This is a genomic window from Streptomyces caniscabiei (assembly GCF_014930365.1).
GTDB lineage: Bacteria > Actinomycetota > Actinomycetes > Streptomycetales > Streptomycetaceae > Streptomyces > Streptomyces caniscabiei.
In genome coordinates this window covers 606,253-662,876 of sequence record NZ_JABXWI010000001.1, presented here as the reverse complement: position 1 = coordinate 662,876, position 56,624 = coordinate 606,253, and the positions used below count along the sequence as shown (strand labels likewise).

49 protein-coding genes (2 of these 49 only partly in view) are annotated in these 56,624 nt (G+C 72.6%); 24 read left to right on the top strand and 25 right to left on the bottom strand.

Going from position 1 to position 56,624, the window contains the following annotated elements; translation table 11 throughout:
* Positions 1-994 carry the 3' portion of a glycosyltransferase family 39 protein gene (locus tag HW837_RS03210; RefSeq protein ID WP_237314191.1) on the top strand. It extends 443 nt beyond the left edge of the window, so only the last 994 of its 1,437 coding nucleotides appear in the window; its start codon lies off the left edge, out of view; it ends in the stop codon at positions 992-994.
* A 120-nt stretch (positions 995-1,114) separates the two neighbouring features.
* Positions 1,115-2,140: an AI-2E family transporter gene (locus tag HW837_RS03205; protein WP_193379373.1), complete on the top strand. Its 1,026-nt coding sequence runs from the start codon at positions 1,115-1,117 to the stop codon at positions 2,138-2,140.
* 54 nt (positions 2,141-2,194) lie between these two features.
* Here the strand turns inward: HW837_RS03205 and HW837_RS03200 are convergent, their stop codons facing one another.
* On the bottom strand, positions 2,195-4,516 hold the full coding sequence (locus HW837_RS03200) for a SpoIIE family protein phosphatase (protein WP_193379374.1): 2,322 nt from the start codon (positions 4,514-4,516) through the stop codon (positions 2,195-2,197).
* A gap of 421 nt (positions 4,517-4,937) precedes the next feature.
* Between HW837_RS03200 and aspS the strand changes: the two genes are divergently transcribed.
* The 3 genes from aspS to HW837_RS03185 all read left to right on the top strand — a co-directional run bounded on the left by aspS (position 4,938) and on the right by HW837_RS03185 (position 8,829).
* Complete coding sequence (gene aspS / locus HW837_RS03195) at positions 4,938-6,701, top strand: aspartate--tRNA ligase (protein WP_093790288.1); 1,764 nt, start codon at positions 4,938-4,940, stop codon at positions 6,699-6,701.
* A 133-nt stretch (positions 6,702-6,834) separates the two neighbouring features.
* A complete protein-coding gene (locus HW837_RS03190) occupies positions 6,835-7,716 on the top strand; it encodes an intradiol ring-cleavage dioxygenase (RefSeq protein ID WP_060883968.1) in 882 nt (293 codons plus the stop codon).
* Between the two features lie 123 nt (positions 7,717-7,839).
* Positions 7,840-8,829: an intradiol ring-cleavage dioxygenase gene (locus HW837_RS03185; protein ID WP_045558583.1), complete on the top strand. Its 990-nt coding sequence runs from the start codon at positions 7,840-7,842 to the stop codon at positions 8,827-8,829.
* A gap of 642 nt (positions 8,830-9,471) precedes the next feature.
* On the opposite strand, the gene HW837_RS03180 is transcribed toward HW837_RS03185, so the two are convergent.
* Positions 9,472-10,077 (bottom strand): O-methyltransferase, encoded by a 606-nt coding sequence (locus tag HW837_RS03180; protein WP_093790361.1) that lies wholly within the window; start codon positions 10,075-10,077, stop codon positions 9,472-9,474.
* 82 nt (positions 10,078-10,159) lie between these two features.
* On the opposite strand from HW837_RS03180, the gene HW837_RS03175 reads away from it, so the two are divergent.
* Entirely contained in the window at positions 10,160-10,837 is a 678-nt protein-coding gene (locus HW837_RS03175) for a GOLPH3/VPS74 family protein (protein ID WP_093790285.1), read from the top strand.
* Positions 10,838-10,902: 65 nt separating this feature from the next.
* Here the strand turns inward: HW837_RS03175 and HW837_RS03170 are convergent, their stop codons facing one another.
* From HW837_RS03170 to HW837_RS03160, 3 genes are all read right to left on the bottom strand, one after another.
* A complete protein-coding gene (locus HW837_RS03170) occupies positions 10,903-11,091 on the bottom strand; it encodes a hypothetical protein (protein WP_045558585.1) in 189 nt (62 codons plus the stop codon).
* Positions 11,088-11,825, bottom strand: coding sequence for a hypothetical protein (locus tag HW837_RS03165; RefSeq protein ID WP_193379375.1), 738 nt, complete (start codon positions 11,823-11,825; stop codon positions 11,088-11,090). Before HW837_RS03165 ends, HW837_RS03170 begins: the two co-directional genes overlap by 4 nt.
* A 112-nt stretch (positions 11,826-11,937) precedes the next feature.
* Positions 11,938-12,567, bottom strand: a complete 630-nt coding sequence (locus HW837_RS03160; RefSeq protein ID WP_313895512.1) for a pathogenesis-related family 1 protein — start codon at positions 12,565-12,567, stop codon at positions 11,938-11,940.
* A 299-nt stretch (positions 12,568-12,866) separates the two neighbouring features.
* Between HW837_RS03160 and HW837_RS03155 the strand changes: the two genes are divergently transcribed.
* From HW837_RS03155 to HW837_RS03145, 3 genes are read left to right on the top strand one after another with little or no spacing between them, the layout of a single operon-like run.
* Complete coding sequence (locus HW837_RS03155; protein WP_045558587.1) at positions 12,867-13,475, top strand: DUF4956 domain-containing protein; 609 nt, start codon at positions 12,867-12,869, stop codon at positions 13,473-13,475.
* Entirely contained in the window at positions 13,472-14,314 is an 843-nt protein-coding gene (locus HW837_RS03150) for a VTC domain-containing protein (RefSeq protein WP_045558588.1), read from the top strand. Before HW837_RS03155 ends, HW837_RS03150 begins: the two co-directional genes overlap by 4 nt.
* On the top strand, positions 14,299-16,206 hold the full coding sequence (locus HW837_RS03145) for a carbohydrate-binding domain-containing protein (RefSeq protein WP_237269849.1): 1,908 nt from the start codon (positions 14,299-14,301) through the stop codon (positions 16,204-16,206). The genes HW837_RS03150 and HW837_RS03145 overlap by 16 nt, the downstream gene beginning before the upstream one ends.
* Positions 16,207-16,260: 54 nt before the next feature.
* On the opposite strand, the gene HW837_RS03140 is transcribed toward HW837_RS03145, so the two are convergent.
* Positions 16,261-17,115: a CAP domain-containing protein gene (locus HW837_RS03140; protein ID WP_045558589.1), complete on the bottom strand. Its 855-nt coding sequence runs from the start codon at positions 17,113-17,115 to the stop codon at positions 16,261-16,263.
* 484 nt (positions 17,116-17,599) lie between these two features.
* Between HW837_RS03140 and HW837_RS03135 the strand changes: the two genes are divergently transcribed.
* The 4 genes from HW837_RS03135 (at position 17,600) to HW837_RS03120 (ending at position 21,151) form a co-directional block, all read left to right on the top strand.
* A complete protein-coding gene (locus HW837_RS03135; RefSeq protein WP_045558590.1) occupies positions 17,600-17,953 on the top strand; it encodes a cupin domain-containing protein in 354 nt (117 codons plus the stop codon).
* A 169-nt stretch (positions 17,954-18,122) separates the two neighbouring features.
* The gene (locus HW837_RS03130) at positions 18,123-18,902 is read left to right on the top strand and encodes a hypothetical protein (protein ID WP_177261924.1); all 780 of its coding nucleotides are present in this window, start codon (positions 18,123-18,125) and stop codon (positions 18,900-18,902) included.
* Between the two features lie 204 nt (positions 18,903-19,106).
* The gene (locus HW837_RS03125; protein ID WP_193379376.1) at positions 19,107-20,459 is read left to right on the top strand and encodes a pectate lyase family protein; all 1,353 of its coding nucleotides are present in this window, start codon (positions 19,107-19,109) and stop codon (positions 20,457-20,459) included.
* Between the two features lie 314 nt (positions 20,460-20,773).
* Positions 20,774-21,151 carry a hypothetical protein gene (locus tag HW837_RS03120; RefSeq protein WP_193379377.1) on the top strand — a complete coding sequence of 126 codons (378 nt, stop codon included), beginning with the start codon at positions 20,774-20,776 and terminating at the stop codon, positions 21,149-21,151.
* Here the strand turns inward: HW837_RS03120 and HW837_RS03115 are convergent.
* From HW837_RS03115 to HW837_RS03105, 3 genes are all read right to left on the bottom strand, one after another.
* On the bottom strand, positions 21,132-21,389 hold the full coding sequence (locus HW837_RS03115) for a hypothetical protein (RefSeq protein ID WP_193379378.1): 258 nt from the start codon (positions 21,387-21,389) through the stop codon (positions 21,132-21,134). The genes HW837_RS03120 and HW837_RS03115 overlap by 20 nt on opposite strands.
* On the bottom strand, positions 21,386-21,733 hold the full coding sequence (locus HW837_RS03110; RefSeq protein ID WP_193379379.1) for a hypothetical protein: 348 nt from the start codon (positions 21,731-21,733) through the stop codon (positions 21,386-21,388). The genes HW837_RS03115 and HW837_RS03110 overlap by 4 nt, the downstream gene beginning before the upstream one ends.
* A gap of 119 nt (positions 21,734-21,852) precedes the next feature.
* Complete coding sequence (locus HW837_RS03105) at positions 21,853-22,851, bottom strand: helix-turn-helix domain-containing protein (RefSeq protein WP_237269847.1); 999 nt, start codon at positions 22,849-22,851, stop codon at positions 21,853-21,855.
* Positions 22,852-23,035: 184 nt separating this feature from the next.
* Between HW837_RS03105 and HW837_RS50245 the strand changes: the two genes are divergently transcribed.
* Complete coding sequence (locus tag HW837_RS50245) at positions 23,036-23,548, top strand: DUF397 domain-containing protein (protein WP_193379380.1); 513 nt, start codon at positions 23,036-23,038, stop codon at positions 23,546-23,548.
* Positions 23,549-23,730: 182 nt separating this feature from the next.
* On the opposite strand, the gene HW837_RS03095 is transcribed toward HW837_RS50245, so the two are convergent.
* The 4 genes from HW837_RS03095 to HW837_RS03080 form a co-directional block, all read right to left on the bottom strand.
* Positions 23,731-24,552, bottom strand: a complete 822-nt coding sequence (locus HW837_RS03095) for a hypothetical protein (RefSeq protein WP_193379381.1) — start codon at positions 24,550-24,552, stop codon at positions 23,731-23,733.
* Positions 24,553-24,723: 171 nt separating this feature from the next.
* Complete coding sequence (locus tag HW837_RS03090) at positions 24,724-25,089, bottom strand: PH domain-containing protein (protein WP_045558593.1); 366 nt, start codon at positions 25,087-25,089, stop codon at positions 24,724-24,726.
* A 59-nt stretch (positions 25,090-25,148) separates the two neighbouring features.
* Positions 25,149-26,879 (bottom strand): methionine--tRNA ligase, encoded by a 1,731-nt coding sequence (metG, locus tag HW837_RS03085; protein WP_045558595.1) that lies wholly within the window; start codon positions 26,877-26,879, stop codon positions 25,149-25,151.
* Positions 26,880-27,035: 156 nt separating this feature from the next.
* Positions 27,036-29,123, bottom strand: a complete 2,088-nt coding sequence (locus HW837_RS03080; RefSeq protein ID WP_193379382.1) for a VWA domain-containing protein — start codon at positions 29,121-29,123, stop codon at positions 27,036-27,038.
* A 252-nt stretch (positions 29,124-29,375) separates the two neighbouring features.
* Here HW837_RS03080 and HW837_RS03075 point away from each other — a divergent pair, with 252 nt between their 5' ends.
* Positions 29,376-31,466: a PhoX family protein gene (locus HW837_RS03075; RefSeq protein WP_093790274.1), complete on the top strand. Its 2,091-nt coding sequence runs from the start codon at positions 29,376-29,378 to the stop codon at positions 31,464-31,466.
* An 88-nt stretch (positions 31,467-31,554) separates the two neighbouring features.
* Here the strand turns inward: HW837_RS03075 and HW837_RS03070 are convergent, their stop codons facing one another.
* The 5 genes from HW837_RS03070 to HW837_RS03050 all read right to left on the bottom strand — a co-directional run bounded on the left by HW837_RS03070 (position 31,555) and on the right by HW837_RS03050 (position 36,636).
* Entirely contained in the window at positions 31,555-31,773 is a 219-nt protein-coding gene (locus tag HW837_RS03070) for a hypothetical protein (RefSeq protein ID WP_045558598.1), read from the bottom strand.
* A 156-nt stretch (positions 31,774-31,929) separates the two neighbouring features.
* Positions 31,930-33,897: an FUSC family protein gene (locus tag HW837_RS03065; protein ID WP_193379383.1), complete on the bottom strand. Its 1,968-nt coding sequence runs from the start codon at positions 33,895-33,897 to the stop codon at positions 31,930-31,932.
* A gap of 58 nt (positions 33,898-33,955) precedes the next feature.
* Positions 33,956-34,993, bottom strand: coding sequence for an endonuclease/exonuclease/phosphatase family protein (locus HW837_RS03060; protein WP_193379384.1), 1,038 nt, complete (start codon positions 34,991-34,993; stop codon positions 33,956-33,958).
* 228 nt (positions 34,994-35,221) lie between these two features.
* Positions 35,222-35,671, bottom strand: a complete 450-nt coding sequence (locus HW837_RS03055; RefSeq protein WP_045558601.1) for a DUF7144 family membrane protein — start codon at positions 35,669-35,671, stop codon at positions 35,222-35,224.
* A gap of 152 nt (positions 35,672-35,823) precedes the next feature.
* Entirely contained in the window at positions 35,824-36,636 is an 813-nt protein-coding gene (locus HW837_RS03050; RefSeq protein WP_193379385.1) for an alpha/beta fold hydrolase, read from the bottom strand.
* A gap of 131 nt (positions 36,637-36,767) precedes the next feature.
* On the opposite strand from HW837_RS03050, the gene HW837_RS03045 reads away from it, so the two are divergent.
* Positions 36,768-38,120 (top strand): aminotransferase-like domain-containing protein, encoded by a 1,353-nt coding sequence (locus HW837_RS03045; RefSeq protein ID WP_193379386.1) that lies wholly within the window; start codon positions 36,768-36,770, stop codon positions 38,118-38,120.
* On the opposite strand, the gene HW837_RS03040 is transcribed toward HW837_RS03045, so the two are convergent.
* Positions 38,035-38,973 carry a hypothetical protein gene (locus HW837_RS03040; RefSeq protein WP_313895513.1) on the bottom strand — a complete coding sequence of 313 codons (939 nt, stop codon included), beginning with the start codon at positions 38,971-38,973 and terminating at the stop codon, positions 38,035-38,037. The genes HW837_RS03045 and HW837_RS03040 overlap by 86 nt on opposite strands.
* Before the next feature lie 195 nt (positions 38,974-39,168).
* On the opposite strand from HW837_RS03040, the gene HW837_RS03035 reads away from it, so the two are divergent.
* Positions 39,169-39,666 (top strand): SH3 domain-containing protein, encoded by a 498-nt coding sequence (locus HW837_RS03035; protein ID WP_045558605.1) that lies wholly within the window; start codon positions 39,169-39,171, stop codon positions 39,664-39,666.
* Positions 39,667-39,669: 3 nt separating this feature from the next.
* On the opposite strand, the gene HW837_RS03030 is transcribed toward HW837_RS03035, so the two are convergent.
* On the bottom strand, positions 39,670-40,164 hold the full coding sequence (locus HW837_RS03030; protein WP_078853531.1) for a hypothetical protein: 495 nt from the start codon (positions 40,162-40,164) through the stop codon (positions 39,670-39,672).
* A 349-nt stretch (positions 40,165-40,513) separates the two neighbouring features.
* Between HW837_RS03030 and HW837_RS03025 the strand changes: the two genes are divergently transcribed.
* Positions 40,514-41,734: a PP2C family protein-serine/threonine phosphatase gene (locus tag HW837_RS03025; RefSeq protein ID WP_234379502.1), complete on the top strand. Its 1,221-nt coding sequence runs from the start codon at positions 40,514-40,516 to the stop codon at positions 41,732-41,734.
* A 670-nt stretch (positions 41,735-42,404) separates the two neighbouring features.
* Entirely contained in the window at positions 42,405-43,706 is a 1,302-nt protein-coding gene (locus HW837_RS03020; protein ID WP_045558607.1) for a hypothetical protein, read from the top strand.
* 298 nt (positions 43,707-44,004) lie between these two features.
* On the opposite strand, the gene HW837_RS03015 is transcribed toward HW837_RS03020, so the two are convergent.
* The 3 genes from HW837_RS03015 to HW837_RS03005 form a co-directional block, all read right to left on the bottom strand.
* Positions 44,005-45,408 carry a sensor histidine kinase gene (locus HW837_RS03015; RefSeq protein ID WP_045558608.1) on the bottom strand — a complete coding sequence of 468 codons (1,404 nt, stop codon included), beginning with the start codon at positions 45,406-45,408 and terminating at the stop codon, positions 44,005-44,007.
* A gap of 49 nt (positions 45,409-45,457) precedes the next feature.
* Positions 45,458-46,120, bottom strand: a complete 663-nt coding sequence (locus tag HW837_RS03010; RefSeq protein ID WP_045558609.1) for a response regulator transcription factor — start codon at positions 46,118-46,120, stop codon at positions 45,458-45,460.
* Between the two features lie 222 nt (positions 46,121-46,342).
* Complete coding sequence (locus HW837_RS03005; RefSeq protein WP_045558610.1) at positions 46,343-48,328, bottom strand: WD40 repeat domain-containing protein; 1,986 nt, start codon at positions 48,326-48,328, stop codon at positions 46,343-46,345.
* Between the two features lie 331 nt (positions 48,329-48,659).
* Here HW837_RS03005 and HW837_RS03000 point away from each other — a divergent pair, with 331 nt between their 5' ends.
* Entirely contained in the window at positions 48,660-49,445 is a 786-nt protein-coding gene (locus tag HW837_RS03000) for a mechanosensitive ion channel family protein (RefSeq protein WP_045558611.1), read from the top strand.
* A gap of 96 nt (positions 49,446-49,541) precedes the next feature.
* Here HW837_RS03000 and HW837_RS02995 read toward each other — a convergent pair whose 3' ends face one another.
* On the bottom strand, positions 49,542-50,375 hold the full coding sequence (locus HW837_RS02995; RefSeq protein WP_193379388.1) for an NPP1 family protein: 834 nt from the start codon (positions 50,373-50,375) through the stop codon (positions 49,542-49,544).
* 250 nt (positions 50,376-50,625) lie between these two features.
* On the opposite strand from HW837_RS02995, the gene HW837_RS02990 reads away from it, so the two are divergent.
* Positions 50,626-54,594, top strand: coding sequence for an nSTAND1 domain-containing NTPase (locus tag HW837_RS02990; protein WP_193379389.1), 3,969 nt, complete (start codon positions 50,626-50,628; stop codon positions 54,592-54,594).
* A gap of 80 nt (positions 54,595-54,674) precedes the next feature.
* On the opposite strand, the gene HW837_RS02985 is transcribed toward HW837_RS02990, so the two are convergent.
* Positions 54,675-55,229 carry a hypothetical protein gene (locus HW837_RS02985; protein ID WP_143110725.1) on the bottom strand — a complete coding sequence of 185 codons (555 nt, stop codon included), beginning with the start codon at positions 55,227-55,229 and terminating at the stop codon, positions 54,675-54,677.
* A 198-nt stretch (positions 55,230-55,427) separates the two neighbouring features.
* On the opposite strand from HW837_RS02985, the gene HW837_RS49900 reads away from it, so the two are divergent.
* The 3 genes in view from HW837_RS49900 to HW837_RS02970 are tightly spaced (at most 44 nt apart) and all read left to right on the top strand, a layout consistent with a single transcriptional unit that may run on beyond the window.
* The gene (locus tag HW837_RS49900) at positions 55,428-55,775 is read left to right on the top strand and encodes a cold-shock protein (RefSeq protein ID WP_078853532.1); all 348 of its coding nucleotides are present in this window, start codon (positions 55,428-55,430) and stop codon (positions 55,773-55,775) included.
* A 44-nt stretch (positions 55,776-55,819) separates the two neighbouring features.
* Positions 55,820-56,587 (top strand): alpha/beta fold hydrolase, encoded by a 768-nt coding sequence (locus HW837_RS02975; protein WP_193379390.1) that lies wholly within the window; start codon positions 55,820-55,822, stop codon positions 56,585-56,587.
* A gap of 13 nt (positions 56,588-56,600) precedes the next feature.
* Positions 56,601-56,624 carry the start of a Uma2 family endonuclease gene (locus HW837_RS02970; RefSeq protein ID WP_093790263.1) on the top strand. Its footprint extends 597 nt past the window's final position, so the window shows 24 of its 621 coding nt (coding positions 1-24); its start codon is at positions 56,601-56,603; its stop codon lies beyond the right edge, outside the window.

Sequence of the window (56,624 nt, the reverse complement as noted above, 5' to 3'; positions counted from 1 at the left end):
GACCGTGCTCCAGCGGGGGCGCACCCGCTCAGGGGCGCGCTGGGTGGCGTACGGGGGCGTGATCCTGGTGTGCGGGCTGCTGAACTGGCTGTCCCTGCTGATCGTGCCCGCGCACGCGGCGACCCTGGGGTGGACCCGGGCGCCGCGCGCGACCTGGGTGCGCTGGGCGACGGCGTCGGCGGTCGCCGTGACGGGGGTCCTGCCGCTGATCCTGTTCAGCCGGCTCCAGTCCGACCAGGTCTCCTGGATACCGCCGCTGACCTGGCACATGCTGATCGGCCCCGCCGTCCTGCTGATGATCGGCGGTCTGGGGGCGCTGCTGGACCGGCCGCGGGTCGGGCGGCTGTCGGTGGCGGCCGTGGGGCTGCCGCTGCTGGCGGTGCCGCAGCTGGGGCTGCTCGGTCTGTGCCTGATCCGCCCCCTGTTCCTGGACCGCTACATCCTGTTCAGCATGCTGGGCCTGGCGCTGCTGATCGGCACGGCCCTCGACGCGGCGGCACGGGCCGTCCGGCCGGGGTTCCCCAGAACGGCGTCGTGGCTCGTCCCGGTGCTGGTCGCCCTCGCGACGGTGGCGCTGCTGCCGCACGCGCTGGCCCAGCGGTCCCCCGCCAGCCGGGTCGACGACGTCCTGGCGGCGGCCGAGCACGTACGGCAGCTGAAGCGACCCGGGGACGCGGTCCTCTTCACCCCGGCCGCCCGGCGCGACACCGCGCTCGTCTCCCCCGGCGACTTCACGGGCCTGCGGGACATCGCGCTGCTCCGTGGCCCGGTGGCGTCGGGGACGCTCAAGGGGGTGGAGGCGGATCCGGCCCGGATCCGGACCGCGATGCTGGCGCAGCGACGGATCCTGCTGGTCACCGACGCGCCCGGGGTGGCCCGGCCACCGTCGGGGGGACGGGACCGGACGAAGGCGGCCGTGCTGGAGGAGTACTTCGCCGTGGTGGTGGACGAGTCGGTGCGGGGGCGACGGGTGGTCGTGTACGAGCGGCGCTGACGCGCGTACGCGCGCGGCAGGACCGGTGGACCGGCTCGGCGGGTTCGACCGGCCCGGCGGGTTCACCCGGGCGGGGCCCCGTGCGGCGACAGGGGTGGTGGGGCGTGGTGCCCTGGGGGTGTGCAGTTGCTCCCGGAACCCGTGCGGCGTGTGGCCGCGTGGTGTGCCGTCGTGCTGCTGGTGGCCGGGGTCGCGTACGTCGGGGTGCGGCTGTGCGTGGAGTTCCGGACGGCGGTGACGCCGGTGCTGCTCGCGCTGCTCGGGACCGCGCTGCTCGGGCCGCTGCACCGGAGGCTGGTCAAGGCGCGGGTGCCCCGGTCGCTGGCGGCGGGGCTCACCTGCGTGGCCGTGGTCGCGGTCGTCGGCGGGGCGGTCTACATCGTGGTCGCGGCGCTCATCGAGACGGGGGACCAGATCATCGCGTCGTTGCGGAACGCGGCCGGTGACCTCGCTTCGCACTTCGGGGCCGCCGGGACCTCGCTCGACGATCTGGCCGCCAACGCGAAGGAGCTGCTCACCAAGTTCGGGGGGACGGCGGCGTCCAACGTCATCAGCGGGGTGAGCGTCGTCGGGGAGACCATCGCCATGGCCGTGCTCGCGCTGTTCCTCGTCTTCTTCTTCCTGCGGGACTCCCATCGGGCCGTGGACACGATCCGGGCGCTGTCACCGCGTGCGGGCGCGGACACCGTCGAGGCGATCGCGCGGCGGGCCTTCGAGGCGGTCGAGGGGTTCATGCGGGGGACCACGCTCATCGCCCTCATCGACGCGGTCTGCATCACGGTCGGGCTGCTGATCCTGGACGTACCGGGGGCGGTGGGGCTCGGGGCGCTGGTGTTCGTCGGGGCGTATCTGCCGTACCTCGGCGCGTTCGTGTCGGGGGCGGTGGCCGTGCTGGTCGCGCTCGCGGACCGGGGGGTGGTGATCGCGATGTGGACGCTGGGGATCGTGCTGGCCGTGCAGATGCTGGAGGGGCATGTGCTGATGCCGGCCATCCAGAGCCGGACCGTGCAGATGCATCCGGCGGTGGTGATGCTCGCGATCACGGCGGGGGCGTCGGTGGCCGGGGTGCTCGGGATGCTGCTGGCGGTGCCGCTGACGGCCGCGGCGTTCGGGGTGGCGCACGAGCTGAGGGGGCGGTTCGCGTAGGTCCGGGCGAGGCCCCCTCGGCTCCGCACATGGCTGGGGGCCGGGCCCGGCCGGTCAGTTCAGGGGCGCGCCGTTCAGGGACGCGCCGTGCGGACCGTCCGGCGGTGGCGTCTCGTACAGCTCGAACCAGATGCTCTTGCCGTCGCCGCGGGGGTCCACGCCCCAGGCGTCGGCGAGGACGTCCATGAGGACGAGGCCGCGGCCGGAGGAGGCGAGTTCGCCGGGGTGGCGCTTGTGGGGGAGGTCGTCGCTGGCGTCGGTGACCTCGATCCGCATCCGGCGCTTGCCGCCGTCGCCGGTCATCTCGGCGACGAGGAGGGCGTCGGCGTCGGTGTGGACGAGGACGTTGGTCAGCATCTCGGAGACGAGGAGGACGGCGGAGTCGACCTGGTCGCCGCAGGTCCAGTCGTGGAGCAGTTCGCGTACCTGCTGGCGGGCGCCGGCGATGCGTTCGGGCTCCGCCTGGGCGATGGTCAGGGCGGTACGGCGGGTGGGTGCCGGTACGGCGGTGGTGTCGCCGCGGCCGCGTCCCGCGCTCTCCCGGCACAGCAGCAGCATCGCTATGTCGTCCTCGCGCCGGTCGGCGAGCGGGCCGGGCGTGTGGTGCGAGGAGGGCCCGTGCACCCCTTGCACGAGCGCGTCGGCCAACGCCTCCAGCCGCCCGGGCGCGAGGCCCACCGCCACCGGGCGAGGACCGACGGGGGCGGTGGCCGGGGTGAGGGTGCTCGGCTGAGGGGTCTCTTCCCCGAGGTCGGCGGAGGTGGGGCGGGAGGCCTGGGGGCCCGGGAGTTCCGTGCCCTCCTCCCCCTCGTGCGGTGTCGTGTCGAAGGATTCCAGGATGGTGCGGATGCGGCGCCAGCCTGTGTCGAGGTCGTGGCCGCCGGTTTCGATGAGGCCGTCGGTGCACAGGAGCATGGTCTCGCCCGGCTCCAGCACCAGCCGGGTCGTGGGGTAGTCGGCGTCGGGGTCGATGCCGAGGGGGAGGCCGCCCGGGGTGGGCCGGACCAGGACCGTTCCGTCGGCCATGCGGACCATCGGGTCGGGGTGCCCCGCACGGGCGATGTCGAGGACGCCGGACACCGGGTCGACCTCGACGTAGAGGCAGGTCGCGAAGCGCAGGTCGGGATGGGCGTCGGCGGCGGAGTCGGTGATGCCGTGCAGGAAGCGCGAGGCGCGGGAGAGGACGGCGTCGGGGCGGTGGCCCTCGGAGGCGTAGGCGCGCAGGGCTATGCGGAGCTGGCCCATGAGACCGGCGGCGCGGACGTCATGGCCCTGGACGTCGCCGATGACCAGGGCGAACCGGCCGCTCGGCAGGGCGATCATGTCGTACCAGTCGCCGCCGACCTGGAGTCCGCCGCCGGTGGGGACGTACCGCGCGGCGACGCTCATGCCCGGTATCTCGGGGCCCAGCGTGGGCAGCATCGTGCGTTGCAGGCCGTCGGTCAGCTCGCGCTCGGTCTCGGCCGCGCCGGCGCGGGAGAGCGCCTGGGCGAGCATGCGCGCGACGGTGGTCAGGACCGAGCGCTCGTCGGGGGTGAAGGTGACGGGGTGGGTGAAGCCCGCCATCCACGCGCCCATCGTGCGGCCGGCGACGGTCAGCGGCAGGAACGCCCAGGACTGGCGGCCGAACTGTTCGGCGAGCGGCCAGGCCGTGGGGTAGCGCGCCTTGTACTCCTCGGGGGAGGAGAGATAGACGGCGCGGCCGGTGCGGACCACCTCGGCCGCCGGGTAGTCCGTCTCCAGCGGCATATGGGTGAAGGGGCCCTCGTCGCCCTGGTTGTGCCCGTGGTGGCCGATGACGGTGAGGCGGTCGGCCTCCACGCCGAAGACCGCGAGCCCGTCCGGGGAGAAGCCGGGCATCGCGAGGCCCGCCGCGACCCGCAGCACCTCGGCCGTGGACCGCGCCTCGGCCAGCGCCCGGCCCGCGTCCAGCAGGAACGCCTCCCGCGAACGCCGCCAGTCGCCGGTGACGGAGGGAGCCCGGACGGCGGTCGCCGGGGAGGGCTCGGTGACCTCCTGGATGGTGCCGATCAGCTCGAAGGACTTGCGCACCGGGTCGAAGGTCGGCTTGGAGCGGCTGCGGATCGTGCGGATCACCCGGCCCCGCTCGTCCATGACCCGGATCCGCACCTCGGCGAGGGTGTCCTCGGCGACGGCGAGCTGCACGACCGAGACGATCTCGTTCCAGTCGACGGGGTGCAGACGCGAGCGCGCCCCGGCCTGGGTGAGGGTGGTCGGCTCGGCGGGCAGCCCCATGAGCCGGGCGGCCTCGGCGTCCAGCGTGACGGTTCCGGCAGCGCTGTCCCAGGTCCACAGTCCCGTCGCGAGGGCGGACAGGACGTCCCCCACGGTGGGCGGGGGCTCACCAGTGCGCATTGACCCACTCTAAGAACAGCTGATCGGACCGTGCCACCGAAGCCGTACCGGGCACCGAGGGGTGCCGGAAGCCATGACGGAGCCATGGGCCGACGAGGACCATGACGTGAGACATGACGAGAAACCACGACCGGTGGCGACGGAGGTGACGGCAATCGACGCTAGCGACAGTAACCGCTTGCGGTCCTGCCCATGGCTATGACCGTGTGTATCCGGTCAGAAGAACGGCCGCCGGGTCACCCCGGCCCGGCCCCCGGACGGTAAGCGCTACAGCTCCTCGCTCCCCGAGAGAAATGGTGGGGAGGCGATCTCGGGGTGCCCGGTACCCTTGGCGTTGTTTCACGTGAAACAGCGGCCCTAGGGAACACCGGCCGCGAGACACCCGCCAGATCCCCGATCAGCGAAGGCTGGATGAACGACGATGCATCGGTACAGGTCCCACACCTGCGGCGAGCTCCGCGCCTCTGACGTCGGCACCGACGTCCGGCTGAGCGGCTGGCTGCACAATCGGCGCGACCTGGGCGGCATCCTCTTCATCGATCTCCGCGATCACTACGGCATCACGCAGCTGGTGGCCCGTCCGGGCACCCCCGCCTACGAGGCGCTGGACAAGATCTCCAAGGAGTCGACCGTCCGCGTCGACGGCAAGGTCGTCTCGCGCGGCGCCGAGAACATCAACCCGGATCTGCCCTCCGGCGAGATCGAGGTCGAGGTCGGCGAGGTCGAGCTGCTCGGCGCGGCCGCCCCGCTCCCCTTCACGATCAACGCCGAGGACGGGGTCAACGAGGAGCGGCGCCTGGAGTACCGCTTCCTCGACCTGCGCCGCGAGCGCATGCACCGCAACATCATGCTGCGTACGGCCGTGATCAGCGCCATCCGTCACAAGATGACGGCCCTCGGCTTCAACGAGATGGCCACGCCGATCCTCTCCGCCACTTCCCCCGAGGGCGCCCGCGACTTCGTCGTGCCCTCGCGCCTCAACCCGGGCAAGTTCTACGCGCTCCCCCAGGCCCCGCAGCAGTTCAAGCAGCTGCTGATGATCTCGGGCTTCGACCGCTACTTCCAGATCGCGCCCTGCTTCCGTGACGAGGACGCGCGCGCGGACCGTTCGCCGGGCGAGTTCTACCAGCTCGACGTGGAGATGTCCTTCGTCGAGCAGGAGGACGTCTTCCAGCCCATCGAGAAGCTCATGACCGAGCTGTTCGAGGAGTTCGGCAACGGCCGGCACGTCACCTCGCCCTTCCCGCGCATCCCGTTCCGCGAGGCGATGCTCAAGTACGGCTCCGACAAGCCGGACCTGCGCGCCCAGCTGGAGCTGGTGGACATCACCGACGTCTTCGAGGGCTCGGAGTTCAAGGCGTTCGCCGGCAAGCACGTGCGCGCGCTCGCCGTGCCGGACGTCTCGGCCCAGCCGCGCAAGTTCTTCGACCAGCTCGGCGAGTACGCGATCGAGCAGGGCGCCAAGGGTCTGGCCTGGGTGCGGGTCGCGGAGGACGGTTCGCTGTCCGGCCCGATCGCCAAGTTCCTCACCGAGGAGAACGTCGCCGAGCTGACCAAGCGTCTGTCGCTGGCCGCCGGTCACGCGGTCTTCTTCGGCGCGGGCGAGTTCGAAGAGGTCTCGAAGATCATGGGCGCGGTGCGGGTCGAGGCCGCCAAGCGCGCCGGGCACTTCGAGGAGGGCGTCTTCCGGTTCTGCTGGATCGTCGACTTCCCGATGTACGAGAAGGACGAGGAGACCGGCAAGATCGACTTCTCGCACAACCCCTTCTCCATGCCGCAGGGCGGTCTGGAGGCCCTGGAGACCCAGGACCCGCTGGACATCCTCGGCTGGCAGTACGACATCGTCTGCAACGGCGTCGAGCTGTCCTCCGGCGCCATCCGGAACCACGAGCCCGAGATCATGCTCAAGGCCTTCGAGATCGCGGGCTACGACCGTGACACCGTCGAGGAGCAGTTCGCGGGCATGCTGCGCGCGTTCCGCTTCGGCGCCCCGCCGCACGGCGGCATCGCGCCGGGTGTCGACCGCATCGTCATGCTCCTCGCGGACGAGCCCAACATCCGCGAGACCATCGCCTTCCCGCTCAACGGCAACGCCCAGGACCTGATGATGGGCGCGCCGACGGAGCTGGAGGAGGCGCGGCTGCGCGAGCTGCACCTGTCGGTGCGGAAGCCGCAGCCGAAGTAAGGCAAGCCTTTATCGGTGCTTTCCCGAAAGGGACCTGAAATCGTCCGTCGATTTCAGGTCCCTTTCGTATGGCCGGGGAAAAGAGGACCTTTTCTCAGCTCGCTGACAGGTTTCTTATCTAACTTCCCGGCGCATGACAGCGAATCAACAGGATCACCAGGATCAACCGGATGTGACGCGTCGTAAGGTCGTCGTGGCCGGCGCGGGTGCCGTCGCGGCGGTGGGCCTCGGCGGCGCCATGGCGGCGAACGCCTTCGCCGGAGAGCAGAGCGGGAAGACGGGCGACGACTCCGCGCCCTTACCGGAGGAGTGCTACCGGCTGACCTCCGAAACCATGGAGGGCCCGTACTACATCGACGCCGACAAGATCCGCCGGGACGTCACCGAGGACCGGGAGGGCATCCCCCTCACCCTGCGTCTCAAGGTGATCGACTCCGATACGTGCCGGCCTGTCCGCGACGCGGCCGTCGACATCTGGCAGTGCGACGCGGTGGGTGTCTACTCCGGCTACGAGGACATGGGCAACGGTGACGGCGGCGGCCCGGCCCCCACGGGCCCGCCTCCGACCGGCGGCCCCTCCGGCCCGCCCCCGGGCGGCGGCCACCAGGAGCCGACGGACGACACCCGCTATCTGCGCGGCACCTGGCGGACGGACCGGCAGGGCTTCGTCTCCTTCCGGACCGTCTTCCCGGGCTGGTACCGCGGGCGGTGCGTGCACATCCACACCAAGGTGCACGTCGACGGTGAGTGGACGGACGCCGGTTACGAGGGCGGCACCACCTGCCACACCGGCCAGTTCTTCTTCGACGAGGAGTCCGTCCTCGCCTCCGCGGAGATCGAGCCGTACGCGTCGAACACGGCGGAGCGCACGACGCTCGACGAGGACTTCATCTACGACGGCAACGGAGCCCAGGGGGGACTCCTGAAGCTCCGCTACGACCGCCGGGACATCGCGAAGGGTGTGCGGGCCTCGCTCACGGTGGGCGTGGACCCGCAGGCGACCAACGACGGATAAAAGAGAAGGGGCCCGAAAAGGACGGCCATTTCGGGCCCCTTTCTTTGCTGTGTCCGGGAAATGCGGGGCGAACCACAGTCCCCTCTCATCGTCCTGACAGCCAGGCTCCCTAATTTGCTGCGCATGACGGGAAACCAGACCGGAAACGAGAAGGCCCAGGGGCCGAAACACAAGCGGGACCTGACGCGCCGCAAGGTCGTCGTGGCGGGCGCGGGCGCCGTGGCCGCGGTGGGCGTGGGCGGAGCGGTCGTCGCGACCGCGAGCGCGGGCACGAACGAGAAGGGCACCGCCACCCCCCTCTCCTCCACGAACGCCAGTGCCGGAGAGGAGTGCTACCGGCTCACCTCGGAGACCACCGAGGGCCCGTACTACATCGACGCGGACAAGATCCGCCGGGACATCACCGAGGACAAGGAGGGCATCCCCCTCACCCTGCGCCTCAAGGTGATCGACTCCGAGACCTGCGAGCCCCTCCGCGACGCGGCCGTCGACATCTGGCACTGCGACGCGCTCGGGCTCTACTCGGGCTACGAGAGTTTCTCCGAGGGCGGCGGCACCGCCCCCACCGACGCGCCCTCGGGCGAGCCGACGGGTGAGCCGCCGACCGGCGAGCCCCCGGCCGGCGGTGGCGGCGGCGGGCACGAGGAGCCGACGAGCGACACCCGCTATCTGCGCGGCACCTGGCGGACCGACAAGCAGGGCCGGGTCACCTTCACGACGATCTTCCCGGGCTGGTACCGGGGCCGGTGCGTGCACATCCACACCAAGGTCCATGTCGACGGTGAGTGGACGGACGCCGGTTACGAGGGCGGCACCACCTGCCACACCGGCCAGTTCTTCTTCGACGAGGAGTCCGTCCTCGCCTCCGCCGAGGTCGCGCCGTACTCGACCTCCACGACCGAGCGCACCACCCTCGACGACGACACCATCTACGACGGCAGCGGCACCCAGGGCGGGCTGCTCAAGCTGAAGTACAAGAAGAACGGCATCGCCAAGGGGGTCGTCGGCTCGATCACGGTCGGCGTCGACCCGGAGGCCACGAACACCGGCACGGACGACTCCGTCCAGCCGGGCGCGTCGGAGACGACGTCGGAGTCCGCCTCGGCGAGCTGACCCCGATCGTCGTACGCCGTCACCGAGCGGCCGACAGGTGTACGACCCGGCGCGCGCCGAAGGCCCGGAACCCCCTCCCCCTGGGTTCCGGGCCTTCGGCGTGCGCCCGAGCCAAAGCCGGTTGCCCGCTGGGGAAGTCATCAGGGGACGCACAGGTTTCTCGGCGGACGATCACAGCGGGAAGGAGTGTCATGGGACGTACAGGGTGAGGAACCCGTAGGGGATGTACGACCCGTACGGGACGGAACGTCAAATGCTGGAGGAGGCCATGAAGCTGGCCGTGCTGGTGGCAGTGTCGCTGATCGTCGCGGCGGTGGTCGCGGTCGTCGCGCGGCGGCGGTCCGTGGCGGAGCCGCCTCCGTCGTCCGACCTGGACGCGGAGGCCGAGGCCAACCGCTGGGTCGTACGGCTGGGCGGCGGCCTGGCCGGCATCGACGTACGGGCCCAGGCCCGGGCGGGCGGCGGCGCGGCCGAGTCCCTGACCGAGGCCACCGAACGCCTCCGCGCCGCCCGCGCCCAGCTGACCCGGGCCCGCACACCGGACGAGTACGCGCGGGTCACGCGGACGGCGGCCGAGGGGCTGCGCCATGTGCGGGAGGCGCGTACGGCGCTGGGGATGGACACGGGCGCGGGCATCGGCGGTCAGGGTGAGGTGCCGGTGGCGGGGTCGGTCCGTACGGCGATCAGCAGGCCGCTCGACCAGGCCAGCCGGGTGGTGCGGAAGTCCGAGCGGCCCTCCAGATCCGCGAGCAGGTCGGTCACCGCCGCTCCGTGACCCTCCGGCCAGTCGGCCACCGGCGTCAGGTCGTCGACGACGTACGCGCCGCCGGGTGCCACCAGTCCCAGGGCGGCGTCGAGGTGGGTGAACTTGCCGGGCCAGGTGTCCGCGAAGACGAGGTCGAAGGGGGCGCCGTCGTACCGCTCCAGCCAGTGGCCGCCGTCCTCGGTGACGAAGGTGACCCGTCCGTCCGCGCCGAACCGGTCACGGGCGACAGCCTGTACGGAGTCGTCCAGCTCGACGGTGACCAGTGTCGCCGTCTCGTCCATCCCGCCCAGGAGCCAGGCGGTGCCCTCGCCCACACCGGTGCCGAGTTCGAGGACGCGGCCGCCGGGGCGGGTGGCGGCGAGCGTGGCGAGCAGGCTGCCGGTGCGGGGATCGCACGACATGGTGAACCCGGCGGCACGGGCCGCCTCCTGCAACTGCGGCAAGGTGGAGGGAAGTTGGCTGAGCCTGGGGAAGTCGTCCATGCGTGGATTGTGGGAGGGCAGGGGTGTCGGGCTCAACTCGATTGTGCGGAACTTCGGGTCGGCCGGCCGCGTCGTAGTGATCATGACCATGTCGATCGACTCCACGGCCGCTTCCGCACCCGTCCCCACCACCCTCGGGGAGGAGATCCTCCTCCTCTCGCTCGACGACACCACGGGTGAGGCCCGGCTGCCCCTGCGGACGCCCTACGCGATCGCGGCGGCGGCCCTGCTGGAACGGGCCCTGTCCGGCGCGGGCGTCGGCGGGGTCGACGCGGCCGCCGGGGTCGACGGTGCCGGCGAGGGGGAGGCCCTGCCGGAGGATGTCGAGAAGTGGATCCACGAGCACAGCACGGCGGAGTACGAGACCGCTCTGCGGGGTGTGCTGAAGAAGGGGCTGATCCGGGAGGAGAAGCGCCGGGTCCTGCTCGTCTTCCGCACCACGCGGTATCCGGAGGCCGACGGCACGGCGGAGTCCGCCCTGCGCGGGCGTCTGGCGGAGGTGGTGCTGGAGGGCGCCGACCCGGACCCCCGCACCGCCGCCCTGATCAGCCTGCTGCACCACGGTGACCTGCACACCCTCGTCTTCCCGGACGCCGACTCCGAGGACTCCCCGGCCCGGCGGCGCATGGCCCAGATCGCCGACCACCACTGGGCCGACCCCGCCCTCCGCCGGATGGCCGAGACCGCGGCGGCCACGGCGGCGGCCCTCACGGCGGCGACGATGGCGATGACGGTGGTGGTGATCACGTCGATCACCTGACGAGCATGCGACGAGCACCTGAGGAGCGCTGAGGCGGGCGCGACGCGGGCGTGAAGGCGGCGGCCCTAGCGCTTCAGGGCGCGGTAGCGCTTGAGGAGGGCGCCCAGGCGTCGTGGGTCCTTCGCGCCGTTCAGCTCGGTGAGGAGGTCGTCCGGGCAGTGTTCGTAGAGGTCGCCCCACCAGCCGCGGCGGCGGTTGTCGTAGACGCGGTAGCCGCCGGGGACGCCCCGGGCGACGTACCGTCTTCTGCTCACTCGGTGTCCTCCTCCGGTGGGGACGCCAGGGCCTCCTCTTCCAGGAGGCGTTCGGCGATGTCGTCGGCCCAGGTCTGCGCCCAGCGGCGCAACCTCAGGATGGCCTCGGCGTCGAGGCCGTGGCGAGCGAATTCCCGGTCGTCGAGCCACTCGGTGCCCTCCAGCCGGGACTGGAGGTCGGCGAGGTCGAACGCGGTGGAGGTGGCGGAGGTGTGGCGGCGGGCCAGTTCCTCCAGCTCGACGGCGGTCCAGTGCGCGGTGGCCGCGTGCACGGCGATCAGGTCGCGGGCCGAGCCCCGGTCGGCCGTCGCCCGGACCTTCGTGCCGACCACGTCCTCCAGGGAGAGGGTGAGCCCGAGGGGTGTCTCCACCGGCGGGTGCCAGAGGGTCTCCTTCAGGAGGTCCAGGGTGCGTTCCTCCGCCGTGGTGGGGTCGGTGACCAGGAGACGGGCGGAGAGCGGGGCCGTCTCCACCGTGCGCACCAGCCAGCCCCGGTCCACCAGCCCCGCTGCGACCGCGGCCGCGATGCCTTCCATCGGCGCCGCGTGCTCCGTCGCCGTCTCCAGGTCCCGGCCGGGCGGCCGCGCCTCGATGAGACCGTGCGCCTGCGCCGCGTGATCGCCGGTGAGGGCGAGGCCGTAGGGGGCACCGACGGTCAGCACGTCGTCGACGAGACGGCGGAGCTGGTCGGGGAGGAGGTCGCCCGCACGCGGTTGTGGGGGGCCGTCGTTCATGTGCGGGCCTCGGGGGCGGCGGGGCGGGGCGGAGGTGGGGCCATGGAGGGATTATCACGGCCCCACCGGCGTTTCCCCGGTCGGTACGGCCGTCGGCCCACCCGGTTCCCGGTCAGTACGGCCGTCGGCCCACCCAGTTCCCCGGCGGGTCGAAGTTGGCCACCACATAGGTCCAGCCGTTCCCGCACCTCGCCTTGGCCGCGCCGACCCGTGTCGAGCCGCGCCAGACCAGCTGGGTGTAGTGGAGGCACTCCCGGTCGTCGACGCAGGAGTTGGAGGGGCGGTCGTAGTCGGACTTCTCGTCGAGCCACAGGCGGGCCGCGTCCGCCAGCGAGTAGCGGGGGTTCGACCCCTTGGCCAGGTTCTCGCCGTACCGGCTGTCGGAGTGGACGAGCTCGCAGTCGGCGACCCGCACCCGCGCCCAGGAGCGGGCCTGCGCGGCGACGGACTCGTCCCAGACCAGCGGGGGGACGCCGACGTCGGCCCGCGCCTGGTTGACCACCGACAGGAAGCCTCTGACCTCGGATCTCGGCGCGGTCGGCGCGGGGGGGACGGCTGCCACCGACCCGGCACCGATCGCCTCGACGCCCGTCACCCCGGCACCGGTCAGCCCCGTCGCCGTCGCCGTGACCGTCTCCACGACCGGGGGCCGGGGGCCGACGGCCCGGGCCGCCCCCGGAGCGAGCGCCAGCGTCGCCGCCGCGGTCACCGCGGCCATCGTCCGCGCCCTGTCCCGTCGCACCACTGGTGCCTCCTTCTGCTCCAACTTCCCTACCGGCGAAGCCACTTGTAGGGCAGGGCGGGGATCAGCCGGGGACGGTCCTGAGCTCCTGCCACTCCATCGGGGGAATCGGAGCGGGTCCGGGTTTCGCAGGCCATTGCACCGTGACCGCCGGACCGGCGCCCGCCGAGAGGGTCCGTTCGGAGGGGGCGCCCGGGGCCCGTGCCCGGGTTCACCTGTCGTTGGCCGGCGGAACTTCTCAAGTTCAGTTAAGGGAAGGCAAAGCACGCTCAAAGGTTGACCCTCGATCGTCTTTTGACATGGACCAGTCCCTCCTCGTGGTCGCCGATCTGGCCGCCATCTCCGTGCTGACCTTCGCGGTCTACTTCCCGCGCCACCACCGCCGGGACCTCATCGCCGCCTTCCTCGGCGTCAACGTCGGCGTCCTCGCGGTGGCGATGACGCTCAGCTCCTCGTCGGTCGGCATCGGCCTCGGCATGGGGCTGTTCGGCGTCCTGTCGATCATCCGGCTGCGGTCCAGCGAGATCGCCCAGCACGAGATCGCCTACTACTTCTCCGCACTCGCCCTCGGCCTGCTGGCCGGGCTGCCCGAGCGGGTCAACATCCTGTCGACGCTGCTCATGGCACTGATCGTCGCCACGATGTACGTCGGCGACCACCCCCGGCTGTTCGGCCGGTACCGGCAGCGCAGCCTGCGTCTCGACGCCGCCCACACCGACGAGGACGCCCTGCGCGCCCACCTCGAAGTGCTGCTGGGCGGGCGGGTGCTGAACCTCTCCGTGCACAGCGTCGACCTGGTCAACGACATGACCCTCGTCGACGTCCGGTACCTCGTCACCGACGAGGGCCCGCGCGCACCGCGGGAGCCCGGCGCCCGGGTCGGGCGGGAGCAGGGGGTCCGGGCGTGACGGCCCTGGACTCCGTCGCGCCCGTGTTCGGGGCGCTGCGCCCCATCGGCCTCGACGAACTCGTCGACCGTGCCGAGTTGCTGACCCGGGTGGACCGCAAGTACATGCTGCCCCTCTCCGACCTGCCCTTCGTCGTCGGAGGGCTGGAGGGTGGGGGCCCCTCCCGGTCGAGCGAAGTCGAGACCGGGGGAGTGCAGGTGCTGGAGGTCGACGGCGCGCGGCAGTTCGCGTACCGGTCCGTGTACTTCGACACCCCGGAACTGCACGGCTACCGTGCCGCGGCCCACCGCCGCCGGCGCCGCTTCAAGCTGCGGATACGGACCTACCTGGCGTCCGGGCAGCACTTCCTGGAGGTCAAGACGCGCGGCCCGCGCGGCACCACCGTCAAGCAGCGTGTCCCGTACGACGGGGAGCCGGGGCGGCTGGGCCACGAGGCGCGGGCGTACGTCGACGGCGTGCTGCGCGCCGAGGGCATCGACTCCCGCGGCTTCCGCCTGGTGCCGGCGCTCACCACCCGCTACCTCCGCACCACCCTCTTCCTGCCGGGCAGTGGCAGCCGGGTCACCGTCGACACCGACCTGACCTGGGCGTTGCCCGACGGCACCGCGCTGCGCACCCCCGAGCGGACCATCGTCGAGACCAAGGCGGGCCGCGCCGGATCGGGCGCCGACCGGCTGCTGTGGTCGCTGCGGCACCGGCCCTGCCCGGTCTCCAAGTACGGCACCGGGCTCGCCGCGCTGCGGCCCGACCTGCCCGCCAACCGCTGGCTGCCCGTCCTGCGGCGCCACTTCCCCACCGCACCGGCACTGAACGGGAGCCTCGTATGGACATCCGCATGAACCGCCGCATGAACCGCCGCATGAACCGCCGTATGAACATCCGTGGGACCTCGTGGAGGAGAAGGGCACGCGCGCTGCGTACGAGGGCCGCGGGTGCCCTCGCCTCCGTCGTCCTCGCGACCGCCGCGCTGGCCGGGTGCTCCGCCGGGAGCGACTCCGGCTCGGCGTCGTCCGACTCCTCGGCGAGCGCGAGCGCGGCGGCGGCCGTGGACGGTACGCGGAACGCGGCGGCCGTCCTCGCCGACAACGAGGAGACGCACGCCGAGGACGGCGACACCGCGTACGAGCAGTCGGACGCCGTCGCCATCGAACTGAAGGGCGACTCGGCCTCCGCCGACGGCAAGGGCGTGGACGTCGACGGCTCCACCGTCACCATCACCGCCGGCGGGACGTACCTGCTGAGCGGGTCCCTCGACGACGGGCAGATCGTGATCACCGCCCCCGAGGCGACCGTGAAGCTCGTCCTGGACGGCGCCGACATCTCCAGCTCCTCCGGGTCGGCCGTCGCCGCGACCGAGGTGGAACGGCTCGTCGTCGTCCTCGCCGACGGCAGCGAGAACAAGCTGAGCGACACCGACTCCTACGCCGAGGACGCCGAGGCGAACGCCGCCCTCTACAGCGCGGGCGACCTGACGATCGGCGGCAGCGGCTCGCTGACCGTGGAGGGGAACGGCAACGACGCGATCGCCGGCAAGGACGGTCTGCTCGTCGAGGGCGGGACCCTCACCGTCGAGGCCGCCGACGACGGCATCCGGGGCAAGGACTACCTGGTCGTGAACGGCGGCTCGGTCACCGTGACGGCGAAGGGAGACGGGCTGAAGTCCGACAACGCGGACGACGAGGACGCCGGTTACATCGCCGTCGACGGCGGCACGGTCTCCGTCACCGCGAACGGTGACGCCGTGGACGCCGCCACCGACCTCGTCGTCACCGGCGGTGAGCTGACCGTGCGGGCCGAGGCCTCCGACGACACCTCGGCGCACGGGCTGAAGTCGGGGGTGATCACGGTGCTGGAGGGCGGCACGGTCGACGTGAACGCCTCCGCCGACGCGCTGCACGGCGACGCGGCCGTCCATCTGAACGGCGCCGACGTCACCCTCGCGGCCGGCGACGACGGCATCCACGCCGAGGGCGACCTGGTCATCAGCGACGGCACCCTGGACATCACGGGCTCGGGCGAGGGCCTTGAGGGCAAGGACATCCTGGTCAGGGGCGGTACGTCGCACGTCACCTCCGACGACGACGGCGTCAACGCCTCCGGCAGCGAGGCGACGTCGGAGGAGGACGCGAACGCGCAGGGCGGCCGGGGCGGTGGTCCCGGTGGCGGGGGCGGCGGCATGGAGGTCGGCGACTACACCGCCAAGGTCACCGGCGGCACGCTCGTCCTGAACTCCCAGGGCGACGGCTTCGACTCCAACGGCACCGCCGAGATCACGGGCGGCACGATCGTCGTCAACGGCCCCGAGGCGGGCGGCAACGGGGCGCTCGACGTCAACGGCAGCTTCACCGTCAGCGGCGGCACGCTGCTCGCGTCCGGCAGTGCGGGCATGGTCGTCGCCCCGGACGAGGAGTCGGAGCAGGGCTGGCTGTCGGCGACCCTGGACGCGTCGGTCGAGGCGGGCACCACCCTGCACATCGTCGACGCGGACGGCGACATCGTCGCCTCGTACGTGACGTCGAAGACCATCCAGAACGTCGTGTACTCGGGCGCCGGGATCGAGAGCGGCGAGGAGTACGGCGTGTACGCCGGCGGCTCCACCTCCGGCTCGGACACCGGGGGCCTCGCCGGTTCCGGCAAGCTCGGCTCGGCGGAGAAGATCGCCACCGCCACGGCGGGCGAGGCTCCGGAAGGCGGCTTCGGAGGCGGTCCGGGCGGCGGCCGGGGCCAGTAGCGGCACCGTCGGACGACCCGGTCGTCGGGACGGTGCCGCTACCGGCCCCGGAGGCTAGGCCTGCGTTCCGAAGTTCTGGGTCCAGTAGTTGCCCGGCTGGGCCAGGCCGATGCCGATCTCCTTGAAACCGCAGTTGAGGATGTTCGCCTTGTGGCCGGGGCTGTTCATCCAGCCGTCCATGACGCTCTCGGCGGTGCCGTACCCGGCGGCGACGTTCTCACCCGCCGAGCGGAACGCGTACCCGACCCGGGAGAGCCGCTCGCTCATGTCCGAGCCGTCGGAGCCGGTGTGGGACATGTTCTGGTGGTCGGCCATGTCCTGGCTGTGGTCCTGGGCCGCCTTGGTCAGCTTGGCGTCCACGGTCACCGGCGAGCAACCGGCCTTCGCGCGTTCGGCGTTGACCAGGTTCAGCACCTGGGCCGTGGGACCGGAGGCCGCGTTGCCGGTGGAGGCGGCCGGAGCGCGCTCGGCCTGGGTGGCCTTCGGGGCGCTCGGCGGGGGCGTGGTCCTGTCGGGCGTGTCGGCGGCCTCGGGGGTGGACTTGGCCTTCGGCTTGGCGGACTTGGAGGGAGACGGGCTCGACTTGGCCTTGGAACGCGACGGACTCGGGGAGCTCTCCGGGGTGTCCGGGGCGCTCTCGGCGGAAGGCGTCGCGGACGCGGAGGGGGTGCGTGACGGCGTGGCCGGAGCCGGCTCCCGCTTCTCCCCTCCCCACCAGGAGGAGGCCACGTTGCTCCAGTCGCCCAGCCCGACCCCGCCGGCCCACGCGGCCGTGGGGATGCCGATGGCGCCCACGGCCACCACGAAGGCGGTGGCGACGGCTATCTTCCGGCGTGTCGTCCTCGGCTGCCCCGCCGCCGACCGTTTCGTCCTACGGCGGTGACTGTTCGTTCGTCTCGTGCGTGTCATACGTGGCCTCACTGAATGGTCCGACTTCGACGCAATCGACCCCTTGGCAGGCCGTGGCCCTGGTGAGCCCGGTCATTATGGGGACCCCTCGCCGCACCGGGCAACGAACACGTGTGCTGCCGCCGGGGAGCGTCGGTGAGGCGTTCCGAGAGGGTCGGGACGTACGTCCGCGGTGGGGCGCCGTCCACGCCCGAGCGCCCGAACCCGCCCTGGGACCAGGCAGAAAGCCGTTGCTCCGACGGCGACGCCGCGGGAGTCGCCGCCCCGGACGATCAGTTGGATTCGCCGTCTGTGCGGCAAATGCCGGATGGGCATTCGAGGGGCGGGATTTGTCGCTTTGGCGAAACGGATCGAACGGTTCCATCGTGTGCAATTCGGTCGTGACGCATGTCACCCCGATTCGAGGTGTGTGCGGGACGGGCGCAGACTGGATGGAGAAGCGGAGATCGCACAGACCCCGCAGTGATCTGGTCGTGGAGGAATCATGACGGCAGTCACGCGGACGGAAGCCCCCGTGGTGATCGAGGGCGACGGTCTAGAGGTACGCGTCCAGGAGCTCGGCGGCGGTATGTCCGTCGCCTTCATCAAGCTCCCCCAGGGCACCGACATGGCCCCCGCGTTCAAGGGGCTGCCGGACGACCTGTGCCAGTGCCCGCACTGGGGCCAGGTCCTCAGCGGCCGGCTGAGGATGCGCACCAAGGACGGCGAGGACTTCTACGAGGCGGGCCAGGTCTACTACTGGGCCCCCGGCCACTCCCCGGAAGCCCTGGAGGACGTCGAGGTCGTCGAGTTCTCCCCGACGAAGGAGTTCCTGGAGGTGATGGAGCACATCAAGTAGCCCACGATTCGCCCGTGCGTACGCGGCCATCGGCGTCACACTGTTGGGCTGATCCGTTAATCATGCCGCCGGGCCCTCAGGGCGCTGCCTTCCGGATCCGATGCCGTCCTGGGAAGCCCCGACCCGGCTTCCGGACATCGTCGAACTGATTCGGATCAAGGAGCAGTGCATGAGTTCTGAACCCAGGAGACGGGCCCCGCTCGGCCCGTTCCCCGTGCGTGGCGCCCGGCTGGCCGGCGGCACCCTCGCCCTCGCCGCCTTCGCCCTCCTCGTCACCGGCGCCGCGAACCCGGCCGCCGCCACGCCGCGTGCCACCGGCGCGGAGGCGGGCACCGCCGCGCTTCCGGGTGCGCCGTACGGCGACCCCTGCCACAAGCCGAAGCCGAAGCCGCAACCCAAGGCGGAGGCCGAGACGGGCAGTGCGGGCCGGCCCGACAGGTGCAAGGTCGGCCCGACCGGGCCGGCGGGCCCTCCCGGACCGACCGGACCACAGGGTGTCCCCGGTGAGCAGGGCGAGATCGGCCCCCAGGGCCCGACGGGTCCCCTGGGTCCGACGGGTCCCCTGGGTCCGACGGGTCCCCAGGGTGACCCCGGGCCGTGCTCCGACATCGACAGCTACGCCCCCTCAGGCGCAGAGGAGTACAGCGCCGTGCTCACCGATGGGCGGGCGTACGCGGGGCGGCGGAACAGCAACCCGACGCCGCAGCCGCAGGGCGCCTATGTCTGGGAAGACCTCACGGACGACGATCTGCCCGACGGCCGGCCCAACAACTTCCCCACGGGCGCCTGCTCCATCTCGATCTCGGCCCAGGGCAACGACGCCTGGGTCAAGGTCGTGACCACGGCCGGCGCCGTCTGGGAGACGCACGGCGACACGCAGGGCGGCACGTTCGTCTGGGACGAGCGCTGGAGCCCGCTGGCTGCGCTGCCGCTGCCGCCGAACCCGTAAAGCCTCCGGCTCCCCAGGGGCCCCGTCCCTGAACGGCGGCCGTCGCTCCCACCGGGCGGCCGCCAACTCCTCTCCGAATTCCCGGAATCGGGGCGGCAACCTTTCAAAACCCTGCGACCACACATGAGTCGTAACCCCCTTCACGGGGGTTCCACACGAACCACGTGTTCTCCCGAATCACGTACGTTACGTAAGGACTCATCCGTGGCCTCTGCCTCCCCGCGCCCGTCCCACCGCCGGTCCCTCCGCAAGCGCCGGGCCCTCGTGGTCTCCGCCGCGGCCGTGGCCGCCGCTGTCGGCGCCGGCGTCCTCGTGATGAACGCCAGCGCCAGCCCCACCGACGTGTACCACCAGGTGCTGCCCGCCAAGGACGGCTGGGCGGCGTCCGGTTCCGGTACGACCGGCGGCTCGAAGGCGGACGCGGCGCACACCTTCACGGTGTCCACCCGGGCGCAACTGGTGAAGGCCCTGGGCTCCGCCACCGACACCACGCCCCGCATCATCAAGATCAAGGGCACGATCGACGCGAACACCAACGACTCCGGCAAGAAGCTGACCTGCGCGGACTACGCCTCCGGCACCGGCTACTCGCTCTCCGCCTACCTCAAGGCGTTCGATCCCGCGAAGTACGGCAAGAAGGTCCCGTCGGGCACGCAGGAGACCGCCCGCAAGGCCGCTCAGGACAAGCAGAAGAAGAACATCGTCCTCAGGGTGCCGTCCAACACCACCATCGTGGGTGTCCCCGGGACCAAGGCCGGCATCCTCGGCGGCAGCGTCCTGGTCCAGAACGTCAAGAACGTCATCATCCGCAACCTGACCTTCGCGGACACCCAGGACTGCTTCCCTCAGTGGGACCCGACCGACGGCTCGGCCGGTGAGTGGAACTCCAACTACGACTCCGTCACGCTGCGCGGCGCGACCAACGTCTGGGCGGACCACAACACGTTCACCGACGCGCCGACCTTCGACAAGACCGAGGCGACGTACTACGGCCGCAAGTACCAGGTCCACGACGGCGCGTTGGACATCACCAACGGCTCCGACCTGGTGACCGTCGAGCGCAACCAGTTCCTCAACCACGACAAGACGATGCTGATCGGCTCCAGCGACACCGACAGCACGGGCAAGCTGCGCGTGACGATCCACCACAACCTGTGGAAGGGGATCGTGCAGCGGGCGCCGCTGGCCCGCATCGGCCAGATCCACCTCTACAACAACGTCTACGACATCGCCACGGTCAACGGCTACGCGCCCAAGTACAGCATCGACTCGCGCGCCAAGGCCCAGGTCGTCGCCGAGCGCAACGTCTGGAAGATCCCGGCCGACGCGAAGGTCGCCAAGCTGCTGAGCGGCGACGGCACGGGCTCGATCGCCGGCACCGGCAACCTCGTCAACGGCAAGGCCACGGACGTCGTCGCCGCGTACAACGCCGCGAGCTCCAAGAAGATCAAGACGACCGTCAACTGGACCCCGGCCCTCACCGCCGGTCTCCAGACCACGGTCACCGACCTCCTGACCGACCTGACCGGCACGACGGGCGCGGGCACGCTCTCCTAGCCGCCCCGCCCCTCGAATGCGTGACGCCGTCCGGCCACCCTTCTCCGGTGGCCGGACGGTGTCACCGTGCCCGCGGTACGGGGGTCCGCGGGCACACCTCACGCAGGGGGCCGGCCGACCGGGTCGTCCCGCTCTGTCCGGCATCACGCGAGACGCATGACCCCGTTCTCAGGTGCCATGAGCCAGCAGAAATGATCTACGAGCGGCTCAACCGTGGACGGGTCACGCAGCACCACGCCGTTCGATGTCGGCGGTCCTTCTCACTGGCCTTCGACTGGTCACCCGAGATGCCCATGGAACAGGACTCGCCCCCGGTGTCGCTCACCCCACTCCACGTGCGGATGCTGGAGGAAGGAGCGAGGGAACTGCGCGAACGGGCGGCTCGGGAGCAGGGCGCCCTCCTGCGTGGGGTGGTCACCCGGCTCAGCGGGCAGGACGACCGTCAGGCCACGATCTACGGTTCGCTGCGCCACGAGGACGCGTCGCGGGTACGCAGCGTGCGTGTGGAACTGCGTCCGGAGGACGTGGACAGCGCCACCGCGGCGTGGCTGGACGGGTTCGAGGTGGCGGTGGAGGGCGATGTGGAGCCGTACGGGAACGGCGTGTGGATGAGGGACGTGCGGGCGTTCGTGGTCAGACCGCAATGGGACCCGCTGGCCGAGCCACCGTGTCTCAGAACCCCAGATAGGTGATCTGGACGACGTACACCCGCTCGCCGCGCACGACGACCTGGTAGGTGAACATGCCGCCGGGAACGACGATGTCCCCGCCCTTCGGGTCGACCCCGTCATGGGCTTGGCCGTGGACGTGGAACGCCTCGGCGGCCCTGACCAGCTCATCCGCTTTCTTCGCTACACCTGCGAGAAACCGCGAAGGGGCTGTGCGGGCGGCTTCCTCGGCGCCGAAGGCGTACTCCCACTTCCAGCTCACGCGCGGACTGCCCTCATGGCCTCGTCGAGGACGGCGCCCAGTTCCCGCAGCGCCTCCTGCGCGACGACGGGATCCTCGTGTTCCAGGTTGCTCGTCGCACGGGCGTGGCGGGCGGCCAGATCGGGCCGGCGGGCGATCTCGATGTCCCGGGCCCAGACGAGGACCCAGCTTCGTACCGGGCTCAGGGACTGCCACTCGACCGCCTTGGCGAAGGCTTCGTCCTTGGTGGTCTGCATCTCTTCCAGGCGACCGGGGGCGACGACGGCGAGGGCCGCGCGCAGGGCGTCGGCGGTCTGCTCGGGGCGGGGGATCAGCTCGTGTCCGTGGTCGGCCTGCGTGCTCATGGTGTCCTCCAGAGGGTGCCCCGGCCAGAGTATCCGGCCGGGCACACGGTGGAGCCGGACCGGGGGCCGGGCGGGGCACGGGCACGGGGCGTCCCCTGCGTACGGTAGGCAGTTGCCGTTCACGGCTGAGCCTGGGCGCTGACGGGCATCGAGCCGGTAGGGGCGTCTGGGCTCTCGCCGGGGGTGGTGGAGGCCGCGTGCCGCGCCGCGCACCCCGGGCAACGTTCCGGATCCGGGCCGCGGTAGCCGAGGTCGCAGTCGGTGCAGACGCGGACGCGGTACAGGACCGGTGGCGGTGTCTCGGGGGTCCGGAACGGCGGCAGGGGCGGGAGCCCTTCGGCGAGACGGTGGGCCAGGAGGGCGGCCGGGCGGCGCAGGGGCTCGGCCGGGAGGTCGCTGGTCAGGGCATGGCGTACGGCGGTGGGGGTGAGGTCGCGCTCCAGCCAGGCGACGACACCGGGGGCGAGGTGTTCGGCGTCGGTGGCGGAGAGGATCAGGCGGGGGTCGTGGCGGCGGAGGCCGACGAGCACCTCGGTGGCGGTCTGGAGGAGGGTGGGGGAGGTGTACGCGGGCTGCGGTACGGCGGGGAGGGCGCGGCGTACCGGTTTCTGCTGCGGGGCGGAGGCTGCCCGGCGGGCCGGGGGTTGAGCCGGGCGCTCGACCGGGGGCTCGGGTGCGTGGTGGGGCTCGGGCCCGTGCCCGTCGTCGGACGCGTCGCCGGGCTTGCCCGGCTGGTTGCAGGAGACGGTGCGGGTGACGATCCGGCCGCTCTCGGTGCGTACGCGAGTGCGGCGCAGGTAGCCGTGGGTCTCCAGTTCGCGCAGGGCGGCGGCGATCCGGGTCGGTCCCTCGGGGAAGCGGGCGGCGAGGGTCTTGATGTCGACGGGGGTGCCGGTGGGCAGCGACTGGATGTGGACGCCGAGCCCGATGGCCAGCCCGGACAGCTCCTGGTGCTGGGCGAGATGGTTGCCGATCACCGTGAAGCGGTTGGTGTGCCGGGAGTTGTCGTGGATGACGCCGCTGGGGTGGTGCTGCGCGTGGGCGCGTCGGCGGGGGTGATTTTTGCCCGTGATCCGGGACCGGGCGTGCGCGGGCGCGCTAGGGTTCTGCGTATCCATCGGGAAGGTTTCGTCTTCCTTTGTGGTCAGGCCCTCGCACTGGGATTGCCGTCCCGGCGGGGGCCGTCGCATGTCTGCGGTTGTGTGAGGCGGTGCGACGCGATGTGTGCGGTGCGATGCGGTGCGATGTGTGGTGCCGCGCTGAGCGTAAGGCAGGCAACCGGTCCCGAATCCAGCTGAGTTGATGTTGTTCACCCGCGCGAGTGAGTTTGCGGCCTGGGCGGGAGGGGTGGGGCTTGGTCGGGTTCCTTTCCCCGCCGTGTTTCTTGGGGGAGATCGCCAGGCTCACCGGAACCCACGTTTTCGTACTCCGGTGAGGGGCCGGTTTCGAGCTGCCACGACCGGGCCTCGCCGGCCGACGCGAGGGCCCGGCGGTGGCGGCGCAGTACGGCGGACTCGCCCAGCAGCAGCGCGTGCGGCCGGCAGCTGGGGCCGTGCAGGGATCTCTCCAGCGCGGGCAGGTAGTTCCAGCGCACGGCGGGGTGCGCTGGGTGCGCGAAGTGGTAGAGGTCCCCGTACGGCAGCCAGGTGCCGCGGGCCAGCAGGGAGAGCGGCGCGTTGCGCGGGTACAGCCGTCGAGGTTGCCACCGGGCTCGGCGTAGTGCACGTCCGCGACTCCAAGAACCAATGCGGCCCTCAACTCGCGCTTGCGCCGGACGCGTGGGCGGAGTTCGTGGAGTATGCGTCGGACAGCTGACCTCGCAACTGCACGCCCTCCGTGCCTGGTTGTCACTGGAACGCGGGGCGCGTCGGCGTGGCTCAGAACAGGGCGTCCGGCTCGGGGGAGAGCGTGCCGTCGTCGAAGTTCTCGGAAGAGCTTTCGGGCGGCGGCGCGGCGGCGGGCCCCGCGGCTTCGCATGTCCGGGTACGGGCGGGCGGTCACACGACGTCGACCAGGGCGCCGGGTGAGTAGGTGGCGGAGAACTGGGTGTTGCCGCGGTGGCGCAGCCACCAGGAGCCGTCCCGGGTGGCCGGGTAGGTGGTGCCGGTGAACCCGGACACTCCGGTGGTCAGGGACCGTACCGGTTCCACGGCGCGGCAGGGCGTGGCGCAGAACTCCAGCTCGACGGGCTGGTTGATGCGACCGGCGTACTCGTCGGTCTCCCAGTCCGCCACCGTGAGCCGGCCGAGGAGTCCGAGGTTGCGGCCGGCGGGCAGGGGGTTGGGGGTGGCGGCGAAGGTGAGCTTGGACCTGCGCTGCAGCTTCATCACGTTCGGGAACGTCGCGGTGGTGATGCTGCTGCCCGGGTCCTCGTCGAGGTTGTTGCCGGCCACCAGGGCCCATATCTGCCAGTCGCCCGCCCAGCTGTTGGTCACCTCGGCGCTCCCGGTGTCGATGCGGAACCACTCGGTGCACACCGCGGTGGTCGCGCTGGTGGGCGAGCAGCCGGGCGCCGGGTCGTTCAGCCCGCTCAGCCCCTGGGAACCTCCCGCACCCGAGGGGCCGCGGAGGTGGATCTCGACGCCGTTGCGGTGGATGCCGGTGTCCGCCCGTGCGGTGACGGTCGCCTGGAAGGTCAGTGACTGCTTCGGCCCGAGCACGAGGGGCCGGCCGTGGTTGACGGCGACGCTCAGGATCACGGGCGGGGCCAGGTCGTGGCCGTCGGCTGAGGCCGACGGTGCGACGGCGAGCGTGGTCAGCAGTGCGCCGACCACCAGGGCGAGGGTGGCCCGCAGGGCGGGCCGGGGTCTGGTGCGCATGATGTGTGTTCCCCCAACTGGACGTCAGTGCGCGGAGCATATGGGGGGTCCGGCAGCGACAGGCACCTCCTGCACCGGCACTGGAACACAGCCATGACACTCGTGACAGCCGCGGGGCGCGCGGTATCCGGCCACCGCGGTCCATTTGCTCTTCCCGGGGACCGCGTGCGTCTACCGGGCGACGAACTGCGTGAGGATCGCCTGGACCTCGTAGATGTCCACGCCCTTGGTGAACGTCTTCTCGATCGGTTCGTGGGAGCCGGAGAGCCAGATCTTCAGTTCGGCGTCGAGGTCGAAGTGGCCAGCCGTCTCGACCGCGAAGTGCGTGATGCTGCGGTACGGGACGGAGTGGTACTCCACCTTCTTGCCGGTGATCCCCTGCTTGTCGATCAGGATCAGCCGGCGGTCGGTGAACAGGATGGTGTCGCGGATCAGCAGGAACGCCGCGTGAACCTGCTCCCCGTGACCCAGCAGACGTCCGTAGTCCTGCTGGGCCTTGCCGGGATCGACCGTGTGCGCGTTTCCGAACAGTGCCATGCACACACAGACGCACATCCGGACATACGGGGTTGCTTCCTCGCGAGGGAGCGTATGCGTTACGCCGGTTCGCCGCCGAAGCGCTCCTTGTAGGTCTCCAGGTCGTCGTCCGTCAGCTTGGCGAAGAGGACCGGGGGGACCGTGAAGGGGGTGCCGGCGGGGACGGAGTCCAGGGACTTGGCCTCGGTCTGCGAGACCCAGGTCGCCGTGTCGTCCTTGAGGGTGAACGCGGCGCGCATCGCGGCCGAGGACGCAGGGATGAAGGGCTCGGAGACCACCGAGTAGAGGTGGATGAGGTTCATGGCGGTGCGGAGCGTGAGGGCCGCGGCCTCCTGGTCGGTCTTGATCTCCAGCCAGGGGGCCTTCTCCTCCAGGTAGGAGTTGCCCGCCGACCACAGGGCGCGCAGGGCCGCCGCCGCCTTGCGGAACTGGAGGGACTCCATGTGGCCCTCGTACTCGGCGAGCAGCTCGGCGATCTGCTCGCCCAGCTTCGCCTCCGTCTCACCGTGCGCGCTGCCCGCCGGGACCTCCTCGCCGAACCGCTTCTTCGAGAAGGACAGCACGCGGTTGACGAAGTTGCCGAGGGTGTCGGCGAGGTCCTTGTTGACCGTGGCTGTGAAGTGCTCCCAGGTGAAGGACGAGTCGTCCGACTCGGGGGCGTTGGCGATGAGGAAGTACCGCCAGTAGTCGGCGGGCAGGATGTCGAGAGCCTGGTCGGTGAAGACGCCGCGCTTCTGGCTCGTGGAGAACTTCCCGCCGTAGTACGTCAGCCAGTTGAAGGCCTTCACGTAGTCGACCTTCTTCCACGGCTCGCGGATGCCCAGCTCGGTGGCCGGGAACATCACGGTGTGGAAGGGGACGTTGTCCTTGGCCATGAACTGCGTGTAGCGCACGGGGTCGTCGCCGGCGTCGGCCTCGTACCACCAGGACTTCCAGTCGCGGGTCTCGCCGTCCGGGGCGGCGTCCGACCACTCCTTCGTCGCGCCGATGTACTCGATCGGGGCGTCGAACCAGACGTAGAAGACCTTGCCCTCCGCCGCCAGCTCCGGCCAGGTGTCGGCCGGGACGGGGACGCCCCAGTCCAGGTCACGGGTGATGGCGCGGTCGTGCAGGCCCTCGTTCAGCCACTTGCGGGCGATGGAGGACGACAGGTGCGGCCACTCCTCCTCGTGCGCCGCGACCCACGCCTCGACCTCGTGCTGCAGCTTGGACTGCAGGAGGAAGAGGTGCTTGGTCTCGCGGACCTCCAGGTCGGTGGAGCCGGAGATGGCGCTGCGCGGGTCGATCAGGTCGGTCGGGTCCAGGACGCGGGTGCAGTTCTCGCACTGGTCGCCGCGGGCCTTGTCGTAGCCGCAGTGCGGGCAGGTGCCCTCGACATAGCGGTCCGGGAGGAAGCGGCCGTCGGTCGGGGAGTACACCTGGCGGATCGCCCGCTCCTCGATGAACCCGTTCTCCTTCAGGCGGCGGGCGAAGTGCTGGGTGATCTCGACGTTCTGCGGGGAGGAACTCCGGCCGAAGTAGTCGAAGGCCAGCGCGAAGCCGTCGTAGACCGCCTTCTGCGCGTCGTGCGCCTGGGCGCAGAACTCGTCGACCGGGAGGCCCCGCTCCTTCGCGGCCAGCTCGGCGGGGGTGCCGTGCTCGTCCGTCGCGCAGATGTACAGCACGTCGTGGCCGCGCTGGCGCAGGTAACGGGAGTACACGTCCGCCGGGAGCATGGACCCCACCATGTTGCCCAGGTGCTTGATCCCGTTGATGTACGGAAGGGCGCTGGTGATGAGGTGTCGAGCCATCGGGGGATGCTCCCAGGTCGGTCGTATTCGTGAGTCTTGAAATCCTAGCCGACATGGGTGTGCCGCCCGCCTCCCGTTTTGACGGGTGGGAGGCGGGCGGCACGGGTGAGCTGTGCGGGGCGGGCGCCCCGGGTGCCGGGGTTACGGGCGCCGGGGTTACGGGCGCCAGGTGGCCAGGATTCCCTCGTAGACCTCGGCGTCCGTCAGCTCGCGCGGGGTCTCGCCCGCCAGGAAGTGGGACGTGTTGTCGGTCTTCAGCTTGCGGAGGTAGTCGAAGGCCTTGTTCTCCGGGTCGCCGAACGCGACGAACGCGAAGTGGACGGCCGGGTGGTTCTTCGCGGCGTCCGCGAGCGCCTGGTTCGCCGGGGTCTTGGCGTCCGGGGCGCCGTCGGTCTGGAAGACGACGAGGGCGGGGGTGCCGGGGGCCGCCTTCTGGTGCTGGGCGAGGACCTCCTCGACGGCCACGTGGTAGCTGGTACGGCCCATGCGGCCGCAGCCGGCGTGCAGGTCGTCGACCTTGTTCTCGTACACGTCGAGGGTGAGCTCGCCGGTGCCGTCCAGTTCCGTCGAGAAGAAGACGACGGGGACGGTGGGGGGCTGCTCGGGGTCGAGGTGGGCGGCGAGGGCGAGGGTCTGCTCGCCGAGGGCCTGGGCGGAGCCGTCCTTGTAGTAGCCGCGCATCGAGGCGGACCTGTCGAGGACGAGGTACACCTTGGCGCGGGCGGAGGTGAGGTTCTGCTTGGCGAGTACGTCGTGGGCGGCGGCGTATGCGGTGCGGAGCCCTCCGGGGATGGTGGCGGAGGGCACGGCCTCGGCTGCGCCGTCGGCCCCGCCCGTTTTCCCACCCGCACCACCCGTGCGGCTTTCGTCGTCGGCCGCGGGTGCCACCTGTGGGGCACCTTCACCGTCGGCGACCGCGGCTTCGGGGGTGGTGGTGGGTTCGGGTTTCGCTCCGGGGGCGGCCGCGTCGGCCACGACGACCAGGTCCGGGGTCGCGGAGGGCTCGGTGGGCTCGACGGCGACCGGTTCGGGGGTGGTGGTGGGTTCGTCGGCGACCGGTTCGGGGGTGGTCTGCGGCTCCGGGGTGGCTTCCGGCTCCTGGGTGGCTTCCGGCTCGGGAGTCGCGGCCGGTTCGGTGGCGGCCTCCGGTTCGGGAGCGGTTTCCGGCTCGGCGGCGACGGCCGGTTCCGGGGTGGCCTCAGCCGTCGGGGCCGGGGCGGCCTCGGGCTCGGGAGCGGCCTCGGCCTCGGGTTCGGGCGCGGGCTCAGCCTCGGGTTCGGGCGCGGCCTCGGGCTCGGGAGCGGCCTCGGCCTCGAGTTCGGGCGCGGGCTCAGCCGCAGCCTTCGGCTCCTCGGCGGTCACGGACTCCGCAGCCTTCGGCTCCGCCTCAGCGGCGGCAACCTCGGCGGGCTCGGCCTCGGCGGCGGGCTCCGGCTCAGGGGTCGCGGCCGGCTCGGCGTCCGCCTCCGGCTCGGCCTCGACCACCGGCTCCGCCTCGGCTTCGACGACCGGCGCGGCAGCCTTCTCGGCGGCGGCACCCTTCGCGTCGTCGGCCTCAGCCACCACCTCGCGCTCGGTCTCGGCGGCAGCGGCGTCCTCGACGACAGTCTTCGTCTCCGGCTCCGCCTCGGCGACCGGCGCCGCAGCCTCGACCTCATCGGCAGTCTCGGCGACCGCCTTCGGCTCGGCCTTGTCGGCGGCCTTCTCCTCGGCCGCCCCACTCTCCCCGGCCTCGGCGACCGTCTCGGCCTCGGCCACCGACGTCTCCGTCTCGGCCTCGGCCACCGACGGCTCCACCTCGGTCTCCGCCTTGGCGGGCACCTCGGCCTCCGCCGCCGCAGGCACCTCGGCCTCGGCCTTCTCCTCGCCGACCGGCGTCACCTCAGCCTCAGCCACCACCTCAGCCTTCGGCGCCGCCTCAGTCACCGGCTCCGGCGAAGCCGCAGGCTCCGGCGTAGCCACCGGCTCCGGCTCTCTCTCGGGCGTTTCCGCCCCCCGCGGCTTCGGGACCGTCACGTTGTCGAAGGCCGCCGAGACGAGCTCGTCGGCCACGGAGGAGGCCGCGGGCTCGGTCGCCGGGGCCGGGACCCTCGGCTCGGCGGCCTGCCGCGGCGCGGCCGCCTCGGCCGTCGCCGCGGAGGTGTCCTCCGGGGCGGAATCCCGCTCCGCCTCCTGCGAAGGAACCGTGTCGCGCCCCTTGCGTGAGCGGCTGAACGCATTCCGGAGGAGAGAGAGAATGCCCATGTGCGCAACCCTTCGGGTGAGTTGTAGCCCGTCAATCCCTGGCCAGGACGGACACGTAAGGTTAGCGGCCGGGCGTGGCGATCTTGGGGTGGGGCGGGGGCCTTTCACTATCCCCGCCACCTCGCGCTGTCAACACCGCCCCAACTGCCGCAGGTTCACTCCCCGTTCACCTCGTGTCCCCGTGCTCGAACACACGCCCCCCTAGCGTCGCGCTCACACCAAAAGGCACATAAGAGCATCGAGGAGCGCGCTGTGCGCAAGCTGCTGCCCATGATCGGCTCGCATCCCGGCGGCCGTTCCGCCCTGACCTGTCGGTTCCGCTGTGGCGACGCCTGCTTCCACGAGGTGCCGAACACCAGCACCAACGAATACGTGGGCGACGTCATCGCGGGCGCGCTCAGCCGTCGCTCGGTGATGAGGGCCGCCGCCGTCGTCTCCGTGGCGGGCGCGGCCGGCTCGGCCGTCTCGCTCGGCACCGCCGGACCCGCCGCCGCGGCCACCCCGGCGGACGCCGCGGGGTCCGCCGAGACCGCCGGAGCCGCGGCGTCCAAGGCCCGGCCCAAGGCCGCCCGCGGTCTGCGGTACACCTCCGTCGCGCCGAACACCGCCGACAAGGTGACCGTCCCCGACGGGTACAGGCAGAACGTCGTCATCCGCTGGGGCGAGCCGATCCTGCGCGGCGCCCCCGCCTTCGACCCGGAGAACCAGACGGGCAAGGCGCAGGCCGGCCAGTTCGGCTACAACAACGACTTCCTCGCGCTGCTCCCGCTCCCGGGCGAGCGTGGCCGGCAGCTCCTCGTCGCGAACCACGAGTACACCGACGAGGTGCTCATGTTCCGCGGCTACGACGCCGCGAACCCGACCCGCGACCAGGTCGAGGTCGCCTGGGCCGCCCACGGCCTGTCCGCCGTCGTGGTCGAGGAGGACCGGCGCACCGGCAAGCTCACCGCCGTGCCCCGCCACCACCTCAACCGCCGGGTCACGGCGACGACCGAGTTCCGGCTCACCGGCCCCGCCGCCGGATCCGACCTGCTCAGGACCTCCGCCGACCCGACCGGCCGCAAGGTCCTCGGCACCCTCAACAACTGCTCCGGCGGCACCACCCCCTGGGGCACCACGCTGCACGGCGAGGAGAACTTCAACCAGTACTTCGCCAACAGCAACCGGCCCACCGACAAGCGGTACGGCATCGGCACCGGCGCCAGCGAGCGCAAGTGGGAGCGGTTCGACAAGCGGTTCGACGTCGCCCAGGAGCCGAACGAGGTGCACCGCTTCGGGTATGTGGTGGAGTTCGATCCGTACGACCCGACGTCCACGCCGCGCAAGCACACCGCCCTCGGACGGTTCAAGCACGAGGCCGCCACCATCCGGCTCACCGCCGACGGCCGTCCAGTCGTCTACTCCGGCGACGACGAGCGTTTCGACTACTTCTACAAGTTCGTCAGCAGCAAGCGGATGCGCAAGGGGTCGAGCCGCGCGGTGCGCGAGCACAACCTGTCGCTGCTGGACGAGGGCACCCTCTACGTCGCCAAGCTGACCGGCGACTCCCCCGCCATCGAGATCGACGGCACGGGCAAGCTGCCGGCCGACGGCGAGTTCGACGGCAGCGGCGAGTGGATCCCGCTGGCCACCGCCACCGCCGAGGGCGCCGTCTCCCACGTGGACGGCATGACCGCCGACGAGGTCTTCGTCTTCACCCGGCTCGCCGGTGACAAGGTCGGCGCCACCAAGATGGACCGGCCCGAGGACATCGAGCCCAACCCGGTCACCGGCAAGGTCTACGTCGCCCTCACCAACAACTCCAACCGTGGTGTCGGCGCCAACCCCAAGGCGGACGAGGCCAACCCGCGCCACGCCAACAAGCACGGCCAGGTGCTGGAGCTGACCGAGCGCTGGAACCGGCCCGAGAGCACGAAGTTCGCCTGGCTGCTCTTCCTCGTCGCGGGCGACCCGAACGACCCGGCGACCTACTTCGCCGGCTTCCCGAAGGACGACGTCTCCCCGATCTCGTGCCCGGACAACGTCGCCTTCGACCGGTACGGCAACCTGTGGATCTCCACCGACGGCTCCCAGCTCGGCTCGCACGACGGACTGTTCGGCGTGGCGACCAAGGGGGACCGCCGTGGTGAGCTGAAGCAGTTCCTCACCGTCCCGAGCGGCGCCGAGACCTGCGGCCCGATCATCCAGGACCGTCGCGTGCTGGTGGCCGTCCAGCATCCGGGCGAGCTGGACGGGGCCACCGTCGAGAACCCGAAGAGCACCTGGCCCGACGGCGCGGGCACGTACGTCCGCCCGGCGGTCGTCGCGGTGTGGCGCGCCGACGGCTGCGACATCGGCGTCTGAGAGCGACACGCGACACCGGCGCGGACACGGCCGCGGGCCGCCCTCCTGTCGGGGAGGGCGGCCCGCGTGTGTCGCGCCGGGGTGGGCCTCAGGGGGCGAGGCAGCTCACGGCCGGGGCGCCCGCCGGGTCGAGCAGGGCGGCGGGGTCGACGAGGGCGGTCGGGTCGGCCGCCAGCTCCGTCACGGCGGCGGGCGTCTCGGCGAGACACGTGACGGTCCCGACCGGGTCCGGGATCGCGTGGGCGGCCGGGGCCATGGCGCCGGCGAGGGCGAGGGTTCCGAGCAGGACGGTCGCGGTGCGACGCATGAAAAATCCCCTTATAGGTAGGGCGGTTGAACAGGATTGATCATGTCCGCTTTTCGGCTGCGAATTCGCCCTCCGTCACCCGTGCGGGGATGACGTAACGATTCGGCGCCCTGCTCCGGGTTGACCTGCTCCGGGTTGACCTGCGGAGCTCGTGGCTCAGCGGGACGAGGTGATCGTCCGGGCCGCCGCCACCTCCTGGCGGAGCGGCTCCAGCACGCTGCCCGGCGGCCCGCTGAGGTCGGAGCGGACCTCGTAGAGGGTCTCGGTCCTGCGGAGGCCGTCCGCCAGCTCCCGCAGTTGCAGGGTGACCTGGTCGACCTCGGCGGCGGACGGGGGCTGCGCACCCTGCTTGACCCGGACCCGGGCGGCCGTCGTCGCGTCCACGATCCGCTCGACCGCGACGACCAGCGGCCACCAGGCGGCGGCGCGCCGGCCGACGGGCGGCGGTTCGGTCAGGGCCCGCTGGAACTCCGTACGGATGGTGGAGAGGTCGCGGTAGAGGCGGCGGCGGGTCCGGGCCCGGTCGGCGGGGTCCGCGGGGGTCTGCCCGAAGGCGCGTTCGACGTATGCGGCCGTGTCGGCGACGGCGTCCGCGAGCCGGTCGCCGACCCGGGCGTGCCAGCTCTCCGGCCAGAGCAGATAGCCCGCCACCAGCGCGATCACGCAGCCCATGAGGGAGTCGACCAGACGCGGGACGAGCAGATCGGCGCCCTGGTGGTTGAGGGTGTCCGAGAGCAGCAGGATCACCGGGGTGATGGCGGCCGTCTGATAGCCGTAGCCCCGGGGCGTGAAGACGGGGATGAGGGGTGCGAGGAGCAGCATCACCGGCACGTCCCACCAGCCGCGCGGCACCTCCGTGAGGATCGCGGCCGCGACCACCAGCCCCACGACCGTGCCGAGCGCCCGCAGCAGCGCCCGGGAGAACACCGACCCGAAGTCCGGCTTCAGGACGAAGGTGATGGTCAGCGCCACCCAGTACGAGCGCGGCACCGGCACGAGCGACACCAGGGCCTGGGCGATGCCGATGCACAGCGCGAGGCGCAGGCCGTAGCGCCAGGAGGTGCCGGAGAGGGCGACGTTCCGGGCGACCCGGAGGGCGCGCACGCCCAGCGGCGCGGGGCGGCCCGCCCGGTCGCCGGCCTTCTTCAGCGCGTCCGGCGACTTCTCGGTGGCGACGTCGGCGGCGTGCCGCAGGGCCTGGTCGACCGCCCGCCCGGTCTCGCTCCCGGGCTCCGGCAGCCGCAGCCCCAGCGGCCCCGAGTATCCCGTCTCCACGGCCTCCGCGAGATGCCGTACGGCCACCGGGATCTCGGCGGGCAGCGGCCGGCCGGACTGCCGTACGGCCGGGGCGGCCTCCACCAGCGGGGTGATCGCGTTCAACTGGGCCAGCAGACGTACGAGTTCGGGGCTGCGGCCGTGGTGGCGGGCGCGGCGGGCGAGGACCAGGTCGTAGGACTGGTTGAGGGACTGGGTGACCAGGAACCGCGCCTCGTCGTACGAGTCCCGCGCGTCCGGGGCCGCCGGGGTGTCCGTTGTCATCGTGGCGAGGAGGTCCGCGACCTTGCGGTAGGTGTCGGCGACCGAAGCCCGTTCCGGCACGCCCGCCCGCAGCGGCCAGGCGAGCAGCGCCAGGGTGAGGACCAGGAGGCCGCCGCCGGTCATCAGCAGCGGGGCCAGCCACCACGGGCCCGGCATCGGCAGCCCCGCGCCGATCACCGAGTTGAGCAGCAGGAGGAGCCCCGACACGGAGGCCACGGCACCGATCGAGGAGATCATCCCGGAGACGAGCGCGACCCCGGTCAGGACCCCGACGGTGACCCAGCCCTGCCCGTACGCCAGCGACCCGAGCGTGATGCCCACGGCGGCGAACAGCTGGGGGACCGCGATCTTCAGCAGCCGCATCCGGTACGCGGCGGCCGTGTCGCTGATGACGCCGGAGAGGGCGCCCATGGAGGCGAGGGCGCCGTACTCGGGACGGCCGGCGGCGAGGCCGAGCGCGAGCGGCAGCGTCAGCGCGATCGCCGCGCGCGCCACGGCCGGCCGGTTGACCGGCGCGGGCTGCGGCCGGAGGTTCCGCACCAGCCAGTCGGGCGGGGCGAGGCCGATGGGGAGCGTGCGGGGCATGCGCCCATTATGGCCACGGGTGATCGGGGGCCCCGGGGGGCGTCGGCGACCTCGCGGTTCACCCGCGCCGGTGCAGCGTGAGGTCCACGACGACGGAGTTGTGGTCGGTGCCGGACAGCTCGCGGAAGCGGACCTCGCGGGCGGAGAAGTCCTTCCGGGAGACGAGGACGTGGTCGATCTGGGCGCCGATCCTCGGGGTCGTCCGGGAGGGCCAGGTCGGCCTGCGGTCCTGCCCGGTCAGCCGGGCGGCGTCGCTCATGCCGGTGTCGAGGATCGCGCGGAAGGCCGCGTGGTCCTGGGAGGCGTTGAAGTCACCGGCCAGGATGGTGGGCGTGCGGGTGTCGTCGGCCGCGTACGCGCGCAGCGCGCCCAGCTCCCGCCGCCAGGTGTCCAGCTGGCCCGGCAGCGGCGGCATCGGGTGCGCCAGCTGGAGCCGTACGGGGTGGCCCTCGACGTCGGCGACGGCGCTCGGCATGCCCATCGAGCCGGGGATCGGGTCGGTGGACTTCAGGGGGTACCGGCTGAGGATGACGGAGCCGGTGGAGCCGTAGCCCTCGATGGACTGCCGGTGGGGGTAGTCGGGGGTCCGGCCGCTCAGATCGCCGAGCGAGTCGCGGAGCTTCGCCGAGCAGGTCAGCTCGCACTCCTCGACGAAGACGATGTCGGGGCGCTCGCGGCGCACGGCCTTGACGAGGGCGTCGGTGCCGCGGCCGAACTGCACGTTCGACGTCATCACCCGCACCTCGGCGAGTACCGGCCCGGTCGGCTCGCTCGCCTTGCCGTAGGGCTCGATGTACCAGGCGAGTGCGCCGAGGAGCAGTACGCCCCAGGTCAGGGCGATCCACCGGCGGGAGAGGAGTGCGAGCAGGAGGGCGAGGGCGGTGGGGGCGAGCAGCCAGGGCAGGAACGCGAGGAGCTGGGGGACCGGGGTGAAGGCGTCGATGTCGGCGGCGCGTGAGCCGACGACGAGGGTGACGCCGAGGAGGAGCAGGACGGCGAGGAAGGCCTTGCCGCCGTGCCGCTTGCGCGGGCGGTTCCCTGCTGTCGGTGCGGGGTCCGGGACGGGGTCCGGCCGCTCGATGGTCGCGCTCTCCACGGCCGGTGCCTTTCGCTGCTGTTTGCGGGTCCTTCTAAGGACGGGCGGGGTGCGGGGAAGGTTGCGCCGGGGGTGGGATCGGGGCGGGGCGGGGTGCGTGGGCGGGTGCGGGTCCGGTGGGGCTTCTCGCGCGGTTCCCCGCGCCCCTGAAAGGCGAAGCCGGGGCTGCGCCCGGCTTCGCCTTTCGGCCCAGGGCCGTTGTCCCTGCTCTCGGGCGTTCGGCGGAGCCTACGGCGTGGGGTCCGGGGACGTCGCCAGGGACCAGACCACGAAGACCGCGATGCCGATGCAGACGACCGACCAGACGGGCGCGTAGGGCAGGAACATGAAGTACTCGATGGCGAACAGCGAGGTCAGGGCGATCCCCACCGCGCGGGCCCAGGTCTGGCCCTGGATGACGCCCCACCCGGTGGCCAGGACGCAGAGTCCGATCACCAGGTGGATCCAGCCCCAGGTGGTGAGGCTGAACTCGAAGACGTAGTCGCCGATGTTCGTGTACACGTCGTCCGTGGCGATCCCGGCGATGCCGTTGAGGATGCCCATGACGCCGATGACCATCATCAGGACACCGGCGAAGACCATGCCGCCGTGGGCCCACTCCGAGCGGGCTCCCCGGTGGGACATCGGCGTCTCCTGCGACGTGGTGTTCGAGCGTGGTGCGGTGCTGTGCTGGGCCATGAGGGCCTCCTCCTACGGATGGACAGCTCACCCGCATGCTCACGCGGCGGGAGGAGGGCCGCATGCGGTGTAGGCCGAACGGGTGAAGCCGGGAGGCGGGAGGAGTGGGAGGGCCGGGACGGGGAACCGGGGCGCGCGGCCCGGCCCGGTGCTCAGTCCAGGCGGGTCAGGAAGGCCCCGAGCGCCTTGTTGAACTCCTCCGGGCGCTCCAGGTTCGGCAGGTGGGCGGCGCCGTCGACGATGTGCAGGGCGGAGTCGGGCAGGGCGGCGTGCATGGCCTCGGCGTCGGAGACCGGGGTGTACTCGTCGTCGGCGCCCACGACGACCAGCGCCGGGACGGTGACGCGGGTGAGCAGCTCGCGGTAGTCGGGGCGCTCGGCCCGCCCGCGCAGGGCCGCCGCGGCGCCCTCGGGGTCGGTGTCCGTCATCATGCGGCGCACCCGGGCCGCGACCTCCGGGTCGGCGTACGGCGCGACCATCTTGAACAGCACCTCGTCGGCGTACCCCGCCATGCCCTCGCGCAGCAGCCGGTCGGCCATGGCGTTCCGGGTCCGTTTGCCCTCCTCGGTCTCGGCGGCCGGGAAGGTGTCGGCGAGGAGGAGGCCGCGGACGCGGTGCGGGAACAGGCGGTAGCACTCCATCGCGATCTGGCCGCCCATGGAGAGTCCCCCGAGGACGAACTCCGGGACCCCCAGGCCGTCCAGGAGCGCGGCGATGTCCTCCGCGAAGGTGGAGAGCGGGGTGACGCCCGGGACGACGGGGGACCGGCCGTAGCCGCGCAGATCGGGCGCGACGACGCGACGGGTGGGGGAGAACTCGGTGATCTGCGGGTGCCACATCGTGCGGTCGAAGGGGTGGCCGTGGACGAGGACGAGAGGGAGGCGCGCGGGCCGGCCCGCGGGACCGGCTTCCCCGAGGAGTCCCTCGGGTTCCCCTTTGTCCTCGTATGCGAGGAAGGTGGTCATGACATCGACCCTAGAGCGCCCCAACTCCTCGGTGCAATAAGATCTTTGCCCTCGGTGCAATGTGGTGGCCGGGTGGAGCCGGACAGGCGTGAGTGGACGAGAGTCGAGTGGGTCGAGGGAGGGGGGCGGCCGTGGCCGACTACCGGCGGATCGCCGATCGCATCGCGGAGGACATCGCTTCCGGGCGGCTGAAGCCCGGTGACCGGCTGCCGCCGCAGCGGGTGTTCGCGCGGCGGCGGGGCGTCGCCGGGTCCACCGCCGGGCGCGTGTACGCGGAACTGGTGCGGCGCGGGCTGGTCGTGGGCGAGGTCGGGCGCGGGACGTTCGTACGCGCGGCGCCGGCGGCGTCGGTGGGGCGGGCGCTGGCCGAGCAGGCGGGCTCGGCGCCGGTGAACCTGGAGCTCAACTACCCTTCCGCGCCCGGTCAGTCGGAGCTGCTGGCCGCCGGGCTGGAACCGCTGCTGCGGCCGGACGTGCTGACGGACGCGCTGCGCACGGCCCCCGCGACCGGTACGGCCGCCGCGCGCGAGGCGGCGGCCGGGCTGCTCGCCACCGCCGGCTGGCGCCCGGACCCGGGACGGTTCCTCTTCGCGGGCAACGCCCGCCAGGCGATCGCCGCGGCCCTCGCCCATCTCGTACGGCCCGGGGGGCGTGTCGGCGTCGAGTCCCTCACGTATCCGCTGGTCAAGGAGATCGCCGGGCGGCTGGGGGCGACCCTGGTGCCGCTCGCGACGGACGGGGAGGGGCTCCGGCCGGAGGCCGTGGCCGCCGCGCACCGGGCGGCGCCGCTGTCGGCGGTGTACGCGCAGCCGACGCTGCACAATCCGACGTCCGTGACGATGGGCGCGGGGCGGCGGGCCGAACTCGCCCGTGTGGTGCGGGAGTTGGACCTGCCGGTGATCGAGGACCGGATCTGGTCGTTCCTGGCGGGCGGGGACGAGGGTGATGGCGTGGGGGCGCTGCCGCCGTTGGCCGCGTACGCGCCGGAGCGGGTGTTCGTCGTGGACGGGCTGTCCAAGCGGGTGGCGCCGGGGCTGACCGTCGGCTTCCTCGTGGTGCCGGACGGCCGGGTCGAGGGCGCGGCGGACGCGTTGCGGTCGGGGGGCTGGGCGGCGGGGCGGTTCGCGTTGGAGGCGGGGGTGCGCTGGATCGGGGACGGGACGGTCGGGCGGCTGGTCGCGGCCAAGCGGGCCGACGCGGCGGCACGGCAGCGGCTGGTCGCCGAGCACCTCGCGGGGTTCACCGTGCGGGGGGACGCGCGGGCCTACTACGCGTGGTGGGAGCTGCCCGAGCCCTGGCGGGCGGACACGTTCCGCGCGGCCGCCGCCCAACGGGGTGTGGCGGTGACGCCCGGGCCGGCGTTCCGTGTCGCGGGGGCGGTCACCGCCGCCGACTGCGTCAGGCTCGGGCTCGCGTCGGTTCCTCCGCCGGTGCTGGCGGAGGCGCTGCGGACGCTCGGCGATGTCGCACGAGCCGGCCCGTGAGCCAGGCGGCCCCGGCCACGGTCGTACCGAGCAGCACCAGTCCCCAGGTCACCGTGCGCAGGGTGGCCGTGAGGGCGTCGTAGACGGCCCCGGCGGCAGCAGGGGAGACGTCCGGGGGCAGGTCGGCGAGTGTCAGGTGGCGGCCGAGGGCCACGGCGACGCCGAGCAGCGCACCGCCGAGCGCCGCGCCGAGACCCGTCGCGCAGACGGCCCGACGACGCTGCGTCGCGACGAGGACGCCACCGGCGGCCAGCGCGAGCGCACCGACCGGAAGCCAGAACGCGGCGATTTCGAGCACGTGATACCCCTTTCGAAGCTGGACCAGTTCCGCGGCCGACAACACCTCGACCTCGGTGCGCGCGACCGGGATGCGGTGGGCGAACGGCACGTGGTCGCGCACGAGTTGCCGTTTGACGCGCTCGCCGACCGGCGCGAGGTCGAGAGTCACCGCCCGCGCCCCGCCGACGCCGGGCCCGCCCGTGCCCCCGCCGCCGGTGTCCTCCGCGCGCACCGCCGTCAGCACCGCGTCGTGCGCCGCCCGGTTCACCATGTGCCACGCCGTGCGGAACGCCTCGGTCTGCGTGAAGGAGTGCGCCGCGTCGTGCGTGAACTCCCGTACCGGCCGCCGCAGCGGCGGACCCACCCGGACCTCGCGCAGGACCCCGGCGGCGACCGCGTCCGCGAGCGCCTCCCGTACGTCCGGGTCCGTGGCCAGCGGCGCCATGACCGCCTCGTACCGCGTCCGGTCCGCGAGTTCGTACGTCGCCCACGCGGCCAGCGCGCCCACCGGTATGAGCAGGCAGGCGAGCGCGGTCAGTACGGCCGACAGGGCGGCGCGGACGGGGAGGGACACCCCTCCAGGCAAGACCCCCGCCCACGACCTCGCGAGCGCTCCCGACCCGTGTGACTGCGAATGGCCCCCCAGGACAAGCCGAACGGGGAGGGGCCGGGGGCGCGGTCCGCTCCGGTGGAGCGCTCACTCGAACGGGTGTTACCTGGAGGAAGAGTGACAGGGGGTTGGCGAAGGGGGGCGTCGAGGAGGCAAGGCATGCGTAGTGACCCGCGTACTCCGAGTTCTTCCATCTCCCCGTGTTCCCCGGCCACTTCCGCCCTGCGGGCCCTCGTCGCGGCCGGGATCACCGGTGGTGTGCTCGCGGTGTCGGCGCTCGGCACCACGGCGGCGGGCGCCTCCGACGGCTCCGTCCGGGGCACGGTCGTCTCCGGCGGCGACCTCAACCTCCGCGCACAGCCGACCACGGACTCCCGCGTCGTCGGCTCCCTCGCGCCCGGCAGCCGGGCCGTCGTCGACTGCGAGGTCCGGGGACAGAAGGTGTTCGGCGACCCGCACTGGTACTGGCTCGGTGACGTCCGAGGCTGGGCGAGCGCGGTGTACGTCGACACGCACGGCCGCTCGGTGCCGAACTGCACGGACCCGTGCCCGAACTGGAAGGACTGCGATCCCTGCCAGGACGGGCACGGTTCCGGGTCTGTCTCGTTCACGTGGACCTTCACGGCCTCCGGCACCTGGGAGTGGGAGGAGGAGTGAGAGTCAGGGCAGGCGGTGGCCCGCCGCGTCCTCGTGGGTGTAGTAGCGGTAGAAGGCGACCGCGAAGACCGCCGCCGCGATGGCGAGGGACATGAGCGTGGAGCGCACCACGGAATGCGCTGAGTCCTGGCTGTAGAGGAAGCCGAAGGCGCAGCCCGCGAAGGCGGCCCAGAGGGCGGCGTGCGGTTCGCGGCGCAGGCGGGGTGCGACGGTCTGTACGGCGAGGTAGAGCGCCGCGAACACGAACGCGGTCACGAAGCCGAAGAGGACGTTCCAGCCGGTGATGGGGCCGGCGTCGCGGTTCATCGCCGCGGCCCAGTAGCCGTAGACGAGGCCGAGGACCACCGGCAGGATCAGCTTCGTGAGCCGGTGGGTGCGCTCACTGAAGACATCGGGCGTGGCCGGCCCCGCCGACCTGCCCGGGACCGGGGTCCGGCCCGGGACCGAGGGCCTGCCGGGAATCACCGGCCGCCCCGGAGTGGGTGCCGATTGAGCCATGGGAGCACTCCTCTCTTCCCTCCCCCGCCACTCTCCGCCCCGTCTACCAGACCACACCTGGGGGGAGCCGCTGGCAAGTCGGGGGGCGGAGGTGGTGACGGGCGGGGTATCTGTGTCTGTGCGTGTGTCTGTGCGTGTGTCTGTGCGTGGGCGGGTGCTGGTCCGGTGGGGCTTCTCGCGCAGTTCCCCGCGCCCCTGAAAAAGCAGGGGCTGCGCCCCGTGCTTTTTCGGCCCGAAAGCTCCGTAGGCCCTTAAGGGGCGAGGGGAACTGCGCGACCAGCCCCCACTCCCCCCGCACCCGCCCACGGATGCGGGGGGAGTGGGGGCGTGTTTCGCTGTGGGCATGCGGATGCGGATGCCGGTGTCTCTCGGGCGCCGGGACCCGGACCCCGTCGCGCGGCAGCAGCCGCTGCGGATCCGTGGGCGGAACGTCGCCTGGCTGCCCCCGCTCGTGGTGCTGCTCGCCGTACCGGTGGTCGACTGGTACACCGGCGGCGACTTCCGGGTCATCTCCTGGCTGGTGCTCGTACCGGGCACGGCCGCCGCGGTCTGCCGGGTGTGGACGACGGCGCTGTTCGCGGCGCTCGCGATGCTCATGTACATCGTGGGCGACAACTCCTGGCCCCACCAGGAGCGCACCGGCCTCCCCGACTTCGTCCTCGTCGCCCTCGGCGGGATCCTGTCCGTGCTGGCCTGCGCGGTACGGCTGCGCGGCCAGGAGCGCATGCTGCACATGCGGGCCGTCGTCGACACCACCCGCCGCATCCTGCTGCGCCAGCTCCCGCCGGACGTCGGCGGCCTCGACCACGCCGAGATCTATCTCGCCGCCGACAGCGAGGCCCGCGTCGGCGGCGACTTCTACGACATCCAGCCCAGCCCGCACGGCACGCGCGTCGTCATCGGCGACGTCCAGGGCAAGGGGCTCGCGGCGGTGGAGGCGGCCTCCGTCCTGCTCGGCACGTTCCGCGAGGCCGCCTACCACGAGGCCGAACCGGCCACCGTGGCCGAGCGGTTGGAGACCCGGATGGTCCGCCATGTGCGCTACTGCGCGCACGTCGGCCGCGACGACGCCGAACGCTTCGCCACCGCCGTCCTGCTGGACTTCCCCGAACTGCGCAGCGAGCGCACCGACTGGGGCCCGGACCTCACGGGGCTCGACGCGCTCACCGTGGACGTCGTCAACTTCGGCCACGAGCCCCCGCTGCTGCTCTCCCCCCGCGGTGTGCGCTTCCTGCCGCTGCGGGACGGACTGCCGCTGGGGCTCGCGGAGCTGGCGCCGCGGGAGACCCGGACGGCCACCGTGCGGCTGGCCGCCGACGAGACGTTGCTGCTGGTCACGGACGGGGTGACGGAGGCGCGTGACGGGCGCGGGGTGTTCTTCCCGCTCCGTGAGTACGTCGCCCGCGCCCTCGCCGCCGGGGCACCCGCCCTCGACCCCGGGGCCCTGGTCCGCCTCGTCCGCGACGGTGTCCTCGCCCACACCGGCGGCGGCCTCGACGACGACACGACGATCTTCGCGGTCCGGCGGGCCTCGGAGCCGATACGACGGGCCCCGAGCGCCCCACGGTGACCTCCGCCCCCGCCCCGCCCCTCACTCCGGCCGCCCACGGACCCTTGCGCCGCCCCCGCCCCGGCCCCTGCCCCGGCCGGCCTCTGCTCCGGTCCCTGCCCCTGGCCGCGCTCCGGCCTCTGCCCCGGCCTCTGCTCCGGCGGCGCTCCGGCCTCTGCCCCGGCCTCTGCTCCGGCGGCGCTCCGGCCTCTGCCCCGGCCGCCCGCCGACCCCCCTCCGGCCGCGCTCCGGCCCCTGCTGCAGCCCCTGCCCCTGGCCGCGCTCCGGCCCCTGCTCCGGTGGCGCTCCGGCTCCTGCCCCTGGCCGCGCTCCGGCCCCTGCTCCGGCCCCTGCTCCGGTGGCGCTCCGGCCCCTGCTCCGGACGCGGTTCGACCTCCGCTCCGGCCGCCCGCCGACCCCCTGCCCCGGTGGCGCTCCGGCCCCTGCCCCGGCCGCGCTCCGGCCCCTGCTCCGGATGCGGTTCGACCTCCGCTTCGGACTTCCGTCGGCCCCCGCCCCGGCGCCGGCCCGGCCCCGCTCCCGCAGCCTCCTTTCCCCCTTTGCACGCGCAGCGGTTACGGTGCTGGCTGGTGCGGGTGATCGACGGGAAGTCGGCCGGGAGGCCGGCGGGAGTCGATGACCGGCGACGACCGGCGAAGTCCGGTGACGGCGAGTCGATGGGGAGGGAACGATGCCGGGAACGGTGCTGCTGCTCGCGGCCTCACCCATGGGCAAGGGCTGCCTGGTGGACGCGGCCTCCGTGCTCCCCGTACTGGCGGCCGTCACACCCGAGGTGCTGTCCGGCGCGGGGACGGCGAACGTCGTGGAGCTGGCCGATCCGCTGGAGCCGCAGGCCGTCCTGACGCGCTTGCGCGCGGCGGCCACCGCACCCGGTCCGCTCACCGTGTACCTCGCCGGCCAGCTGCAACTCGACCGCAAGCAGCGGCTCGTCCATCTGGCGCTGGCGCGGACGACACCGGCGACCGTCCGGTACACCGCGTTCCCCTGGCACTGGATCGTGGAGGAACTGCGGCTGCGCACGCCCGGGACGACCACGCTGTTCGTCGATCTGCACGCCGACGCGGAGGTGTGGCAGCAACTGGCCGGGCGGCCGTTGACGGCCGGGCCCGGGGTGAGCGTGTACGGGCGGGTCGCGCCGCCGACGGGGGGCGTGCGGCGGGGGGTGGCCGCGCCGGCGTACATGAAGGCGCTGGCGACGATACTGCGCAGCGGGCAGCGGCCGGAGCCGCCGGCGCTGCACGAGCAGGTGCTCGCCCGTACCGCGGGCTACGGCGACCTGCTGCTCTCCTACGACGCGACGGGCCCCGTGCCGGGTGCCGCGCACGGGGGCCCCGCCCCCGCCGTCACCCGTTCCCGACCCCAGGGCGCGCCCCCGGTCCCGCGCAGCGGACCGCCGGCCCCGCCCGCACCCGCCGGACACACCGGTACGGGTCAGGCCGAGAACCCCGCGCCCCGGCCGCCCATTCCCACTCCACCGAGCCCACCCACTCCGCCGACTCCACCCACGCCCCCCGCCTCCCCGCCGCACGCCGCCGCCGTCCCCGGCGTCGATCCGCACGGTGCCATCAGTGTGGCCGTCGGGGCGGGGCGGCACGGCGAGGCCGACGACCTGGCCGCTCGCTGGGAGCAGGACGCCCTGCGGGAGTACGGGGACGGGTCGGAGGAGGTGCTGCACTGGCGGGAGGTGCGGGCGGACCTGGCCATGTTCGCGGGCGACCCGGCGGGCAGCTGTGCGGCCTGGATGGGGGTCGCGCGGGCGCGGCTGGCGGCGGGGCGGCCGGTTCAGGACCCGGCGGTCGAGGCCGCGGTCGACCGGGCGCACCACCAGTGGGGGCTGATCACGGACACCGCGCGCGCCCATGAACTGGGAGTGGAATTCGTGGAGTTGCGGGGTCTGGTCCCCGGACGGCGCGCCGGGGCCCTGGAGCACGCCCGGCAGCATCTGGCCGAACTTCGGCGGCAGCCCGCGTAGGTGTTGAGGTCGGCCCGGCACGTGCCCGGTAGGCCGAGCCGGGTCGATGAGCCGTCGTTCCGTTCGTCGTAGATCGATGAGCCGTCGATCAGGGCGAATGCCGGGCCGACCTCGGAGGGGGAGTTCGTACGGGGCCGCACTGTGCGTACGCGCGTACACACGGTGGACACCGCACGTGGCCCACTTAAGCGGTCGTGGCTCCGAAGCGGGTCGGAGCCGGATCAGAGGTTGATCAGAAACTCCCCAGCCGTCGGCAAAGTCCACCTCACCTCACCACCCATGGGCTATGCCGGGCGGCTCAGGACGGCGCCGGGATGCGGACCCTGAACCAGGCTCCCCGGTGCGACGGTTCGGAGGGCTCCAGCGTGACCACGCCCCCGTGGGCCGTCGCGATCGCCGCGACGATGCTGAGGCCGAGCCCGCTGCCGGCGGCCCGCGGCTCCTCGCCGCGTACGAAGGGGTCGAAGAGCCGGGGGCGGAGTGCGTCGGGGATCCCCGGGCCGTCGTCCAGCACCTCGATCACCCGGTGGCCGTCCTCCGTACCGAGCCCGAGCGTGATCGTCGTCCCCGGTGGTGTGTGCACGCGGGCGTTGGCCAGCAGGTTGGCGACCAGCTGGTGCAGCCGCGACGGGTCGCCGGTGACCGTGTGGTCGCCGGGGGCCAGCAGCAGCCGTACGGGCCGGTCGGGGTGGCAGTCACGGGCGGCGGTGACCGCGTCGCGGCACAGCTGGGCGAGGTCCACGCAGGTCAGCCGGAGGGGCTGGCCGAAGTCCAGGCGGGTCAGCAGCACCAACTCGTCGATGAGGGCGCCCATCCGGCCGACCTCGGTGGTGATCCGGTCGAGCGCCTCCTGCCGCATCGGTTCGTACGCGGGGTCGCCGGCCCGGGCGAGTTCGGCGTAACCGGAGATCGTGGTGAGCGGGTTGCGCAGTTCGTGTCCGGCGGCCGCCATGAACGCGCGCAGCCGCCGTTCGGTGTCCTGCCGTTCCCTGACCTCACGGCGACCGAGGCGGCGGGCGCCGATCAGGACGGTGGCCAGGAGGGGGAGCGCGGCGGCCGTCTCGACCTGGAGCAGGCGCTCGACGGCCCGCCGGTCGTCGGCGGTGGACCGGGCGGTGACGACATAGCCGCCCCGGCGATTCCGGCCGGTCTCCGCCGTGCGGACGACCTTCGCGCGGTAGTTCTCCCCGAACGCCGAGGGCGCGGACCGGGCCGCGTACGCCCGCAGTCGGGCGGGCGTGAGCGCCGGGAACGCGGGCAGGCCGGGGGATCCCGGGTACCGCTCGACGACCCTGCCCCGGTCGTCGAGGACGAGGACGAGACCGTTCTCGTCGAGGGGCGGGGCCGGGGGGAGGGCGGAGGGGGAGGGCGCGGTCGCCGAGGCGTACGGGGAGGGTGCCCGCTCGCCGGGGCTGCCGAGGGGCACCGCGCCGGCGAAGCCGCCGGCTCTCGTGATCTCCTGGTCGGTGCGGGCCGTGAGGTTTTGGGCGAGGGTGTGGGCGGAGAGCGCGGCGACGGCGCCCAGGGTCGCGAGCGTGGCGATCAGCCAGAAGCCGACGGTGCGCTGACCCGTGCGGTGGGGGCGGATCGGCCGCTCGACCGGGGGGACGGGGCGCCCGGGAACGGGCCGGGCGCACGTGTCACCCGGCGCGAGCAGCCCGACCGCCCGGATGCTCTCCCCCAGCCCGGTGAACCCGCTCATGTCCGCGACCCGCCCGGACCCGCTGTGCCGTCCCCGGAAGGGGCTCCGTTCAGCTGGCGCACAGTTGGTAGCCCACTCCTCTGACCGTTCGTATGAGGGACTGGCCCGGCCCGCCGAGTTTGCGGCGCAGGTAGTAGATGTACGTGTCGACGACGCCGGAGCCCTCGTCGCGGTGGTTCCAGACGCGTTCCTGGATCTGGCGCCGGGACAGCACGCGGCCGGGGTTCTCCATGAGGTAGCGCAGGAGGGCGAACTCGGTGGTGGTGAGTTCGACGGGGCGGCCGTCGGCCCAGACCTGGTGGGCGTCGGCGTCGAGCTGGACCGCGCCGGCGCGGAGGCGGTTGCGGTCGGGCGCGGGGTGTCCGCCGCCGGCCCGGCGCAGCAGGGCGCGGACCCGGGCGGCGATCTCCTTCAGCTCGAACGGCTTGGTGACGAAGTCGTCGCCGCCCATGTCGAGTCCGCGGACCCGGTCGTCGACGCCGCCGAGGCCGGTGAGGAACAGGACCGGGACGGTGTTGCCCCGGTCGCGCAGGGTCCGGCACACCTCGAAGCCGCTGAGGTCGGGGAGGTTGACGTCGAGGAGGATCAGATCGGGGTCGTGGCGGGTGACGGCCTGGAGCGCCTGGCGGCCGGTGGCCGCGGCGGTCACCTGGTGGCCGAGGAACTCCAGCGCCATCGTCAGCATGGAGCGGATCCCCTCCTCGTCGTCCACGACGAGGAGCCGCGCGGCCGACGTGGCTGACGACGAAGCCGCTGGTGGGGGTGTGGAGGGAGCGGCGGGCACAGGCGTGGTCATGTCCTGTTCCTTTGCGAACGTGGCCTCAGATTGAGGTCTCAAGTTTCGAACAGGGCCGTATCGTCACACGTACCGGCAGGTAAGGGAGACCGCTCCCCCCGTCATTCGGAACGCCCCCGTCCGGGGGCGCCCCTCCTGTCACTTGGTGTAGATGAAGTACTTCCAGGGGCCGTACGTCGTGGTGTTGACGTTGTCGCCCGAGGTCGTGTCGTGGTACTCCGAGCGGAAGCGGAGGCGGACGTCCGTGGTCGGGGTGCCGGTGAGGGTCACGTCGGACCTGCCCGCGGTGCCGAGGGGGAAGTACTCGGAGCCCCCGTCGTGCCAGGCGCCGTCGTAGTGGAACTGAAGCTGGAGCCGCTGCTTGCGCTCCGGGTAGTACGACATCGTGGTCTTCAGGACCGGGTCCTTGGACTTGCGGATGTAGTGGTACTTCTGGCCCCACGCCGTCCGGGTCTTGTAGTGGCCCGAGATCGACGACGCGATGGCGACCTTGGTGTAGACGGTGTTGGTGACCGTCTTCGCCTTGTAGCGCGCGTCGCCCGCGAACTTCACCGAGAGCTTGGTGTCGCGCTTGAGGTCCACGGTGACCGACAGGTTGCCGCTGGAGTTCACCGTCCCCGACTTCACCAGCTTGTTCGGCCTGTCCGAGCCGTACGGGTCGGCCCAGATCTCGACCTTGCGGTTCTTGTACGTCGAGCCGAGGTGTGCCGTGAACTTCACGTCCGCGCCGTACGCGTACGTCTTGCGGTTCTTGTCCAGCGTCAGCGTGGGCGTCGCCCGGGAGACCTCGACGGAGCGGGAGGCGGACGCGGCGGTGTGCTGCGCGTCGCCGGCGTACGACACCTTGTAGGTGACCTTGCCACCGGCCGGCGGGGTGTCCGTGAAGGAGAACTTGCCGCCCGTGCCCAGCGTCTTGGTGCCGAGCGACTTGCCCGTGGGGGACTCCAGGTCGGTCCGGGTGACCGTGAGCGGGGTGCCGGCGGGCAGCGGCAGCGTGGCCGTCAGGGTGCCGGAGACCGTGAGCGGCTTGGCGCGGGTGGCCGTCGCCGGGGCGCTGACCGTCAGGGCCGGCTTGGACTTGGTGGGGTCGTCGTAGACGCGGAGGCTGTACTCGCTGTCGAAGTTCCCCGTCAGCGCGAACAGCCTGCTGCCGCCCGGCTCCCAGGCGAGCCCGCCGGTGGCGAGGTCGTCGGAGCCGCTGATCGTGTCGGTGTCCGGCAGCTCGTACTCCCGCACGGGCGTCGTCGTACCCGGCGTGAACACGTAGATGTCCGGGTCGTACGGGGAGCTCGTCCCGGCGGCGAGGGTCCCGTCCGGGGCGATCGCCACCGAGTTCGGGTGGTGCTCCGTCGTGAACGAGCCGACCTGCGCGAGGTCGGTCGTCTGCCACACCTTGTGCTGGTCGCCGGCCTGGGCGGTGATCAGCCGGCTGCCGTCGGGCGTGAAGGCGAGGTCGCTGGTCATGCCGGACTGGCCCGGACCGCCGACGCGCGCGGTACGGACGGCCGTGCTGCCGGAGACGTCGAACACGGCGAGGTTGAACCAGTAGACCTCCGGGGAGGCCGCGGCCACCACGTCCGGGTCGGCCGGCGACACGGCGAGGCGGGGCGCGCCCGTCCAGTCGGTGTCGGCGTCCTGGGCGAGCGCCACCACGGGCTGCTCACCGGAGACGTCCAGCGAACCGATGTCCCCGTGCTCCTTGTCGCCGTACCCGAACCAGACCTTGCCGCCCGCGAGGGCGAGGTGGGTCGGCTTGGTGCCGTCGCCGGTCGGGTACCGCCCGGCCTCGGTCATGCCGACGGCGTCGATGGCCACGATCGTGTCGGCGCCGGGCACGGCCGCGTAGAGGGTGCCCGAGTCGGCGGAGAGGGCGAGACCCGTCACCCCGGGCAGGGAGGCGACGGTGCCGAGGACCGTGCCCGAGTAGTCCGTGGCGACGACCTTGCCGCTGTACGGGTCGCTGACGAAGACCCGGTGGTGGGCGCCGTCCACGAGGAAGTCACCCGCCGACTTGACCGGCAGGACCTTGCTGCTGTCGGCCGCGGCGGGCGCGACCGTGCCGACCGCGAGCGCGGCCGAGCTGAAGAGGACTGCCAGCGCGGTGGCAGCCGGAAGAGTGCGCATACGCACAGGTTTCGAACCCCCCGGAACGAAAGAAATGGGCGCGTCGTCGGATGCCGTCGCCCGGGGTCGGTGTGTTCGACCTGTGCCGCGCGTGTGACACCTGTGACGCGTGAGCGAAGACTAGGTCATGCCTCTGACAAGAGGGTCACAGGGGGTGGTGGGGAACTCAACGTATTTACGGGACGCACGTCCACTCCGGCGCACGCGCCCTCCGCGCACCCCGCGCGCGGTCACCCGAACGGCCCTGAGGCGCGCCGTCACCCGGTCGGCCCACTGCTATCCACAAGGGGAGGGGACGTATCCGACGTACCCGCGAAGGGAAGAACCACCCATGGTCAGCCTGTCCGTCGACCTGTCCGTCGACTTCACCCAGGGCTTGGACGACGCCTGGTCCAAGGTCGCGCAGTTCGTACCGCAACTCGTCGCCTTCCTCGTCATCCTGGTCGTCGGCTGGTTCGTCGCGAAACTCGTCTCCCGCGTCGTCGACCGCGTCCTGCGCAAGGTCGGCTCCGAGCGCCTCTCCGAACGTGCCGGAACGTCCCGGCTGCTGCGGGACTCCTCGTACGACCTGACCGGCATCCTCCGCCGGATCGTGTACTACGCGCTGATGCTGATGACCCTGCAGTTCGCGCTGGGCGTCTTCGGCGCGAACCCCGTCAGCGCGCTGATCGACGACATCGTGGGCTGGCTGCCGCGCGCCGTCGTCGCCGTGGTCCTCGTGGTCGTCGCGATGGCAATCGCCAACGCGGTGCGCGGGATCGTCGGGGGCGCGCTCGCCTCCCTCTCCTACGGCCGCACCCTCGCGACCGCCGTCTGGGCCTGTGTCGTCGGCCTCGGCGTCATCGCGGCGCTCGGCCAGGCAGGCATCGCCCAGGACGTCACCCGGCCCGTCCTCTACGCCGCGCTCGGCACGGTCGCCGGCATCCTCGTCGTCGGTGTCGGCGGCGGACTGATCGGCCCGATGCGGCAGCGCTGGGAGCGGATGCTGACGACGGTGGAGCGGGAGACCGTGCAGGCGCGGGGGAGCGTGGCGGCGTACCGGGCGGGCCGCGAGACGGCGATCGGCCACCAGGCGGGCTCCCGCGAGCGGGCGGACACGGCGAGCACCGAGAGCTGACCGCCACGCACGATGACGGCGGCGCCCGGCCTCGATGGAGAGCCGGGCGCCGCCGTCATGCGTGGTGTTCGTGTCCGTCCGGTCCTCTTCGGACGGTCAGCCCGCGCCGTTCGGGTCGAAGGCGATGCCCGCCGGCAGGGCGCGGCTCAGCTCGGTGGTGAAGCGGCCGTCCTTCAGCGGGAAGTTCGCGTCGCCCCAGGTGGCGTTCTGCATCGTGCTCTGGAGGCTCGACGTCCAGGTGTTGCCGGTGCCCGGGTAGCTGTTCCAGCTGACCAGGCCCGGGAAGTCCCAGCCGCCGTTGCCCCAGGCCTCCGCCGTCTCACCGGACTTGGCGAAACGGAACGCGTGGGTCAGCGCGCCGTCCTTGTGGTAGACGACCTTCAGCCGGACCCCGTCCTTCGGGACCGAGGCGAACGTGGTGGTGGAGTAGCCGCCGTGCGCGGAGACGGACACGTACTCCGGCGTGCTCGCGCCCTGCCGAACCCAGACCACCGCGGCCTCCCAGTCGTGCCGGTGCGAGGTGGCCGTGCAGTCGGCACAGCTCATGTCCTTCTCGAAGTACAGGGTGTAGACGATGGCGCACCACCCGTTGTTGCACTTCACGCGCGAGTACGTGTTGGCCTTGCCGAGGTGGTCCGAGCGGCACTGACCGGTGACCGGACCGCTGTCGTCGAGACCGCCGTTGAGGGTGCCGCTCGCATTGATCGCCGCCGCCGGGAAGCAGCTGTCGGAGTCGTAGTCGAAGACCGGCTGGAACGTCTTCTGGAACGAGGTCGTGCTCTCGTTCAGCGGGTTCAGCACGCCCGCGTGCGCGCTGCCGGTGAACCCGATGGTCAGGGCGACGGCGCTGCCCGCGACCGCCGCGGCCCTGCCGAGACGGGTGAGGCGCGAACGCACGGACTCCGTGGACCTGTTCGTGGCGTGGGACATCAGCGGTTTCTCTCCACTCGGCTCAGCGTGGGGGACGCCGGTGATCCGGCTCTGCGGAACCGAGGCTGGCAAGCGGAAAGTTGATCGGCACCTCCTTCCACCGGGGCAATCAACTCCGCGCCCCGCTTCCGAGTTGTTCGGCCCGGCGTACGGCGGCTGTCATCAACACCACACTTCGCGCGCCCAGGGTTACGCGTGTCCACCTGCGTACGTATGGTGAGCGCCGCCTGAACCGGAAGCGGGTGATCCTGTGGGGCGTCCCGAAAGACCGTTGGACCCGGCCGCCGGGCCCGTGCAGCGCCTCGCCCACGAACTGCGGGAGCTGCGCCGGGCTGCGGGCGGCCCGTCCTACCGGGCCATGGCCGAGGACGCCGGCTTCTCCGCGACGACCCTCTCCCAGGCGGCGGCCGGCGAACGGCTGCCCTCCCTCGCCGTCGTCCAGGGCTACGTCCGGGCCTGCGCAGGCGATCCGGCCGACTGGGAGCCGCGCTGGAGGGAGGCCGACGCCGCGGCCGGCGCGGCCGCCGTGGAGGACGGCGGCGACCACCCGGCGCCGTACCGGGGTCTCGCCCGCTTCGAACCCGGCGACCACGCCCTGTTCTTCGGCCGCGACCGGCTGGTGGAGGAACTGGGCGACCTGGTCGACGCCCACCGCTTCGCGGCCGTCTTCGGCGCCTCGGGCAGCGGCAAGTCGTCCCTGCTGCGCGCCGGTTTCCTGCCCCGGCTGCGCGAGCGGATCGCCCGGCAGGAGTGCGTGTCCGTGCTGCGGGTCCTCACCCCCGGCGCCCGCCCGGCCGAGACGTACGGCCACCTGCTGACCGTGGCCGACGGCGAACCGGACTGCTGGGTCGTCGTCGACCAGTTCGAGGAGGTGTTCACCCTCTGCCGGGACGAGACGGAACGGGCCCGCTTCCTCGACCTGCTGCTCACCGCCCGCGACCCCGCCTCCCGCCTCCGGGTCCTCATCGCCGTACGCGCCGACTTCCACGCCCGCTGCGCCGAACACCCGGGCCTCGCCGAGGTCCTGCGCCACGCCGGGCTGCCCGTCGGCCCGATGACCGCCGACGAGCTGCGCGAGGCGGTGGTACGGCCCGCGCAGGCGGCCGGACTCCTGGTGGAACGTTCCCTCGCCGCCACCGTCGTCGAGGAGGTCCAGGGCCGCCCCGGCGCGCTGCCCATGCTGTCGCACGCCCTGCTGGAGACCTGGCGCCGCCGCCGGGGCCGCATGCTCACGGCCGCCGCGTACGAGGCGGCCGGCGGCATCGACGCCGCGATCGCGGCGAGCGCGGAGGCCGTCTTCGGCGAGCTGTCCGCGCCGCAGGCCACCGCCGCCCGGCAGTTGCTGCTGCGGCTGGTCGAACCGGGCCGGGGCACCGTCGACACCGGGCGCCCGCTGACCCGGGACGAACTCTCCGAGTGCTCCCACCCCGACATCCCCGTGGTCGCGGAACGGCTCGCCCGCGCCCGGCTGCTGACCGTCGACGAGGAGGGCGTCCGCCTCGCCCACGAGTCGCTGATCGCCTGCTGGCCCCGGCTGCACGGCTGGATCGACCAGGACCGCGAACGGCTGCGCCACCACCGGCAGCTCACCGAGGCCGCCCGCGCCTGGCTGGAGCACGACCGCGACCCCGGCACGCTCTACCGGGGCACCCGGCTGGCCCGGGCCGAGGAGGTGTTCCCCGGCCACACCCGTGACCTCGCGCTCACCGGGGCCGAACGGGCTTTCCTCACCGCCGCGTTCGACGTCCGGGAGACCGAGCGCCGCGCCGCCGGCCGTGCCACGCGCCGCGCCCGGGCCCTGGTGGGCGCGCTCTCCGCGGTCCTCGCGGTGGCGCTCGTCGCCGGGCTCGCGGCCTGGCGGCAGCGTGATGACAACGTTCTCCAGCGCACACAGAACACCGCGCGCCGGGTCGCCGCCGTCGCGGACGGCCTGCGCACCACCGATCCGCGCGCCGCACTCCTCCTCGGCATCGCCGCCTGGCGCATCGCCCCGCTCCCGGAGACCCGCCGCGCGCTCCTCGGCTCCCTCGCCCAGCCCGAGGTGGACGCCTTCAGCGACCCCGCCTCCGGCTACCGCTCCCAGCGGTTCCTCGCCGACTCCGGCCGCACCCTCCTCAGCGTCGACGACCGCACCTGGCAGACCTGGGACCTCGCCACCCGCCGCACCACCGCCTCGGGCCACCTCCCGCCCGGCGAGGTCCTGGCCGCGGGCCCCGACGCCCGCGTCCTCGCGATCTCGACGACGCCGGGGGCGGGGGACGGCGACGCGCCCGGAACCGTCCGGCTGTGGGACGTGCGCGCCGGCCGGTGGACCGGGGGAGCGCCGCTGCGGCTGTCGGGCGGGGAGGGGACGGAGATCGCGTTCGGGGCGAGCGGGGGGAGTTATGTGGTGGGGGAGGGCGCGGACGCCGCCGCGGATGGTTCGGGGGCGGACGGGGCTTCGGGTGCGGATGCGGCGGCTGGGTCGGTCGGTGAGCGGGGGCGGGTGCGGGTGCGGTCCGTCGTGGACGGGGCCGTGTTGTTCGAGGCGCGCGGGGTCACGCCGGCGAACGTGGCGCCCGACGGGGACGACCGCCGGGTGGCCGTGTGCCCGGCCGGGAAGGCGCCGCGCGTGCTGGAGGTGGACGGGCGGCGGGTGGTGCACGGCTCCTGGGAACGGGAGCGCGGGGTCTGCGGCGCCGACTCGGCGGTGGTGTTCGGCGCGGCCGGCCGCTTCGCGGTCGTGGCCGGTGGCGAGGTACGGGTGTGGGACGCCAGGACCGGCACCCGGGTGGCCGTGCTCCAGGACCCCGGCGTGCGGTACGCCGCGTTCAGCGGGGACGGCGACTTCCTGGCGACCGCCGGTTCCGCCGACGAGATCCGGGTGTGGCGGCCGTCGTCACCGGCCGCCCCCGTCCTCCGGCACCCCCTCAACAACCAGCACCTGCGCGGCGGTCTCGCCTGGGACCCGGGAACGTCCGTGCTGCGCTACCTGGAGGGCGGCACCGCCCACACCCTCGACCTGACGACCACGGTCACCGCGGCCTGGCGCGACCGCCCCGTGGACGCGGTCCTGCTGAGCCCGGACGGCCGCCTGTACGCCACGGCCACCCGTACGGGGCCGGGCACCCCGACCGGCACCGGCGACGGAAGCGCGGGAGGCGGAAGCGCAGGCGCCGGAAGCGCGGGCGCCGGTCGCGTGGACGCCGGCTCCGGGTTCCGCTTCGAGCTCCGCGACACCCGCGACGGCCGCCTGATCCGCACCCTGCCGTCCTCGCCCTCGCCCGCTCCCCCGGCTCCGGCCTTCGTCACGTCCCCGGCCGGCTCCCCCGAGCGGCTCGCCCCGGCCGACACCGTCCCCCGGATGGCGTTCAGCCCCGACGGAGGCAGGTTCGTCTACGGCGTCACCGGCCCCGGCGCGCGGGGCGCGTCGCAGTGGTTCACCGTCTGGGACGTGGCCCGGGGTCGCGCCCAGAGCGTGCTGGACCTGGGCCGTACCCGGTCCGGCACCGAGGTGACGGCGCTGGCCCTGACCCCCGACGGCCACACCCTCTTCACCACCCGGACCCCCGTCGACGGCGAGCCGAGCAACGAGCAGTGGAACACCGAGACCCGCGGCCGCACCGACACCCTCACCGGCCCGGGCCTGGGCGGCGCGCGCCTCGCGCTCAGCCCCCGCGACGAACTGGTCGTCGGCGACAACCGGGTGGCCCGCGACGGCACCGGGCGGAGCGCCGCGCTGGACCTCGTCCAGGGCGACCACATCAGCGCGCTGGCGTTCAGCCCCGACGGCAGCCGGGTCGCGGCGGGCGACCGCACCGGCCGGGTCGCGCTGTGGGACGGCGACCTGCGCCGCCGGGCCGGTGTCCTGCGCAACGTCTTCCCGGCCCCGCTCGGCGGCGGCACCCCGGAGGCCGTCAGCGCCCTCGCGCTCAGTCCCGACGGCCACACCCTCGCCGTCGGCGGCGACGCCGGCACCGTCCAGCTCTGGGACACCACCACCCAGCAGCCACTGGGCGGACCGCTCCCCTCCCCCGGCGAGCGCATCGCGTCACTCGCCTTCAGCCCCGACAGCACGACCCTCTACGCCGGCGGCGCCCATGTCCCCCTGCTCCGCCACACGGTCGCCCCGGGCCGCACCATCGCCCAGGTCTGCGCCCGCGCCGGGAACGAGGATCTGTCGAGGGGCGAGTGGGCCACGTACGTGCCGGACGCGCCGTACCGAGAGGTGTGCGGCTGAGGGGCACCGAGGCGTACTGAGCACCGAGGCGTACCGAGGGGCTGTGGTCGAACAGTCCCTCAGCCGCTCTCGGCGATCCCTCAGCGGTCGAGGACGATCTTCGTCGTGGTGACCGGCGCGTTGTTCGGTGTCGCGGTCGCGGACTTCTTCTTGTCGGGGTTGATGGCGTACTTGAAGGTGAAGCCGACCGTGGCCTTGCCGGGCTTGCCACCGACCTGGACGTTGAAGACGCAGGTGGCGGAGAGGTTGTAGGTCTTCTTCTTCTTGTGCGGGTGGGCCTTGCTGCCCACCTTGGAGTGCCACTCGTAGCCGACCGGGATGGCGGCGTGGGTGTCGTGGTACTTGCCGTTCAGCCCGGTCGCCTTGCAGTTCATCCTGCTCGTGGCGATGGCCTTCAGCTTCTTGTTGGTGATCTTGAAGGACCAGGGCATCGGGTAGTACTTGGGGTACTTGCCCGTCAGCTTGACCTGGGCGTGCAGGATGCCGGCCTTCTGCTTCGCCTTGGGCGTGCTGTAGCCCTGCTTCTTCGGCGTGAAGACGGTCGTCTCCTGCGCCGTCGCGGCCGTCGGCGCGGCCTGCGCGGCGCCGAGCGCGCCGAAGGCGAGGGTCAGGGCGGTGCCGGACACGACGGCCACGCGGCCGATCCTGTTCATTTCGTTCCGCAAGGTGTCCCCGTTTCAGAAATGCGTGGCACCAGGCGTGTTGCCTGGTCATCACCAGACCATCAGAGGAAGTGGGGCCCGCGGTAGGTCCTTTGGGACAATGCGAGTGCGAAAATCCGGAGTTAGCCTGGGAAGCCTTCGTGCGACTCCGGCCCGTCCGTAGGGGGAACGATCAGCAGTCATCCGGTCCATGGCACCGTCCGGTCGTGGGACGACGAGTCCGGCTGGGGAGTCCTCGCCTCACCCGAGGTGCCCGGTGAGGTCTGGGCACACTTCTCGGCCGTGTCCACCCCGGAACCGGGGGCGTTCGCGTCGCTGGAACCGGGTGAGGCGGTCCTGTTCACCTGGGAGGAGGCGGAGCAGGACGGCTACGCGTACCGGGCGACGCGGGTGCGCCGCCCGACGGACGAGACGGCCGCCCGGAACGACGCCGACCGCGAGGGCGAGGATGAGGACGAGGACGAGGAGGACGACGTGTTCGCGTTGACCGACGTCCACATCGAGTTCGACGACGAGTGACCCGGTACGGCCCAGCGCGGCGGCCGGGGTGAGGGGGGACGGACATGCGTGAGGCCGTGGTCACGGACGCCGGGGACCGGATCCGGTGGGTCGAGCTGCCGGGGGAGGAGCCCTGCCGCGTGTATGTGCACGGGCTCGGGGCCACGTCGTCCGCGTACTTCACGGAGGTCGCGGTCCACCCCCTCCTCGCGGGGCGCCGTTCGCTGCTCGTCGACATGCTCGGGCACGGCATCAGCGATCGCCCGGCGGACTTCGACTACGGCCTGGAGGCCCACGCGGACGCGCTCGCCCGGGCCCTGACGGCGGCGCACGTCACGGGCGCCGAGTTGATCGCGCACAGCATGGGCGGCTCGGTGGGGATCGTGCTGGCGTCCCGGCACCCGGGGCTGGTGCGGAGGCTGGTGATGATCGACTCCAACCTCGATCCGCTGGTCCCCACGCACGGGGTGGTCGGCAGCAACGGCATCGCGGCGTACTCCGAGGAGGAGTTCCTCGCGGGCGGACGCGAGGAGTTCGCGGAACTGGCCGGGGCCCAGTGGTGGGCGACGATGCGGCTGGTCGGCCCCGAGGCCCTGTACCGGAGCGCCGCCCGGCTGGCCCAGGGCACCCGCCCCACGATGCGCGAGCTGCTGCTGGACCTGAAGATCCCCCGCACCTACCTCCACCCCGAGGCCGACGGCCCCGTCCCGGGCACCGACGCCCTCACCGAGGCCGGCGTGACCGTCGTCCCGATCCCGGCCTGCGGCCACAACATCATGCTCGACAACCCGGAGGCGTTCGCCCACGCGACGGCAGACGCCCTGGCCCACTGAGGAGCCGACATTCATGCCGGGACACCAGGGCGAGTGC

Excerpts from the sequence above, each read along its gene's own strand:
- HW837_RS03200 (WP_193379374.1), bottom strand. The coding sequence starts at position 4,516 with ATGCGCACTGGTGAGCCCCCGCCCACCGTGGGGGACGTCCTGTCCGCC.
- aspS (WP_093790288.1), top strand. The coding sequence starts at position 4,938 with ATGCATCGGTACAGGTCCCACACCTGCGGCGAGCTCCGCGCCTCTGAC.
- HW837_RS03190 (WP_060883968.1), top strand. The coding sequence starts at position 6,835 with ATGACAGCGAATCAACAGGATCACCAGGATCAACCGGATGTGACGCGT.
- HW837_RS03185 (WP_045558583.1), top strand. The coding sequence starts at position 7,840 with ATGACGGGAAACCAGACCGGAAACGAGAAGGCCCAGGGGCCGAAACAC.
- HW837_RS03180 (WP_093790361.1), bottom strand. The coding sequence starts at position 10,077 with ATGGACGACTTCCCCAGGCTCAGCCAACTTCCCTCCACCTTGCCGCAG.
- HW837_RS03175 (WP_093790285.1), top strand. The coding sequence starts at position 10,160 with ATGACCATGTCGATCGACTCCACGGCCGCTTCCGCACCCGTCCCCACC.
- HW837_RS03165 (WP_193379375.1), bottom strand. The coding sequence starts at position 11,825 with ATGAACGACGGCCCCCCACAACCGCGTGCGGGCGACCTCCTCCCCGAC.
- HW837_RS03155 (WP_045558587.1), top strand. The coding sequence starts at position 12,867 with ATGGACCAGTCCCTCCTCGTGGTCGCCGATCTGGCCGCCATCTCCGTG.
- HW837_RS03145 (WP_237269849.1), top strand. The coding sequence starts at position 14,299 with ATGGACATCCGCATGAACCGCCGCATGAACCGCCGCATGAACCGCCGT.
- HW837_RS03140 (WP_045558589.1), bottom strand. The coding sequence starts at position 17,115 with ATGACACGCACGAGACGAACGAACAGTCACCGCCGTAGGACGAAACGG.
- HW837_RS03135 (WP_045558590.1), top strand. The coding sequence starts at position 17,600 with ATGACGGCAGTCACGCGGACGGAAGCCCCCGTGGTGATCGAGGGCGAC.
- HW837_RS03130 (WP_177261924.1), top strand. The coding sequence starts at position 18,123 with ATGAGTTCTGAACCCAGGAGACGGGCCCCGCTCGGCCCGTTCCCCGTG.
- HW837_RS03110 (WP_193379379.1), bottom strand. The coding sequence starts at position 21,733 with ATGAGCACGCAGGCCGACCACGGACACGAGCTGATCCCCCGCCCCGAG.
- HW837_RS03105 (WP_237269847.1), bottom strand. The coding sequence starts at position 22,851 with ATGGATACGCAGAACCCTAGCGCGCCCGCGCACGCCCGGTCCCGGATC.
- HW837_RS50245 (WP_193379380.1), top strand. The coding sequence starts at position 23,036 with ATGTTGTTCACCCGCGCGAGTGAGTTTGCGGCCTGGGCGGGAGGGGTG.
- HW837_RS03095 (WP_193379381.1), bottom strand. The coding sequence starts at position 24,552 with ATGCGCACCAGACCCCGGCCCGCCCTGCGGGCCACCCTCGCCCTGGTG.
- HW837_RS03090 (WP_045558593.1), bottom strand. The coding sequence starts at position 25,089 with ATGGCACTGTTCGGAAACGCGCACACGGTCGATCCCGGCAAGGCCCAG.
- metG (WP_045558595.1), bottom strand. The coding sequence starts at position 26,879 with ATGGCTCGACACCTCATCACCAGCGCCCTTCCGTACATCAACGGGATC.
- HW837_RS03080 (WP_193379382.1), bottom strand. The coding sequence starts at position 29,123 with ATGGGCATTCTCTCTCTCCTCCGGAATGCGTTCAGCCGCTCACGCAAG.
- HW837_RS03070 (WP_045558598.1), bottom strand. The coding sequence starts at position 31,773 with ATGCGTCGCACCGCGACCGTCCTGCTCGGAACCCTCGCCCTCGCCGGC.
- HW837_RS03065 (WP_193379383.1), bottom strand. The coding sequence starts at position 33,897 with ATGCCCCGCACGCTCCCCATCGGCCTCGCCCCGCCCGACTGGCTGGTG.
- HW837_RS03055 (WP_045558601.1), bottom strand. The coding sequence starts at position 35,671 with ATGGCCCAGCACAGCACCGCACCACGCTCGAACACCACGTCGCAGGAG.
- HW837_RS03050 (WP_193379385.1), bottom strand. The coding sequence starts at position 36,636 with ATGACCACCTTCCTCGCATACGAGGACAAAGGGGAACCCGAGGGACTC.
- HW837_RS03035 (WP_045558605.1), top strand. The coding sequence starts at position 39,169 with ATGCGTAGTGACCCGCGTACTCCGAGTTCTTCCATCTCCCCGTGTTCC.
- HW837_RS03030 (WP_078853531.1), bottom strand. The coding sequence starts at position 40,164 with ATGGCTCAATCGGCACCCACTCCGGGGCGGCCGGTGATTCCCGGCAGG.
- HW837_RS03025 (WP_234379502.1), top strand. The coding sequence starts at position 40,514 with ATGCGGATGCCGGTGTCTCTCGGGCGCCGGGACCCGGACCCCGTCGCG.
- HW837_RS03020 (WP_045558607.1), top strand. The coding sequence starts at position 42,405 with ATGCCGGGAACGGTGCTGCTGCTCGCGGCCTCACCCATGGGCAAGGGC.
- HW837_RS03015 (WP_045558608.1), bottom strand. The coding sequence starts at position 45,408 with ATGAGCGGGTTCACCGGGCTGGGGGAGAGCATCCGGGCGGTCGGGCTG.
- HW837_RS03005 (WP_045558610.1), bottom strand. The coding sequence starts at position 48,328 with ATGCGCACTCTTCCGGCTGCCACCGCGCTGGCAGTCCTCTTCAGCTCG.
- HW837_RS03000 (WP_045558611.1), top strand. The coding sequence starts at position 48,660 with ATGGTCAGCCTGTCCGTCGACCTGTCCGTCGACTTCACCCAGGGCTTG.
- HW837_RS02995 (WP_193379388.1), bottom strand. The coding sequence starts at position 50,375 with ATGTCCCACGCCACGAACAGGTCCACGGAGTCCGTGCGTTCGCGCCTC.
- HW837_RS02975 (WP_193379390.1), top strand. The coding sequence starts at position 55,820 with ATGCGTGAGGCCGTGGTCACGGACGCCGGGGACCGGATCCGGTGGGTC.